The organism is Streptomyces sp. NPDC002698 (genome assembly GCF_042888945.1).
GTDB lineage: Bacteria > Actinomycetota > Actinomycetes > Streptomycetales > Streptomycetaceae > Streptomyces.
This window is the reverse complement of record NZ_JBIAQM010000004.1, coordinates 1-55,930: the sequence shown is the minus strand read 5'-3', so window position 1 is coordinate 55,930 and position 55,930 is coordinate 1. Positions and strand designations below refer to the sequence as shown.

General features: G+C 70.9%; 54 protein-coding genes, 1 rRNA gene and 1 riboswitch (1 of these 56 cut by a window edge). Of the genes, 21 read left to right on the top strand and 34 right to left on the bottom strand.

The genetic code is table 11. From position 1 onward, the window contains the following. On the bottom strand, positions 1-243 hold the 5' portion of the coding sequence (locus ACFYW9_RS07340; protein WP_351866101.1) for a DUF4442 domain-containing protein. Its footprint begins 195 nt before the window's first position; only the first 243 of its 438 coding nucleotides appear in the window; the start codon lies at positions 241-243; its stop codon lies beyond the left edge, outside the window. A 193-nt stretch (positions 244-436) separates the two neighbouring features. On the opposite strand from ACFYW9_RS07340, the gene ACFYW9_RS07335 reads away from it, so the two are divergent. The 3 genes from ACFYW9_RS07335 to ACFYW9_RS07325 all read left to right on the top strand — a co-directional run bounded on the left by ACFYW9_RS07335 (position 437) and on the right by ACFYW9_RS07325 (position 4,353). Beyond that, positions 437-1,522 carry a hypothetical protein gene (locus ACFYW9_RS07335; protein WP_389145930.1) on the top strand — a complete coding sequence of 362 codons (1,086 nt, stop codon included), beginning with the start codon at positions 437-439 and terminating at the stop codon, positions 1,520-1,522. A 203-nt stretch (positions 1,523-1,725) separates the two neighbouring features. Beyond that, positions 1,726-2,760, top strand: a complete 1,035-nt coding sequence (locus ACFYW9_RS07330; RefSeq protein ID WP_389145927.1) for a hypothetical protein — start codon at positions 1,726-1,728, stop codon at positions 2,758-2,760. A gap of 207 nt (positions 2,761-2,967) precedes the next feature. Then, entirely contained in the window at positions 2,968-4,353 is a 1,386-nt protein-coding gene (locus ACFYW9_RS07325; RefSeq protein ID WP_389145924.1) for an MFS transporter, read from the top strand. Here the strand turns inward: ACFYW9_RS07325 and ACFYW9_RS07320 are convergent. The 3 genes from ACFYW9_RS07320 to ACFYW9_RS07310 form a co-directional block, all read right to left on the bottom strand. Beyond that, on the bottom strand, positions 4,315-5,160 hold the full coding sequence (locus ACFYW9_RS07320; protein WP_389145921.1) for a spermidine synthase: 846 nt from the start codon (positions 5,158-5,160) through the stop codon (positions 4,315-4,317). The genes ACFYW9_RS07325 and ACFYW9_RS07320 overlap by 39 nt on opposite strands. A gap of 107 nt (positions 5,161-5,267) precedes the next feature. Beyond that, positions 5,268-6,437: an elongation factor Tu gene (tuf, locus tag ACFYW9_RS07315; RefSeq protein ID WP_389145918.1), complete on the bottom strand. Its 1,170-nt coding sequence runs from the start codon at positions 6,435-6,437 to the stop codon at positions 5,268-5,270. A 318-nt stretch (positions 6,438-6,755) separates the two neighbouring features. After that, positions 6,756-7,490: a DNA alkylation repair protein gene (locus ACFYW9_RS07310; protein ID WP_389145915.1), complete on the bottom strand. Its 735-nt coding sequence runs from the start codon at positions 7,488-7,490 to the stop codon at positions 6,756-6,758. A 50-nt stretch (positions 7,491-7,540) separates the two neighbouring features. Here ACFYW9_RS07310 and ACFYW9_RS07305 point away from each other — a divergent pair, with 50 nt between their 5' ends. Next, entirely contained in the window at positions 7,541-8,359 is an 819-nt protein-coding gene (locus tag ACFYW9_RS07305; protein WP_389145912.1) for a TVP38/TMEM64 family protein, read from the top strand. A gap of 178 nt (positions 8,360-8,537) precedes the next feature. On the opposite strand, the gene ACFYW9_RS07300 is transcribed toward ACFYW9_RS07305, so the two are convergent. Continuing rightward, complete coding sequence (locus ACFYW9_RS07300) at positions 8,538-9,713, bottom strand: thiolase family protein (RefSeq protein ID WP_389145909.1); 1,176 nt, start codon at positions 9,711-9,713, stop codon at positions 8,538-8,540. A gap of 173 nt (positions 9,714-9,886) precedes the next feature. Between ACFYW9_RS07300 and ACFYW9_RS07295 the strand changes: the two genes are divergently transcribed. From ACFYW9_RS07295 to lnt, 7 genes are all read left to right on the top strand, one after another. Then, complete coding sequence (locus ACFYW9_RS07295) at positions 9,887-10,348, top strand: helix-turn-helix domain-containing protein (RefSeq protein WP_351865992.1); 462 nt, start codon at positions 9,887-9,889, stop codon at positions 10,346-10,348. 138 nt (positions 10,349-10,486) lie between these two features. Then, a complete protein-coding gene (locus tag ACFYW9_RS07290; RefSeq protein ID WP_351865994.1) occupies positions 10,487-11,362 on the top strand; it encodes an undecaprenyl-diphosphate phosphatase in 876 nt (291 codons plus the stop codon). A 43-nt stretch (positions 11,363-11,405) separates the two neighbouring features. Further along, a complete protein-coding gene (locus tag ACFYW9_RS07285; RefSeq protein ID WP_351865997.1) occupies positions 11,406-11,807 on the top strand; it encodes an NUDIX domain-containing protein in 402 nt (133 codons plus the stop codon). 118 nt (positions 11,808-11,925) lie between these two features. After that, positions 11,926-12,117 carry a hypothetical protein gene (locus ACFYW9_RS07280; RefSeq protein ID WP_389145905.1) on the top strand — a complete coding sequence of 64 codons (192 nt, stop codon included), beginning with the start codon at positions 11,926-11,928 and terminating at the stop codon, positions 12,115-12,117. 255 nt (positions 12,118-12,372) lie between these two features. Continuing rightward, positions 12,373-12,552, top strand: a complete 180-nt coding sequence (locus ACFYW9_RS07275) for a hypothetical protein (RefSeq protein ID WP_151470596.1) — start codon at positions 12,373-12,375, stop codon at positions 12,550-12,552. Between the two features lie 223 nt (positions 12,553-12,775). After that, entirely contained in the window at positions 12,776-13,261 is a 486-nt protein-coding gene (locus ACFYW9_RS07270; protein ID WP_351866000.1) for a nuclear transport factor 2 family protein, read from the top strand. 156 nt (positions 13,262-13,417) lie between these two features. Next, complete coding sequence (gene lnt, locus ACFYW9_RS07265; RefSeq protein ID WP_389145900.1) at positions 13,418-15,004, top strand: apolipoprotein N-acyltransferase; 1,587 nt, start codon at positions 13,418-13,420, stop codon at positions 15,002-15,004. On the opposite strand, the gene ACFYW9_RS07260 is transcribed toward lnt, so the two are convergent. The 8 genes from ACFYW9_RS07260 to ACFYW9_RS07225 all read right to left on the bottom strand — a co-directional run bounded on the left by ACFYW9_RS07260 (position 14,922) and on the right by ACFYW9_RS07225 (position 22,957). Beyond that, positions 14,922-15,833 carry a Gfo/Idh/MocA family protein gene (locus ACFYW9_RS07260; RefSeq protein ID WP_389145897.1) on the bottom strand — a complete coding sequence of 304 codons (912 nt, stop codon included), beginning with the start codon at positions 15,831-15,833 and terminating at the stop codon, positions 14,922-14,924. The two genes, lnt and ACFYW9_RS07260, sit on opposite strands and share 83 nt — an antisense overlap. Positions 15,834-16,674: 841 nt before the next feature. Beyond that, on the bottom strand, positions 16,675-17,232 hold the full coding sequence (locus tag ACFYW9_RS07255; protein ID WP_389146715.1) for a hypothetical protein: 558 nt from the start codon (positions 17,230-17,232) through the stop codon (positions 16,675-16,677). A 122-nt stretch (positions 17,233-17,354) separates the two neighbouring features. Continuing rightward, complete coding sequence (locus tag ACFYW9_RS07250) at positions 17,355-18,038, bottom strand: uracil-DNA glycosylase (protein ID WP_351866008.1); 684 nt, start codon at positions 18,036-18,038, stop codon at positions 17,355-17,357. Positions 18,039-18,215: 177 nt separating this feature from the next. Continuing rightward, positions 18,216-19,796: an ABC transporter substrate-binding protein gene (locus tag ACFYW9_RS07245; RefSeq protein WP_389145893.1), complete on the bottom strand. Its 1,581-nt coding sequence runs from the start codon at positions 19,794-19,796 to the stop codon at positions 18,216-18,218. A 253-nt stretch (positions 19,797-20,049) separates the two neighbouring features. Then, positions 20,050-20,811: an SDR family oxidoreductase gene (locus tag ACFYW9_RS07240; RefSeq protein WP_351866014.1), complete on the bottom strand. Its 762-nt coding sequence runs from the start codon at positions 20,809-20,811 to the stop codon at positions 20,050-20,052. 17 nt (positions 20,812-20,828) lie between these two features. Next, positions 20,829-21,590: a 3-oxoacyl-ACP reductase FabG gene (gene fabG / locus ACFYW9_RS07235; RefSeq protein WP_151470604.1), complete on the bottom strand. Its 762-nt coding sequence runs from the start codon at positions 21,588-21,590 to the stop codon at positions 20,829-20,831. Between the two features lie 204 nt (positions 21,591-21,794). Continuing rightward, positions 21,795-22,178, bottom strand: a complete 384-nt coding sequence (locus ACFYW9_RS07230; protein ID WP_389145888.1) for a DUF3037 domain-containing protein — start codon at positions 22,176-22,178, stop codon at positions 21,795-21,797. Continuing rightward, positions 22,175-22,957 (bottom strand): HipA family kinase, encoded by a 783-nt coding sequence (locus ACFYW9_RS07225; protein ID WP_389145885.1) that lies wholly within the window; start codon positions 22,955-22,957, stop codon positions 22,175-22,177. The genes ACFYW9_RS07230 and ACFYW9_RS07225 overlap by 4 nt, the downstream gene beginning before the upstream one ends. Before the next feature lie 220 nt (positions 22,958-23,177). Here ACFYW9_RS07225 and ACFYW9_RS07220 point away from each other — a divergent pair, with 220 nt between their 5' ends. Beyond that, entirely contained in the window at positions 23,178-23,627 is a 450-nt protein-coding gene (locus ACFYW9_RS07220; protein WP_389145882.1) for a Rieske (2Fe-2S) protein, read from the top strand. Between the two features lie 42 nt (positions 23,628-23,669). Here the strand turns inward: ACFYW9_RS07220 and ACFYW9_RS07215 are convergent, their stop codons facing one another. Then, the gene (locus tag ACFYW9_RS07215) at positions 23,670-24,308 is read right to left on the bottom strand and encodes a cysteine hydrolase (RefSeq protein ID WP_389145879.1); all 639 of its coding nucleotides are present in this window, start codon (positions 24,306-24,308) and stop codon (positions 23,670-23,672) included. A 183-nt stretch (positions 24,309-24,491) separates the two neighbouring features. On the opposite strand from ACFYW9_RS07215, the gene ACFYW9_RS07210 reads away from it, so the two are divergent. After that, on the top strand, positions 24,492-24,959 hold the full coding sequence (locus tag ACFYW9_RS07210) for a pyridoxamine 5'-phosphate oxidase family protein (RefSeq protein ID WP_328454784.1): 468 nt from the start codon (positions 24,492-24,494) through the stop codon (positions 24,957-24,959). Positions 24,960-25,163: 204 nt separating this feature from the next. Here the strand turns inward: ACFYW9_RS07210 and ACFYW9_RS07205 are convergent, their stop codons facing one another. Continuing rightward, on the bottom strand, positions 25,164-26,066 hold the full coding sequence (locus ACFYW9_RS07205) for a LysR family transcriptional regulator (protein WP_389145875.1): 903 nt from the start codon (positions 26,064-26,066) through the stop codon (positions 25,164-25,166). 75 nt (positions 26,067-26,141) lie between these two features. On the opposite strand from ACFYW9_RS07205, the gene ACFYW9_RS07200 reads away from it, so the two are divergent. After that, positions 26,142-27,077 carry a DMT family transporter gene (locus ACFYW9_RS07200; protein WP_389145872.1) on the top strand — a complete coding sequence of 312 codons (936 nt, stop codon included), beginning with the start codon at positions 26,142-26,144 and terminating at the stop codon, positions 27,075-27,077. Between the two features lie 63 nt (positions 27,078-27,140). Here the strand turns inward: ACFYW9_RS07200 and ACFYW9_RS07195 are convergent, their stop codons facing one another. Next, positions 27,141-28,472, bottom strand: coding sequence for an aminotransferase class I/II-fold pyridoxal phosphate-dependent enzyme (locus tag ACFYW9_RS07195; protein ID WP_389145869.1), 1,332 nt, complete (start codon positions 28,470-28,472; stop codon positions 27,141-27,143). Positions 28,473-28,507: 35 nt separating this feature from the next. Between ACFYW9_RS07195 and ACFYW9_RS07190 the strand changes: the two genes are divergently transcribed. Then, on the top strand, positions 28,508-29,200 hold the full coding sequence (locus ACFYW9_RS07190; RefSeq protein WP_389145866.1) for a pyridoxamine 5'-phosphate oxidase family protein: 693 nt from the start codon (positions 28,508-28,510) through the stop codon (positions 29,198-29,200). Positions 29,201-29,341: 141 nt separating this feature from the next. Here ACFYW9_RS07190 and ACFYW9_RS07185 read toward each other — a convergent pair whose 3' ends face one another. From ACFYW9_RS07185 to ACFYW9_RS07175, 3 genes are all read right to left on the bottom strand, one after another. Next, positions 29,342-30,340 (bottom strand): DMT family transporter, encoded by a 999-nt coding sequence (locus tag ACFYW9_RS07185; protein WP_389145863.1) that lies wholly within the window; start codon positions 30,338-30,340, stop codon positions 29,342-29,344. Between the two features lie 201 nt (positions 30,341-30,541). Continuing rightward, positions 30,542-31,552 carry a DMT family transporter gene (locus ACFYW9_RS07180; protein ID WP_389145860.1) on the bottom strand — a complete coding sequence of 337 codons (1,011 nt, stop codon included), beginning with the start codon at positions 31,550-31,552 and terminating at the stop codon, positions 30,542-30,544. 313 nt (positions 31,553-31,865) lie between these two features. After that, the gene (locus ACFYW9_RS07175) at positions 31,866-32,462 is read right to left on the bottom strand and encodes a Clp protease N-terminal domain-containing protein (protein ID WP_389145857.1); all 597 of its coding nucleotides are present in this window, start codon (positions 32,460-32,462) and stop codon (positions 31,866-31,868) included. A gap of 321 nt (positions 32,463-32,783) precedes the next feature. Between ACFYW9_RS07175 and ACFYW9_RS07170 the strand changes: the two genes are divergently transcribed. Further along, on the top strand, positions 32,784-33,212 hold the full coding sequence (locus ACFYW9_RS07170) for an SRPBCC family protein (protein WP_389145854.1): 429 nt from the start codon (positions 32,784-32,786) through the stop codon (positions 33,210-33,212). A gap of 108 nt (positions 33,213-33,320) precedes the next feature. Here ACFYW9_RS07170 and ACFYW9_RS07165 read toward each other — a convergent pair whose 3' ends face one another. Further along, a complete protein-coding gene (locus ACFYW9_RS07165) occupies positions 33,321-33,974 on the bottom strand; it encodes a PadR family transcriptional regulator (RefSeq protein WP_389145851.1) in 654 nt (217 codons plus the stop codon). Between the two features lie 237 nt (positions 33,975-34,211). On the opposite strand from ACFYW9_RS07165, the gene ACFYW9_RS07160 reads away from it, so the two are divergent. After that, on the top strand, positions 34,212-35,021 hold the full coding sequence (locus ACFYW9_RS07160) for a PhzF family phenazine biosynthesis protein (protein ID WP_351866053.1): 810 nt from the start codon (positions 34,212-34,214) through the stop codon (positions 35,019-35,021). A gap of 173 nt (positions 35,022-35,194) precedes the next feature. On the opposite strand, the gene ACFYW9_RS07155 is transcribed toward ACFYW9_RS07160, so the two are convergent. After that, positions 35,195-35,995 carry a type II CAAX endopeptidase family protein gene (locus tag ACFYW9_RS07155; protein WP_326789033.1) on the bottom strand — a complete coding sequence of 267 codons (801 nt, stop codon included), beginning with the start codon at positions 35,993-35,995 and terminating at the stop codon, positions 35,195-35,197. A gap of 183 nt (positions 35,996-36,178) precedes the next feature. Between ACFYW9_RS07155 and ACFYW9_RS07150 the strand changes: the two genes are divergently transcribed. Then, the gene (locus ACFYW9_RS07150; RefSeq protein ID WP_389145847.1) at positions 36,179-37,948 is read left to right on the top strand and encodes a substrate-binding domain-containing protein; all 1,770 of its coding nucleotides are present in this window, start codon (positions 36,179-36,181) and stop codon (positions 37,946-37,948) included. A gap of 316 nt (positions 37,949-38,264) precedes the next feature. Here ACFYW9_RS07150 and ACFYW9_RS07145 read toward each other — a convergent pair whose 3' ends face one another. Continuing rightward, positions 38,265-39,782: a glutamate--cysteine ligase gene (locus tag ACFYW9_RS07145; protein ID WP_389145844.1), complete on the bottom strand. Its 1,518-nt coding sequence runs from the start codon at positions 39,780-39,782 to the stop codon at positions 38,265-38,267. Positions 39,783-40,321: 539 nt separating this feature from the next. Here ACFYW9_RS07145 and ACFYW9_RS07140 point away from each other — a divergent pair. Both ACFYW9_RS07140 and ACFYW9_RS07135 read left to right on the top strand, forming a co-directional pair. After that, positions 40,322-40,906, top strand: a complete 585-nt coding sequence (locus ACFYW9_RS07140) for a hypothetical protein (RefSeq protein ID WP_351866061.1) — start codon at positions 40,322-40,324, stop codon at positions 40,904-40,906. Between the two features lie 415 nt (positions 40,907-41,321). Beyond that, positions 41,322-41,528 carry a DUF5999 family protein gene (locus ACFYW9_RS07135; protein WP_326789029.1) on the top strand — a complete coding sequence of 69 codons (207 nt, stop codon included), beginning with the start codon at positions 41,322-41,324 and terminating at the stop codon, positions 41,526-41,528. Positions 41,529-41,665: 137 nt separating this feature from the next. Here ACFYW9_RS07135 and gcvP read toward each other — a convergent pair whose 3' ends face one another. After that, positions 41,666-44,551, bottom strand: coding sequence for an aminomethyl-transferring glycine dehydrogenase (gcvP, locus tag ACFYW9_RS07130; RefSeq protein ID WP_389145840.1), 2,886 nt, complete (start codon positions 44,549-44,551; stop codon positions 41,666-41,668). 178 nt (positions 44,552-44,729) lie between these two features. Continuing rightward, positions 44,730-44,825, bottom strand: a riboswitch (glycine riboswitch). A gap of 114 nt (positions 44,826-44,939) precedes the next feature. On the opposite strand from gcvP, the gene ACFYW9_RS07125 reads away from it, so the two are divergent. Beyond that, positions 44,940-45,308, top strand: coding sequence for a PRC-barrel domain-containing protein (locus ACFYW9_RS07125; protein ID WP_351866066.1), 369 nt, complete (start codon positions 44,940-44,942; stop codon positions 45,306-45,308). On the opposite strand, the gene ACFYW9_RS07120 is transcribed toward ACFYW9_RS07125, so the two are convergent. The 11 genes from ACFYW9_RS07120 to rrf form a co-directional block, all read right to left on the bottom strand. Then, positions 45,233-46,741, bottom strand: a complete 1,509-nt coding sequence (locus tag ACFYW9_RS07120; protein WP_389145835.1) for a DNA polymerase IV — start codon at positions 46,739-46,741, stop codon at positions 45,233-45,235. The two genes, ACFYW9_RS07125 and ACFYW9_RS07120, sit on opposite strands and share 76 nt — an antisense overlap. A gap of 68 nt (positions 46,742-46,809) precedes the next feature. Continuing rightward, positions 46,810-47,484, bottom strand: coding sequence for a MerR family transcriptional regulator (locus ACFYW9_RS07115; protein ID WP_351866071.1), 675 nt, complete (start codon positions 47,482-47,484; stop codon positions 46,810-46,812). Positions 47,485-47,701: 217 nt separating this feature from the next. Then, a complete protein-coding gene (locus ACFYW9_RS07110) occupies positions 47,702-48,175 on the bottom strand; it encodes a bifunctional nuclease family protein (protein WP_006123076.1) in 474 nt (157 codons plus the stop codon). Positions 48,176-48,261: 86 nt separating this feature from the next. Then, complete coding sequence (locus tag ACFYW9_RS07105) at positions 48,262-49,017, bottom strand: MerR family transcriptional regulator (protein WP_389145832.1); 756 nt, start codon at positions 49,015-49,017, stop codon at positions 48,262-48,264. A 42-nt stretch (positions 49,018-49,059) separates the two neighbouring features. Then, the gene (locus tag ACFYW9_RS07100; RefSeq protein ID WP_351866076.1) at positions 49,060-50,010 is read right to left on the bottom strand and encodes an FHA domain-containing protein; all 951 of its coding nucleotides are present in this window, start codon (positions 50,008-50,010) and stop codon (positions 49,060-49,062) included. A gap of 61 nt (positions 50,011-50,071) precedes the next feature. Next, positions 50,072-50,917: a DUF881 domain-containing protein gene (locus ACFYW9_RS07095; RefSeq protein ID WP_351866079.1), complete on the bottom strand. Its 846-nt coding sequence runs from the start codon at positions 50,915-50,917 to the stop codon at positions 50,072-50,074. A 5-nt stretch (positions 50,918-50,922) separates the two neighbouring features. Further along, positions 50,923-51,255: a small basic family protein gene (locus ACFYW9_RS07090; RefSeq protein WP_003988855.1), complete on the bottom strand. Its 333-nt coding sequence runs from the start codon at positions 51,253-51,255 to the stop codon at positions 50,923-50,925. Continuing rightward, positions 51,252-52,157, bottom strand: coding sequence for a DUF881 domain-containing protein (locus ACFYW9_RS07085; protein ID WP_389145828.1), 906 nt, complete (start codon positions 52,155-52,157; stop codon positions 51,252-51,254). Before ACFYW9_RS07085 ends, ACFYW9_RS07090 begins: the two co-directional genes overlap by 4 nt. Before the next feature lie 98 nt (positions 52,158-52,255). Next, positions 52,256-54,751 (bottom strand): sugar phosphate nucleotidyltransferase, encoded by a 2,496-nt coding sequence (locus ACFYW9_RS07080; RefSeq protein WP_389145825.1) that lies wholly within the window; start codon positions 54,749-54,751, stop codon positions 52,256-52,258. Positions 54,752-54,866: 115 nt separating this feature from the next. Next, positions 54,867-55,475 (bottom strand): CDP-alcohol phosphatidyltransferase family protein, encoded by a 609-nt coding sequence (locus ACFYW9_RS07075; protein ID WP_328454731.1) that lies wholly within the window; start codon positions 55,473-55,475, stop codon positions 54,867-54,869. Between the two features lie 175 nt (positions 55,476-55,650). After that, positions 55,651-55,767 (bottom strand): 5S ribosomal RNA (gene rrf / locus ACFYW9_RS07070). Between the last annotated feature and the right edge of the window lie 163 nt (positions 55,768-55,930).

Below are 55,930 nucleotides of genomic sequence, written 5' to 3'. Positions count from 1 at the left end.
GGCGCTGACCGCGAGCGGCACGGCGCGGGAGAGCTGGTCCCCGAAAGCGGCGAGCACGATGGCCCCGCTCGCCGACTCGCCCAGCGTGAACATGGCTCCGGCGTGCGGTCCGCCGACATGGTTGTGGAAGTCGCCCTGGTCCGGGAGCGCCACGACGGCCTTCTCCGGAGTGGTCTCCACGAACTCGAGGTTCAGGGTCCGGGCCATCGGCACGGTCGCGGCGAGCATCTCGCCGATCGTCATCTGGTCTGCGCTCATACCGCGAGGTTACCCATGAGTAGCAATCCTTGGCCAGCCCCTCCGCACGGCGTCGAGGCCGGGGCGGCGCCGAGATCCGGAGCCGCACGCCGGTCGGCACGGCGGTGGGCACTCCGGTACAGGCCTGACGAAACGCGGTGACAGAAACGTTTCACGGGCGCCATTAACGTGACTGCCCATGTGGCCAGGAGAGCAGCCGCCCGGAGGCGAGCAGAACCCGCAGGGACAGACCCCACAGGGACAGCACCCGCAGGGGCGGAACCCGTACCAGCAGCCGGGGTACCAGCAGCCGAACCCGTACCAGCAGCCCGGATACCAGCAGACGGGGTACCCGCAGCCGGGACCGTACGGACAGCGACCGGAGCGGCCGCAGCAGCCCGGCCCGTACGGAACGCGACCCGGACAGCAGCCGTGGGACGCGGGCACACCCGTGCCGCCGCCGGGGAACGGGAACCGGACGAAGGTGATCGCCGTCGTGGCGGCCACCGTCGTGGTCGTGGCCGCCGGGGTGACCGGCGCCGTCCTGCTCGGCGGCGGCAAGGAGGACCGGGCCGGCGACGGCGACAAGGGCACGGGCTCGAAGCCCCCGGCGAGTGCCCCGAAGAGCCCGGGCGCCTCTCCCTCCGACGGCGATCAGCGCGGCGGGGCCGCCGAGCAGCCGACCGTCCCCGGCTGGAAGGTCGTCGTCAACCCCAAGTGGGGCACGGCCTTCGACGTCCCCACGGACTGGGAGGTGGGCTCACCGGGCACGTCGATCGGGTTCGAGAAGCACGACGCGAAGGCCGGCGACAAGCCGCTGATCATGATGTCGGCGCCCGCCTACTTCAAGTCCAAGTGGTGCACCACCGACGACGACAAGGACGGCCGCGCGGAGGACACCGCGCTCGGCGCCGCGGGCACCAAGGGCGCGAGTGGAGCGAAGACCACCGACGAGGTCGCCGTGAACCAGGTCCCCTGGTGGGTGTTCGGTGGCTACACGCAGCCGGACAAGAAGAGTCTGACCTTCGACAAGAAGGCCCGGCCGTACACCACGGACTCGGGCATCACGGGAAGCGTGGCCTGGGCCAGGTCCGAGAACACGCCCCGGAGGGGGAAGTGCGCGAGCGACGGCAAGGCCGTCACGTTCGGATTCAAGAACTCCGCGGGCGACTTCGTGGCGTGGAATCTCTACGGAGCCACCGGCGTGACGGACGAGATCCCCGACGCGACCATCCTGAAGATCCTGAGCACCGTGCGTCTGCACGGGGACCCGACGGAGGTCTGAACCGGGACCGGTCGGGTCGAGAACGGGATCGACAGCGGCCCGAGTCGGGATCGGTCCGCGTCATGAACCGGGCCGCACCAGTGGCCTGAGCCGGCGCCAGACGCGTGCCGAGCCGGGATCAATGGGACAAGTGGCCTGATGGCGCGGTCGTTTCGGGGACCGCCGTGGCACCCGGGTCAGGGGCCCCTCTATCGTTACCAGCCATGTGGCCAGGACAGCAGCCGCCCGGGGGCGAGCAGAACCCGCAGGACCAGAACCCGTACCAGCAGCCGGGTTACCAGCAGCCGAATCCGTATCAGCAGCCGGGATACCAGCAGACGGGGTACCCGCAGCCCGGCCCGTACGGACAGCAGCCGGGGCAGCCGCAGTGGGGGGCGCCGTCGGATCCCCTCGGCCCGCCCCAGGTGCCCGGCGGCAACGGCGGTGGCGGCAACAAGACGAAGGTCACCGCGATCGTCGCGGCCCTTGCCGTCGTGATCGCCGCCGGGGTCACCGGTTTCCTCGTGCTGGGCGGAAACGGCGACTCGGACGACAAGGCCGGCGGGGACACCTCCAAGTCCCCGAAGGCGTCCGCCTCCACGTCGGCGAGCGCGAGCGAGGCCAACCCGCGCGGCGGCGACGGCGAGAAGGCGACGATCGACGGCTGGAAGGTCGTGGTGAACCCGAAGTGGGGCACCGCCTTCGACGTTCCGCCGGACTGGAACGTCAGCAGTTCCGGCACCTTCATCGGCTTCGAGGACGACAAGAAGGGCGACGGCTCCGTGCTCATCGGCATGTCCGCGCCCGCGTTCCTCAAGGAGAAGTGGTGCACGTCCGACGCGAACAAGGACGGCCGCACCGAGGACACCTCGCTCGCCGCCGCCGGCACCAAGGGCCAGAGCGGCGCCAAGAACACCGACGACGTGGCACGCAACGACTCCGCGTGGTGGGTCTTCGGCGGCTACACCGACCAGAAGGACGCTTCGAAGAAGCTGCTGAAGATCGGCAAGCCCGAGGCGTACACCACGGCCTCGGGCATCGAGGGCAGCGTCGCGACGACGTACTCCAAGGGTGTCGCCAAGAAGGGCAAGTGCGACTCCGACGGCAAGGCGACCACGTTCGCCTTCAAGAACTCGGCGGGCGACTTCGTGTCCTGGACGCTCTACGGCGCCAAGGGCGTCTCGGAGGAGATCCCGGACGCGACGGTGAAGAAGATCCTCGGCACCGTACGGCTGCACGGCGAGCCGACGGGTTCCTGAGCCCCGGCCGAGGCGCGCGACTCCGGAACGGGCTCCCGTCCCCGGCCGGAACGGAGTCCCGGCCGAGCGGAGCCCGTTCTTCCGTCGCTGCCGTCGGCGCGCACGACGGACGGGGGTGCCGGCGCTTGTGCGGCCGGTGCCCGGTGGGCCGGTCGGCGCATACGCGCAGGTGCCGGGCGGCATGAGCGCCCGCAAGGGTGTTCAGGAATGGGTTTGGCAAGTCGGGCACCGGGCGGCGATAGTCTCCCGGTGACCTCAGCCGCCGACCTCGCCCGACCTTCCCGCCGCCCCTCCTGGGCGGGCCGGAACTACACCCTCCTGACCGCCGCCGCGGTCGTCACCAACCTGGGCAGCCAGGGCGCGCTGATCGCCGCGGCGTTCGCGGTGCTCGGAGCGGGCGGCGACGGAGGCGACGTCGGCCTGGTGGCCGCGGCGCGCACGCTGCCGCTGGTGCTCTTCCTGCTGATCGGCGGAGCGGTCGCGGACCGGCTGCCGCGGCATCGGGTGATGGTCGCGGCCAACGCCCTCAACTGTGTGTCGCAGGCGGCGTTCGCCGTGCTGGTCATCTCCGGCGACGCACGGCTGTGGCAGATGATGCTGCTGTCCGCGCTCGGCGGGACCGGGCAGGCCTTCTTCAACCCGGCCGCCGAGGGCATGCTCATGTCCTCCGTCCGCGGTGAGCAGGCGGGTCGCGCGTTCGCGATGTTCCGGATGGCGATGCAGGGCGCGGGTCTCGGCGGCGCGGCCCTGGGCGGCGCGCTGGTGGCCGTGATCGGACCGGGCTGGGTGCTCGCCGTGGACGCGGTCGCCTTCGCGGTCGCCGGTGCGCTGCGGTGCTTCCTCGACGTGAGCCACATACCGCCGCGTGAACCGGGCGGCGGTCTGCTCGCCGACCTGCGCGACGGCTGGCACGAATTCGTCGGACGGCCCTGGCTGTGGACGATCGTCGCGCAGTTCTCCGTGGTGGTCGCGGTCGTCTCCGCCGCGGACGCGGTCTACGGTCCGCTGGTCGCCCGGGACAGTCTGGGCGGGGCGGGCCCATGGGGCCTGGCGCTCGGCGCGTTCGGCGCCGGGACCGTGGGCGGCGCGCTGCTCATGACCCGCTGGAAGCCCCGTCGTCTGCTGCTCGCGGGCACCTTGTGCGTCTTCCCGCTCGCGGCGCCCTCCGCCGCGCTCGCGATCCCGCTGCCGGTGGGACCGCTGTACGCCGTGATGTTCGTCAGCGGTCTGGCGATAGAGGTCTTCGGTGTGTCGTGGATGACGGCGCTCCACCAGGAGATCCCCGAGGACAAGCTCTCGCGGGTCTCGGCGTACGACTGGTTCGGCTCGATCGCGATGGTCCCGCTGGCCACGGCACTGGCGGGCCCGGCGGAGCAGGCCTTCGGCCGGACGCCCGCGCTGTGGGGCTGCGCCACGCTCGTCGTGGTGGTCACGGCGGCGGTGCTGTGCGTCCCGGACGTACGGAATCTGACGCGGCGGTCCCGGCCGGTGGCGCAGGGCGCTCCCGCCGCGCCGGCCGACGCGGAGCACACATCAGCCGGCGCGGAGCACGCGTCAGCCGATGCCGAAGGACCCGCCGGGCGGCTCGGGTGACGGAACCGCGTCCTCGTCGCGCACCGGAGCGGCCCCGCCGATGAAGTCCCGCAGCGCGGGGCCGTGTTCGACGCGGGCCGGAAAGGCGTCGGCGGCGGTACGACGGGCCAGCGCGGCGGTGTCGGGCGGGTGGTGGGAAGCAACGAGCACGGCGTTGCCGAAGCGCCGGCCGCGCAGCACGCCGGGTTCGGCGATGAGGGCGATCTCCTCGAACACCGTGGAGAACGTGGCGAGCTGGGAACGCAGAAAGGCGAAGGGCGCCGCGTCCGCGAGGTTGGCGAGGTAGACACCGCCGGGGCGCAGCACGCGCTCGGCGGCGCTCGCGTAGGCGGTGGACGTCAGATGTGCCGGTACGCGCGAGCCGCCGAAGACGTCCGCGATCAGGATGTCCGCGGAATCGGGGGCGGCGGCCTCGATCCAGGCGCGGGCGTCGGCGTGGTGCAGTGCGATGCCCGTGCCGCCGGGTACCGGCAGACAGTCGCCGATCATGGCCAGCAGTCCCCGGTCCGCCTCGATCACGTCCTGGCGTGAACCGGGCCGGGTGGCCGCGACGTAGCGGGGCAGGGTGAGCGCCCCGCCGCCGAGGTGCAGCACGTCCAGAGCGCGTCCCGGTTCCGCCACCGTGTCCAGCACGTGCCCGAGCCGCCGGGTGTACTCGAACTCCAGGTGTGTCGGTTCGTCCAGGTCGACGTACGACTGGGGTGCGCCGTCCACGGTCAGCAGCCACGCCCGCTCGCGATCCACGTCGGGCATCAGCTTGGCGGTCCCGTGATCCACGGCCCGCATCACGGGTATCGGCTCGTTCACGGGTCCATTGTGCGGTACCCACGGCGCCGCGAACGGGGCCGGGCGCGGGAACGGGAACGGGGCCCGCCGTCGTGTGGCGGGCCCCGCGTCCCTGTCCGCGGTCGGCGTCAGCCGACCGACGTCACCGTCCCGGCGCCGACCGTGCGGCCGCCCTCACGGATCGCGAAGCCGAGGCCCGGCTCCAGCGGCACCTCACGGCCGAGCTCGACGGTCATGACGACCGTGTCGCCGGGCCGGGCGACGGCCACCTCGCCGAGGTCGACGTCGCCGACCACGTCCGCGGTGCGGATGTAGAACTGCGGCCGGTACCCGGTGGAGACCGCTGTCGTACGGCCGCCCTCGCGCGTCGACAGGACGTAGACCCGCGCCGTGAAACGGCTGCTGGGCACGACGCTGCCGGGCGCGGCGACGATGTGCCCGCGGCGGACCGCGTCGCGGGGCACCCCGCGCAGCAGCAGCGCCACGTTGTCGCCGGCCTGCGCCTCCTCCATGGGCTTGCCGAAGGTCTCCAGTCCGGTGACCACCGTGTCGACGCCCGCGCCGAGCACCTCGACGCGGTCGCCGACACGGATCGTGCCGCGCTCCACGGCACCGGTGACGACCGTTCCGCGTCCGGTGATGGTGAGCACGTTCTCGACCGGCATCAGGAACGGCGCGTCGAGATAGCGCTCGGGCATGGGCACGTAGGTGTCCACGGCGTCGAGCAGCGCGTCGATCGCGGCCGTCCACCGGGGGTCCCCCTCGAGGGCCTTGAGGCCGGACACCCGTACGACGGGTACGGAGTCGCCGCCGTAGCCCTGCGCGGAGAGCAGTTCGCGGACCTCCAGCTCGACCAGGTCCGTGAGCTCCTCGTCGGCCGCGTCGGCCTTGTTGAGGGCGACGACGATGTGGTCGACGCCCACCTGCCGGGCGAGCAGGACGTGCTCGGCGGTCTGGGGCATGATCCCGTCCAGCGCGGACACGACGAGGATCGCCCCGTCGAGCTGGGCCGCGCCGGTGACCATGTTCTTGACGTAGTCGGCGTGGCCCGGCATGTCCACGTGCGCGTAGTGCCGGGTGTCGGTCTCGTACTCGACGTGCGCGATGTTGATGGTGATGCCGCGGGCGGCCTCCTCCGGCGCCCGGTCGATGCGGTCGAACGGGACGAAGGTGCCGGAACCCCGCTCGGCGAGGACCTTGGTGATGGCGGCGGTCAGGGTGGTCTTTCCGTGGTCGACGTGACCCATGGTGCCGATGTTCAGGTGTGGTTTGGTGCGCACGTAAGCCGTCTTGGGCATGACTGTTCCTCGAAGCCTCTTCGGTGTCAGCGGAGCTGAGTGATGGCCCCGGCGCGTACCGGCCGGGACGGGGACCCCCAGGAGTTACCGACCCTCCCCCTGCGGGGTCCGCCGGACGATCCGGGAAGGGTCAGCTTCGGGCGCCGTCGACGGCTGCCGTGATGATCTGGACGGCAGCCTTCGGCGCGTCCGCGACTGCGGATGCTGCGAGGAGGAAGGCGTACCGGAACATGAGGAGATCATCTCCGACGGGTCTCCCCGCGTCGAACGATTTACGGTGCCCCGCGGACCGGTGCGGCGCGAGGGGCGTCGGCGGCCTCAGGGACCGATGTTCTTGAGCGCCTCGCGCACGGACAGCGGAGCGAGTTCCGCCCGCTCGGCGGCGACGAAGTCCCGTACGGCGCGCGGGTCGGTCTTGGCGTACTCACGCAGACACCATCCGATGGCCTTGCGGATGAAGAAGTCGGGATGGCCGGCCTGCCGGAGGCAGTACGCGAAGAGCCGCCCGGTGTCGGTGGCCTCCTTGTACCGGAGCTGATGGAGCAGCGCCGTACGGGCGATCCACAGATCGTCGTCCTCGATCCAGGCGTCCATGTCGGTGCGCAGGCGCGGGTCGGCGGCCACCAGGCCTCCCACCACGTGCGCGGCGAGCGCGTCGACGGTGTCCCACCAGGAGACGGTGGAGACGAGATGCCCGGCCACCGGCAGGAAGCCCGACGACAGGCGTGTCACATGGCGGCGCAGATAGTCGACGGCGAAGTACTGGTACTCGCGTTCCGGCAGCCGCCAGCAGCGCAGGGCGAGCGCGGTGCAGTCCCGCTCGTCGGGCCGGGCGGTGTCCAGGAGCACGGTGCGGGACAGGGTGCGGCGCTCGGGTGTCGTCAGCCCGAGGAAGGGGGCGATGTCCTTCATGTACGCGCGCATCGACGCGGCCCGCCGTGGGTCGGCCGCCGCCGGATACACGGTCGTGAGCCGCTCCAGGAGAGTGTCCGCGAGCACACTGTCCGGCACGTCGAACCGCGCACCCGACGTTCCGGAAGCTGTGACGCCCATGAGACGAACCATACGGCGATCACACACACGCGTCGGCTAGTGTCACCGGAATGCTCGATGCCACCACCCGCTCTGGGGGCACCGCCACGGCCACTCCCCAGGCCGCCGCCACGGAGCTCACCGTCGCCACCGACCCGGTCGGCGGCCCGGAGATCTCCGTCGCCGCACCCGCGGTCCCGACCGCCGTACGCGCCGCCCCGGCCTCCCGCTTCCTGAGAGCGCTGCTCTCGCCGTGGTCGCGGCTCTCGCTGCTGGTCGTGCTGCTCGCGGCGGCGGCGTCGAGTGTGCTGCTCTTCGACCCGCAGCGGCTGCTCGCCGACGGCTGGCCGCCCCAGCTCGGCGGCGCCGCGGCGGCCGTCACGTTCACCGTGGCGTACGGGCTGTGCACGGTCGCCTTCGTGCCCCGGCCGCTGCTCAATCTGGCGGCCGGCGCCGTGTTCGGCTCCCAACTGGGGCTGGGAACCGCGCTGATGGGCACGGTGCTCGGCGCGGGGGCCGCTTTCGGGCTCGGCCGAGTCCTCGGGCAGGACGCGCTGCGATCGCTGCTGCGGGCCCGCTGGCTGAAGGCCGCGGACGGCCAGCTCAGCCGGCACGGCTTCCGCTCGATGATGGCGGCCCGGCTGTTCCCCGGTGTGCCGTTCTGGGCGGCGAACTACTGCGCGGCCGTGTCCCGCATGGGCTGGCTGCCCTTCCTGCTCGCGACGGCGCTCGGCTCGATCCCGAACACCGCCGCGTACGCCGTCGCCGGGGCCCGCGCGTCGTCACCGACCTCCCCGGCGTTCCTGATCGCGATGGCCTTGATCACGGTCCCGGCCCTGGCCGGAACGGTGGTGGCCTGGCGCAAGCGCCACCACCTGCGCGGCCGCTGAGGCACGTACGGCACCGGTACGGAGGCACGGCCCGCGTCCGCCACAGGCGGCACGGCGCAACGGGATCAGGGCCGTGCGTCCGTGCCCGCCACGGGCGCGCGGCGTCACGGAGGCACGGCCCGCGTCCCCGCCCGCCACGGACGCCGTGTCATGGAAGGACGGCGCCGGTCCGCGCCCGCTACGGACGCACGGCTTCCAGGATCATCGCGTTCGCCAGTCCGCCCGCCTCGCACATCGTCTGCAGCGCGTAGCGGGCACCCCGGGCGCGCATCGCGTGGACGAGGGTCGTGGTCAGACGGGTGCCGCTCGCGCCGAGCGGGTGCCCGATCGCGATCGCTCCGCCGTGCACGTTGACCTTGGACAGGTCGGCGCCCGTCTCCTGCTGCCAGGCGAGAACGACGGCGGCGAAAGCCTCGTTCACCTCGAAGAGGTCGATGTCACCGAGGTCGAGACCGGCCTTGCGCAGCACCTTCTCGGTGGCCGGGACGACGCCGGTGAGCATCAGCAGCGGGTCGGAGCCGGTGACGGCGAAGCTGTGCAGCCGGGCGACGGGCCGCAGGCCGAGGCGGGCGGCGGTCTCGCTCGACGTGATGAGCACGGCGGAGGCGCCGTCGTTGACCGGGCTCGCGTTCCCGGCCGTGACGGACCAGTCGATCTGCGGAAAGCGCTCGGCGAAGCCCGGGTCGTAGTACGCGGGCTTCAGCCCGGCGAGTGTCTCGGGGGTGCTGCCGGGGCGGACGCTCTCGTCCCGGACCAGGCCTTCCAGGGGCGCGACCTCCGCGTCGAACAGGCCGCCGTCCCACGCCTGTGCCGCCTTCAGGTGCGAGCCGATCGCGAAGGCGTCCATCCGCTCGCGGGCGATGCCCCACTTGGCGGCGATGAGCTCGGCGCTGATGCCCTGGGGCACCAGGCCCTCGGGGTAACGCTCCGCGACCCCGGGCCCGAAGGGGTCCGCGCCCGCCGGCACGTTGGACCACATCGGCACACGGCTCATCGATTCCACGCCGCAGGCCACGACCATGTCGTACGCCCCCGACATGACGCCCTGCGCGGCGAAGTGCACCGCCTGCTGCGACGAGCCGCACTGGCGGTCCACGGTGGTCGCCGGGACGGTGTCGGGGAATCCCGCGGAGAGCACGGCGTAGCGGGTGGTGTTCATGGCCTGCTCGCCGACCTGGTCGACGGTGCCACCGATGACGTCGTCGATCAGCGCCGGGTCGATCCCTGAGCGTTCGACGAGCGTGCGGAGGGTGTGGGCGAGGAGTTCCACGGGGTGGACGTGGGCGAGCGAACCGTTCGGCTTGCCCTTGCCCACGGGGGTGCGTACGGCTTCGACGATCACGGCGTCACGCATCGGATGCCTCTCAGGTCGGTCGGATCAGGTCGGTCGGATCTCTGAGGTAGGTGAACCGGCGACCGGGCGGGACCGGCCACCGAAGCAAGTGAGTTGGATTTCCAAACTCACTAAATGACCCAAGAGTAACCCAGTGAGTTGGAACATCCAACCCACCTTCGTAGACTGGCGGCATGAAGGACCCCCGCCCCTGCTCGATCGCCGCGACCCTCGCCCTCGTCGGGGAGAAGTACTCCCTGCTGGTCCTGCGCGAGGTGTCGCTCGGCGCCACACGCTTCGACCAGCTCGCACGCAACATCGGAGCTCCTCGCGACGTGCTGACCGCCAGGCTGAAGCGCCTCGTCGACGCCGGGCTGCTGGAGAAGGCGGAGTACAGCGACCGCCCCAAGCGCTACGAGTACCGGCCCACGCGCGCGGGCCTCGAACTGAGCCCCGTCCTGTTGATGCTGATGTCCTGGGGCGACCGGCACCTCCAGGAGGGCGGCTTCCGGCCCATGGTGCTGGAGCACACCTGCGGCCACGAACTGGTCCCCCAGGTCGTCTGCCGCGAATGCGGCGAGCAGGCCCGGCACGAGTCCCTCACCCCCCACCCCCAGGCCCCGGGCTGGACGGTGACGGGTCCCGCGCCGGAGTAGCCACCGCACCCCGAAACCCCCGTGACCGGACTGTCACCGGCGGCGGTTAGGCTTCCCTCAGCGTCCACGATCGCCTTTCACCGCGATCTGGCGTGCCCATCTCCCTTTCCGCGATCAGCACTTGGACCACGTAACTTCATGTCTTGGTTTCAATCCCTCGTCCTCGGGCTCGTCCAAGGGCTGACCGAATTCCTTCCCGTCTCCTCCAGCGCGCATCTGCGGCTGACCGCCGCCTTCGCGGGCTGGGACGACCCCGGCGCGGCGTTCACCGCGATCACGCAGCTCGGCACGGAGGCCGCGGTGCTGATCTACTTCCGCAAGGACGTGGGCAGGATCCTGTCGGCGTGGTTCCGCTCGCTCACGAACAAGGCGATGCGCCGCGACCATGACGCCCAGATGGGGTGGCTGGTGATCGTCGGCTCCATCCCGATCGGAGTGCTCGGGGTCACGCTCAAGGACCAGATCGAGGGGCCGTTCCGCGATCTGCGGGTCACCGCCACCATGCTGATCGTGATGGGCATCGTCATAGGCATCGCCGACCGGCTCGCGGCCCGCGACGAGTCGGGCGGCAAGCACCGGGCGGCCAAGCAGCGCAAGGGACTCGAGGACCTCAACACCCGGGACGGCCTGCTGTACGGCATCTGCCAGGCCATGGCCCTGGTCCCCGGGGTCTCCCGGTCCGGCGCGACCATCAGCGGCGGTCTGTTCATGGGTTACAGCCGTGCGGCGGCGGCCCGCTACTCCTTCCTCCTCGCCATGCCGGCCGTCCTCGCCTCCGGCGTCTTCGAACTCAAGGACGCGGCCGCCGAGGGCCATGTCTCGTGGGGGCCCACCGTCTTCGCGACGATCATCGCCTTCGCGGTCGGATACGCCGTCATCGCGTGGTTCATGAAATTCATCTCCCACAAGAGCTTCATGCCGTTCGTCTGGTACCGGATCGTCCTCGGCTTCGTCATCATCGGCCTGGTCGGCACCGATGTCCTCAGCCCCCACGCGGCCGAGTCGTCCGGCTGAGCGGAGCACTGATCGCCGCTCCCCGAGAGAGAGCCGAGGTCTTGTGCCCACTGACGAAGCGACGGTCGCCGGCGCGGTCGTCGTGCACGCCGGGCGCGTGCTGATGATGCGCCGCAGTGTGCCCGCGGGTTCGGTTCTCTGGACGTTCCCGTCGGGGAAGGTCGAGGCGGACGAGTCTCCGGCGGACGCCGCGGCCAGGGAGGCCCTGGAGGAGACGGGGGTCACCGTGGAGCCGGGGCCGCTGCTGGGCGAGCGCGTACATCCGGTGACCGGTCGGCGAGTGGTCTACGTCGCCTGCCGTCTGGTGTCCGGTGAAGCGTGGGCGGCCTCTCCGCGGGAGGTGGCGGAGGTCACCTGGGCACGGCTCGAGGACCTTCACCGGCTGGTTCCGGGTGGCGTTTTCGAGCCCGTGCGGAAGTACCTCGCCGACGTGCTGCCGCACTGAAACGGTGCTCCGGCTGCCCGTCGTGTCGCGGCGACCGGCGCGGTAGGCCGTCTGGCCGAACGCTTCTGCGGTTCGGGTTGCGGCGCTTTAGCGTGGTCTCTCCGACTGGAGGTGGAGCATGCCGAAAGATCCCGCGCTGGGCCGGTTGGGCACAGAAGCGCGCAGTGTGAAGTTCCCGGACGGCAGCCGCGGGGTCATCCTGGTGAGCGCCGGTATTCCTCAGGACGAGGCGGAGGCGCTCGCGGCGCGAGTCTGGGCGGAACGGGCGGAGACAGGGGGAGACGGCCGGGCCGAACGCTTGACGCCCTGACAGCCCCGGCGAACCCGTCCGGCCCGTCCCGGCCGTCCCGCCCGTCTCGCGTGGATGCCGCCGGGGACGGGCCCCCGCGTTCCCCGGCCGTTCGGCCCCTCCCGGGGAGCAGGTTCCACCACGACCGACTCAAGCCATCGGCAAAGGAGTTCGGCCACCGAAGAGGCCTCGCGCGTGAACACCGTGACGCAGCACATACGACTTGAGTAGCCGCCCGGTAGCGCAGTGTCAGTCCTTGCGCCTAGGCTGGTCCGCATGTCCCCCGATGTCACTCCGCCTGGTTCCGTGCGGTCTGCCGCCGCGTTGAACGAACAGATCCGCGCCCTGTGGACGCGGACGGGCGGCTCCCTGTCCGCACAGGAGCGGGCGGAGTACGAGCTCTTGATCGTGAAGTGGGCCGAGGCGATACGCGGCGAGATCATCGAAGCGGCGTAGGTCCGTCCGGGCTTCCGCCACGCACGAACCGCTCATCGCCCGCCGGCCCCCGTAAGACCGCACCGACACCTCCCGAACCCGGGCGCCGCTTGCCCCACGAGCCCTCCGCGACCGTGCGGGCGACGCCGGACCGGGGCGACCGGCGCCGAACCGAACGCCGCCGGACCGGAATACCCCCGCCCAGCCCCTTGGCGTGGGAAGCGGAGTGGCCAACACTGAGCCGATGACGCAGCGTGTGGAGCTCGCGACCGTGCTGGACCGGTTCTCCGTGGACGAGATCGTCACCGCGTACGCGGTGACCGTGGACGACGGCGACTGGGAGGGATACCGGGGGCTGTTCGCACCGAAGGGCCGCGCCGACTACCGCTCGGCCGGCGGCATCGAGGGTGACGCGGCCGAGGTCGCCGAGTGGCTCGCGCAGAGCCTGGACCTGTTCGCCATGCGCCAGCATCTGATCGTCAACCGGCGGGTCCGGTTCGGCGTCCTGGACCAGGACACCGGCGACACGGCCGAGGTGCGGGCGGACTACATCAATCCGATGCGGTTCGCGGGGCAGGACGACGACTCCACCGCGCCCGACCTCGTGTGCGGCGGCCGCTACACCTTCGGCCTGCTGCGCACCCACGACGGCTGGCGGCTGAGCCAGGTGGTCGTCCAGGAGAAATGGCGCCGGATGCCACAGCCTCGGCACACACCCGCGAACACCTGAGTCACCGGCGCCCAGTCCCTGCCCGCGGGTTCCCGCCCGGCCTCCGCGCCCCGGCATGCCCGGCCACCGGCGCGCCCCCATCTGATCACCACGCCCCCTGTCGTAGATCGCAGCCGACGCGCACACTGGAGGCACCCCGGGGCAGGGAGGCGAAGGATGGACAGGCCCGACCGTGCGTTCGGCCCATGGCTGGTCTCCCCCTGGCGGCGCGGTGCCGTCGCCGCGCTGGCGGGCGCGCTGCCGATGCTCGCGTTCCCCGCCCCGTCGTGGTGGTGGTTCGCGTACGTGGCCCTGGTGCCCTGGATCCTCCTGGCCCGCTCGGCCCCCACGGGCAGGTGTGCCGCGTACGACGGCTGGTTCGGCGGGTTCGGTTTCATCCTGGCCGTGCACCATTGGCTGCTGCCGAGCATGCATGTCTTCACGGTGGTCATAGCGGCGCTGCTCGGCGCGCTGTGGGCTCCGTGGGGCTGGCTCGTCCGGCGGTTCCTGGCCGGGGTGCCGTCTCCTGGCCGGGTCGGTGCCGCCCTCCTCGTCCTGCCGTCGGGGTGGCTGATGGTGGAACTCGCCCGGTCCTGGCAGGGTCTGGGTGGTCCCTGGGGCCTGCTCGGATCGAGTCAGTGGCAGGTGGAGCCGGCGCTGCGGCTGGCCTCGGTCGGCGGGGTGTGGCTGCTCAGCTTCCTGGTCGTGGCGGTCAATGTCGCGGTCGCCGTGCTGGTCTCGGTGCGCGAGTCCCGTATGCCCGCGGTGGCCGGACTCGTCGCGACGGCCGCCGCGACCTCGGCGGCCTGGGCGTGGTCGCCGCGCCCGGACGTCGACGGCCGGGTGCGGATCGCGGTCGTGCAGCCCGGTGTCGTGGACGGGAGCACGAGCGGCGACAGGCGCTTCGCACGTGAGGAGGCGCTGACCCGTGAACTCGCGGGCCAGGGCGCGGACCTGGTCGTCTGGGGCGAGAGCAGTGTCGGCTTCGACCTGGCCGACCGGCCCGATCTGGCGCTCCGCGTCGCGGCGTTGTCCCGCGAGGTCGGCGCCGACATCCTGGTGAACGTCGACGCGCGCCGCTCCGACCGGCCGGGCATCTACAAGAGCTCGGTCCTGGTGGGGCCGCACGGCGCGACCGGCGACCGCTACGACAAGATGCGGCTGGTCCCGTTCGGCGAGTACGTGCCCGCGCGTTCCCTGCTCGGCTGGGCCACCTCCGTCGGCAAGGCCGCGGGCGAGGACCGCATGCGGGGCACCGAACAGGTGGTGCTGAACGTCGGGCCCGGGCTGCGCGTCGGTCCCATGATCTGCTTCGAGTCGGCGTTCCCCGACATGAGCCGCCGCCTCGCCCAGGACGGCGCCGGGGTGCTGGTGGCCCAGTCCTCGACGTCGACGTTCCAGCACAGCTGGGCCCCCGAGCAGCATGCCTCGCTCGCCGCGCTGCGTGCGGCCGAGACCGGCCGGACCATGGTGCACGCGACGCTCACCGGCGTCTCCGCCGTCTACGGCCCGGACGGCGAACGCATCGGCTCCTGGCTCGGCACGAACACGAGCGGCGCGATGGTCTACGACGTGCCGCTGGCCCGGGGCGTGACGCCGTACGTCCGGTTCGGCGACTGGCCGGTGCACGGCGCCCTGCTGGTGATGGCGGTACTGTGCGTGGCGGAAGGCGCTCGCACGTTCAGGCTGCGGCGGACCGCTCCTGAATCGCTTGCACCACCCGCTCGCACAACTCGTGAGTCGCCAGCGCGTCCCGGGCGCTGAGCACCTTTCCGGAGCGCACGGCGTCGAGGAACACGAGGACCGCCTGCTCGATGCCGCGCTGTCGGGCCACCGGCACCCAGTCGCCGCGCCGGCGCACGGTCGGCTGCCCCTTGTGGTCGATCACCTCGGCGAGGTTGACCACCTGCCGCTTGGTGTCCTGGCCCGAGACCTCGAGGATCTCCTCGCTCGATCCGCTCAGCCGGTTCATCACTCCGAGTGCCGTGAATCCGTCCCCGGCGAGCTGGAGCACCACATGGTGCAGCAGCCCTTCCTCGGCACGGGCCCGCACCGTCACGTCGTCGACCGGACCCGGCACCAGGAAGCGCAGGGTGTCGACGACGTGGATGAAGTCGTCGAGGACCATGGTGCGCGGCTCCTCGGGCAGCCCCGTGCGGTTCTTCTGCATCAGGATCAGCTCGCGGGGGTGTTCGGCGCACTGCGCGTACGCGGGTGCGTGACGCCGGTTGAAACCGACCGCGAGGCTGACGTTCCGCTCCTCCGCGAGCCGCACGAGCCGCTCCGACTCGCCCAGGTCGTACGCCAGCGGCTTGTCGACGTACGTGGGTACGCCCGCCTCCAGCAGCCGGGTGACGATCTCCGGGTGGGCGACGGTGGGCGCGTGCACGAACGCCGCGTCGAGGTCCTGGGCCAGCAGCGCCTCCAGGTCGCCGTGGCGCCGGGCCGGTGGCAGGTGCAGGCTGTCGGCGACCCGGTCGAGCGTGGCCGGCGTCCGCGTCTGGAGATGCAGTTCGATCCCGGGCTGCACGCCGAGCACCGGCAGATACGCCTTCTGCGCGATGTCGCCGAGTCCGATGCAGCCGACCTTCACAGGAGTCTCCTTCAGTCGCCGACGCGGGTCCGTCGGAAGCATACGGCCGCCGCCCCGGCCCACGGCCGGTGTTCGCGCGGAAGGCCCGCGGCGCGGGCGCGGACCGTGTTCAGCCTGTCAGCCCGCCGACGTCCGTGCCCGCCGGAGGAGCGTAAGGATCACCCGTGCGGGGCATCCTGCGCCTCTCGGCTCCCTGGAAGCGGTCCGGAACCAGCAGAGTTGCGCGGGTGCATCGAACGACGACTACCTCAACGCTCCTGGTCGCCGTGGCGGTCACCGCCCTCACCGGCTGTGTGACCGTCCAGCGGCCGCCCGCCTCCGGACCTCCCGCCGCCCCGGCGGGGCGTACCGCGCCACATCCGGACAGCAAGGGGGAACCCCGGACCGTGCAGGCTCCGGCTCGGGAGGCGCTGAAGCGCGTCGGCCCCTCCCGGAAACCCTCCCCCGACGCGGCGGCCCGGCACCAGGTGACTCCTCCGCCCCGGGCGGTGGCACCCCCGGCGCCTCCGCAGCACGCCCGTCCGGTCCCGCGTCCGGAGCCACGGCAGCCCAGGCACCGTACGGCCGTTCCACCCGGCGTCCCCGACCTGGGGAAGCATCCGGACGTGTGCGCGCTCGGCAGGCAGTACGGGGGCTGGAACGCGGGCAGCCCGCAGTCGGTCATCTGCGGGGAGACGTACGGAAGATGACGGCGCCCGCGGCACCGGCCCGGGGAAGGCGCCGCACACCGGGACCCCCCGAGGCCGGAACCCGGCACCGGAACGCCTGAACACCGCAGCACCCCGTCCCGTGGACCGGCGCACCGGCGCTCGGTCCCGGGACGTGCCGGGCGGGGCGGGGTTCAGGGCCGCTGTCTCGGCGGCCCCAGGGTCTCACCGCCCGGTCCGTCGAAGCGGTCGGATCCGCCGGCCTCCGCCGAGGTGCCGGTGTCCCGGAGCCGCAGCTCCAGGCGGCCGATCGCCGCGCGGACGCCGTCCCCGTAACGGTCGTCCGCGAGGGCACCGGCCGCACCGCGGGCCCGGCGCAGATGAGTGCGGGCGGCCTCCGAGCGGCCGAGCTTCGCGTAGTCGGCCGCGAGGTTCAGATGCAGCGAGGGGTAGAACGCGCGCACGGCGAGCGACTGGCGGGGCTCGGCGGCGCTGCCGTCGCTCAGTTCCTCGGCCGCCGCCAGGGCCCGCAGGTCCCAGGCGAGTTCGTCGGCCGGATCGTCCTGGGTGTCGGCCATGTAGTGCGCCAGTGTGCAGCGGTGCAGCGCGTCGCCGCCGTCCCCGATCTCCCCCCACAGATCCAGGAAGCGGCCCCGGGCCTCCTCGCGGTCTCCGGCGTGGTGCAGCATGACGGCCTGTCCGATCCGGGTCATCATGGCGTCCGGCGCCGCCTGCTCCTGCTGCTCCGCCACCGCGTCCTCCAGGCTCGTCACTGTCCCTGACGAAGCTAGCCGCAGCCGGTGACAATCCCGCTCAGGCGCCCCCGTACGCCGCTGGGCCAGGCCGGTGACGGTCCTGGCCAGCGGCTCGGCGGTCAGCCCAGGTCCGGGATGCGCCAGTCGATCGCCTCGTGGCCCTGGGCGGCCACGGCCTCGTTGATCTGCGTGAAGGGACGCGAGCCGAAGAACTTCTTCGCGGACAGCGGTGAGGGGTGTGCCCCCTTCACCACCACATGCCGCTCCTCGTCGATCAGCGGGAGCTTCTTCTGCGCGTAGTTGCCCCAGAGGACGAAGACGGCCGGGTCGGGACGGTCGGCCACCGCGCGGATGACCGCGTCGGTGAACTTCTCCCAGCCCTTGCCCTTGTGCGAGTTCGCCTCGCCGGAGCGGACCGTCAGCACCGCGTTGAGCAGCAGCACGCCCTGTTCGGCCCACGGCATCAGATAGCCGTTGTCCGGGATCGGGGTGTCCAGCTCCTCCTTCATCTCCTTGTAGATGTTCCGCAGCGACGGCGGGGTCTTGACCCCAGGACGGACGGAGAAGCACAGGCCGTGCCCCTGGCCCTCGCCGTGGTACGGGTCCTGGCCGAGGATCAGCACCTTCACCCGCTCGTACGGCGTGGCGTCGAGCGCGGCGAAGACCTCCTCCCGGGGCGGGTAGACGGGACCCTTCGCACGCTCCTCCTCGACGAACTCGGTGAGTTCCTTGAAGTAGGGCTGCTGAAGCTCGTCGCCCAGGACTCCGCGCCAGGACTCGGGCAACATGGCGATATCGGTCACGTCAACTTCCTTCGATGTGCGGTGACTTCCAGACCACAGAACCTACCGTCGCCCACTGACAATCGGTCCCGGGCCCGTGCCGGGGCCGAATGACGGGTACGGTACGCCCCCGCACGCACCGCGAGGGTACGCGGGCGGCCCGTCGGTCGCCCCCGCGTCACCCGGTCCCCGGGGCCGCTACCAGCTGGTCTTGCGGTCCAGCTCCCACATCATCATGACCGTCGAGGGGTCCAGGGCCCGCTCTCCGCCCGAGATCTCCTCGCTCGTGGCCACATACTGCCTGCCCTGCCACAGGGGCAGCAGCCGGGCGTCGTCGACGAGGATCCGCTGGGCCTCCTCGAACTCCTTGACCACCTCGCCGCGATCGCGCACGCCGCGCGACTCCGGCAGCAGGACGTCGGTGATCCGCGGGACCGGATAGGGCGTCCCGAGGACGTTCCGCTCCCCCACGAAGGGCGCGATGAAGTTCTCGGCGTCCGGGAAGTCGGGGAACCAGCCGCGACCGAACACCGGGTACTCGCCGCTGCGGTAGCCCGCTTCGTACGTCTTCCAGGGACGGCTCCTGAGCGTGACGGTGAACAGCCCGGAGCCGTCGAGCTGGCGCTTGAGCTCGCTGAACTCCGGGGCGGTCTCGGAGCCGTAGCGGTCGGTGGTGTACCAGAGGGTGAGCGGGACGCGTTCGTCGATGCCCGCGTCGTGCAGGATCTTGCGGGCCTTGGACGGACTGGGGCTGCCGTACCGGTCGAAGTAGCCGGTGGTGTGCCCGGTCAGTCCCGCGGGGACCATCGAGTAGAGCGGGTCGACGGTGTCCTGGTAGACCTTGTGCACGATGGCCGGTCTGTCGACGATCTGCGCGATCGCGTGGCGGACGGCGGGCTTCCCCGCCCACGGGTCCCTGGGGTTGAAGACCAGGTAGTTGATCTCGGTGCCCGCCCCGTCGATGAGCTGGATGCCCTTGTCGTCGCCGTGGCCCTGGAGGGCGACGACGTCCGAGGCGGCGAGGCCGCGGTAGGTGACGTCGATCTTCTTGTTCCTCAGGGCCCCGACCAACTGGGCCGAGTCCTGGAAGTAGCGGATCGTCACCGCGCTGTTCCTGCGCTTGGCGAAGCCGTCGTAGTGGTCGTTCCTGACGAGTTCGGCCTGCTTGCCCTCCGTGTAGGAGCGCAGCGTGTAGGGCCCGGAGCCGACGACCTCGCCGTCCTCGCGCAGGGCGTCGGCAGGGTAGTCGTCGGGGTCGACGATCGACATCGCCGGCGTGGCCAGCACCAGCGGAAAGGTGGCGTCCGGCTTGTCGAGGTGGAAGACGACGTCACGGCTGCCCAGTGCCTGGACCCGCTGGAGACTGCCGAGCAGCCCGGCGGGTCCGCCGCTCACACCGATCCTCCTGATGCGGTCGATGGAGTGCTTGACGGCCGACGCGTCGAGCGGGTCGCCGTCGGAGAACGTCATGCCCGGGCGCAGTTCGCAGCGGTAGACGGTGTTGGTTCCATCCGTGAACCCGCACCTCTCGGCGGCGTCGGGCCGCGGGGTGACCGAGCCGGTCGGATAGCTCAGCAGCGTCTGGTAGACGTTGCGGAACAGCTCCCACGACCCGTCCCAGGAGGCCGCCGGGTCCAGGGTGCTGGGGGCACTGGTGGTGCCCACCACGATCGGCCCCTTGTCGGCCGGCGTACCCGAGGAGAAGGCACCGCACCCGGCCACCAGGGTTATGGACGTGATCGCCGCCAGCTGTCGCAGGTATCGGTTCCGGTTGAACACGTACACGCTCCTGGATCCGCCGTACCAAGGGTCGGCAGACCATACCGCGGTGCCCTGCCGAGGGAGTCGTCTTTCCCTGGCAGGGCACTTGATCAGCATGTATGTGACTACGTTGTCAGGATCCCGTGAACACGTCGACACTCCGGACACCCGAACTCCGTGCCGCCCGACGCGGGCTGAGCGTTTGTCAACTTTCAACAAAAAAACGGTCGGACGTTCCCCGCGCGCGGGGAACGTCCGACCGGTCCTCGTGTCACTCGACTCCGGCGTTGAGGAACATCCCGCCGTCGACCACGAGCGTCTGACCGGTGACCCAGTCCGACTGCTGCGAGGTGAGGAACGCGGCCGCGCCTCCGATGTCGGAGGGCACGCCGAGCCGGCCGAGCGGGTAGGCCGCTGCGGCCTCCGCCTCCCGGCCCTCGTAGAGTGCGGCAGCAAACTTCGTCTTCACCACGGCGGGCGCGATCGCGTTGACCCGCACCTTGGGCGCGAACTCGTGCGCGAGCTGCACCGTCAGGTTGATCATCGCCGCCTTGCTGACGCCGTACGCGCCGATGAAGGGCGAGGGCGCGAGACCGGCGACGGAGGCGATGTTGACGATCGCCCCGCCGTTCTCGCTCTGCCAGGCCTTCCAGGTCTGCTGGGCGAAGCCGAGCGCGGAGATGACGTTGGTCTCGAAGACCTTGCGCGCCACGTTGAGGTCCAGCTCGGCGATCGGCCCGAACACCGGGTTCGTACCGGCGTTGTTGACCAGGAAGTCGACGCGCCCGAAGGCCTCCATGGTGCGCTCCACGGCGGCGGCCTGGTGGGCCTCGTCGTGGGCCTTGCCGGCCACACCGATGACGCGGTCGGCGCCGAGCGCCTCGACGGCCTCCTTGAGGGCGTCCTCGTTGCGGCCGGTGATGCATACGCGGTCACCGCGGGCCACGAGGGCCTCCGCGACGCCGTAGCCGATGCCGCGGCTCGCGCCCGTGATGAGCGCGACCTTGCCCGAGAGTTCGGGGAGCGTGGTCATGTGTGTTTCCCCTGCGTCTAGTTGAGCGGTCCGCCGGCCACGTACAGCACCTGGCCGGAGACGAATCCGGCGGCCTCGCCGGTGAAGAAGGCGATGCTGTTGGCGATGTCGTCGGGGTTGCCGACACGCTGCACGGGGATCTGGGTCGCGGCCGCGGCCTGGAAGTCGTCGAAGTCCATCCCGACGCGGGCGGCGGTGGCGGCGGTCATGTCGGTGACGATGAAACCGGGCGCCACGGCGTTCGCGGTCACGCCGAACTTGCCGAGCTCGATGGCCAGGGTCTTGGTGAGGCCCTGGAGGCCGGCCTTGGCGGTGGAGTAGTTGGCCTGGCCGCGGTTGCCCAGCGCCGACGAGGACGACAGGTTGACGATGCGGCCGAACTTGGCCTCCACCATGTACTTCTGGACGGCCTTCGCCATCAGGAACGCACCGCGCAGGTGCACGTTCATGACGGTGTCCCAGTCGGACGCGCTCATCTTGAACAGCAGGTTGTCACGGAGGACACCCGCGTTGTTCACCAGGATGGTCGGCGCGCCGAGCTCCTCGGCGATCCGCGCGACGGCGGCCTCCACCTGGGCCTCGTCGGAGACGTCGCAGCCGACCGCGAGAGCCTTGCCGCCGGCGGCGGTGATCTTCTCGACGGTGTCCTTGCACGCGGCCTCGTCGAGGTCGATCACCGCGACGGCGCGGCCCTCCGCGGCCAGTCGTACGGCGGTCGCGGCACCGATGCCGCGCGCGGCACCGGTGACTACGGCGACGCGCTGCTCAGTGGTGGACATTGCTGGTTCTCCTCGCCCTTGGAAAAGCCGGCCCAAGCCCGGCCAAGCTGTCTCGACAACCTTGCGGCGCCTTCGGTGATCCCGAAAGACCTGCGGCTCATACGGTACGCCCATCCGGTGAGCGACCGCTTAGTACCTTCAGCAGACGTGACGCTAGAAGCCCTGGCACCCGGTGTCAACGGCGCACCGCGCGCATGTGATCCATTACCTGACCAGGAGCTGGAGCAACCGCTCGGTCTCGGCCTCGGGATCGGCGGTCAGGCCGGTGTGCACGGGGCCCGGCTGGACCACGGTCGAACGCGGCGCGATCAGCCAGCGAAAACGCCGTCCGGCATCGTCGTGCGCCGCCTGACCGGCGGCTTCCCCTCCGGTGCAGACACCTTCGACGGCGCGCAGCGCGGCCCGTACGCCCCGCACGTCCGCGTCCGGGTCGAGCGCGAACAGTTTTTTCTCGTCCAGATGGGTGCGGGCCGCGACGAAGGAGTGGGCGCGGCAGTACACCAGCACGCCCGCGTTGAAGCACTCGCCTCGCTCGACCCGTGGCACCACACGCAGCAGCGCGTACTCGAAGACGTTCCGCTCGTTCACCTGTCCCCCTTCGTGCCGTCGATGCCGTCGACGCCCTTGATCCGTTCGTGGATGACGGCGGCGCGCGCCAGCAGCGGCCGTGCGTAGGCGCGTCGCAGCGCGTCCACCGTGTCGAAGCCCGGCTCGCCGGACAGCCAGGCCTCGGGGATCTCGGCCGTGACCTCGGCGAGCAGGTCCTCGGTGACCAGCGGGGCCAGTTCGGCGGCGGCCGAGGCGATGTCCGGGCCGAAGGGGGCGAGCGCGTGGTCGGAGATGTCGTACGGCTTGGCGGCGGAGGTCTCGGCGCCGGGCCAGTGGTGGTGCCAGATCATCGTGGCGCCGTGGTCGATGAGCCACAGATCGCCGTGCCACATCAGCAGGTTGGGGTTGCGCCAGGAGCGGTCGACGTTGTTGACCAGGGCGTCGAACCAGACGATCCGGCCGGCTTCCTCGGCGCTCACCTCGAAGGCGAGGGGGTCGAAGCCGATGGCGCGGGGCAGGAAGTCCATCCCGAGGTTCGGCCCCCCGCTCGACTTCAGCAGGTCCTGTACCTCCTGGTCCGGTTCGCCGAGTCCGAGGACCGGGTCGAGGCCGATCGTCACCAGTCCGGGCACCCGCAGGCCGAGCCGGCGGGCGAGTTCACCGCAGACGACCTCCGCGACGAGCGTCTTGCGCCCCTGTCCGGCGCCGGTGAACTTCATGACGTACGTCCCGAGGTCGTCGGCCTCGACGAGTCCCGGCAGCGAGCCGCCCTCGCGCAACGGCGTGATGTAGCGGGAGGCGTTCACTTCCTTGAGCATCGCCCCAGGTTACTGGGGTGGTCCCGCCCCGGGGACGCGACCCGGTGACGGCGGCGGGAGCGGTGCCCGTGTCCGGGGCCGGGTCGGATCGCGACCACGCACGCCCGGCTGTCGGAGCGCTGTGGATCAGGTCAAGAAGTCGCCATTGCCTGAACAGTACGTACTGGTGGACCGTACCTCTGAACAGATCCAGATCATGTCCGCTGAAGGGAAAGCCAGCATGACCAGCGAATCGCTTCACTCCACGCAGACACCGGCCCGACGCACCGTCGTGGCGGCGGTCGGCGCGGCAGGGCTCGCCGTCGCGCTGACCGCGTGCGGGGCGGACGACAAGGCCTCCGACAGCGTGGGCTCCGACAACGGCGCCGCCGGGAACGCGGCCGGCACGGAACTCGCCAAGACCAGCGACATCCCGGAGGGCGGGGGCAAGGTCTTCGCCGACAAGGGGGTCGTGGTGACCCAGCCGACGGCGGGCACGTTCAAGGCCTTCTCGTCCAAGTGCACCCACCAGGGCTGCGCGGTCAAGGGCATCGCGAACGGCGTCATCACCTGCCCCTGTCACAACAGCGAGTTCTCCGCCACCGACGGCAGCGTGAAGAAGGGGCCCGCGACGACCGGACTGGCCGCCGCGGACATCACCGTCGACGGGGGCACCATCAAGCTCGCCTGACGCTCCGGCACCGGCCGCGGGGCCACGGGCGGCGCCAGGGCGTCAGCGTCGTCGTCGTTCGAAGCAGGCGAGCACGTCGTCGGTGGTCGTGATGGTGGCGACCAGCGCGAGCGTGTTCCGGACCATCGCGGGGGTGTACTCGGAGGGCACCCCCGCGATGGCGTCCGCGGGAACGACGACGGTGTAGCCGCGGTTCACGGCGTCGAACACGGCGTTGGGAACGGCGATGTTGGCCGAGACCCCGGTCACCACGAGGGTGCGGCAGCCCAGGTTGCGCAGCAGCGGGTCGACGTCGGTGCCCGAGATCGGCGACAGACCGTGCAGCCGGCGTACGACGAAGTCCTCCTCGGCGACCTCGACGGGCGGCGCGATCCGCACGGCCGTCGTGCCGGTCAGCTGCCGCACGGGCAGTCGTTCGGCCGCCCGGAACAACCGGGCGTTGCGGTTGGCGCCGCGGCCGTCCGGGCGGCGCTCGGCGACCGCGTGGATCACCTGCACCCCGCTCTCGTGCGCGGCGCCCACCAGCCGGGCGATCCGGCCGAGCGCTCCGGACGACCTCGCCTCCCGGGCGAGTTCGGGCAGCGCGCCGTCCGGGCCCACGACGCCCTGCTGGCACTCCACGGTGAGCAGTACCGTGCCGGCGGGGTCGAGGAGTTCACTGAGGTGCTCGAACGACGGCATGGCTCTCCTTGTCGTCGCGGTTCGGGACGGCGGAGCGTAACGACCATTGCGCGAGGACGGAAGGCGGCTCATTATTTCCTGACGGAACGTCAGAAAGCTTTACCGGAAGCTTCGGCGGACAGAGCCGGTACACACGACAAGATCGGCAGGACCTGGCCGACACACAGGACGAGAGAGGACCGTATGACCGTCACGCAGCGCAGGGGCCGGAAGATCATGATGACTCCCGGTGAACTGGACGAGTTTCTCACCACCCAGCGCACCTGCCGTGTCGCCTCCGTGTCGAAGGACGGAGTCCCGCATGTCAGTGCCCTCTGGTTCACCTGGGACGGCACCTCGTTGTGGCTGTACTCGGTGGTGCGCAGCAAGCGCTGGGTACAGCTGCGGAACGACCCCCGGGTCGCCGTGGTGATCGACTCCGGCGAGGAGTACGGGGAGCTGCGGGGTGTCGAGCTGTCCGGCACGGTGGAGTTCGTCGGGGAGTTCCCGCGCACCGGGGAACTGTGCGCCGAACTCGACGTCCCGGAGACGCTGTTCGCCCGCAAGAACTTCGGCCTGGAGGAGATGCCGCACGACGGCCGGCACGCGTGGATGCGACTGACCCCGGCGGCGATCGCCTCGTGGGACTTCCGCAAGCTCCCCCCGCTGTAGCCGGACCGGACCTCGTACCGCCGCGGCCGGACCGAACCGGCCGCCGACGCGGCCGGGACCGCCTCCCCCGATGCGGTCAGGGCCGAACACCCCACCCACACCGCGGGGCCGAACAGCCCCGCCCGCGCGGCCGGAGCCGGACAGCCCCCACAGCCCCCACAGCCCCCACAGCCGCAACCGGAGCCGAACCGCTTTCGCCTCCCGCTACTCGACGGCCGCTCCGGCCCTGCGCAAGGCGTCCACCGCCGCCCTGATCGAGGGCCGGCGGTCGGCGTCGGCCCGCCACACGACGTAGACATGGCGGCGCACACGCTGCCGGACCGGCACCGTGACGACCCCCTCGGGCATCGGACGGCGCCCGAGGAGCGGAGCCACGCACACGCCCAGCCCCGCGGCGACGAGTCCGAGCTGGGTGTGCGTCTCCCCGGCGCGGTGCCCGATGCGCGGCTCGACGCCCTGGGAGCGCAGCGTGAACATCAGCCATTCGTGGCAGAACTCGCCCTCCGCCCAGGTGATCCACTCGTCGTCGGCGAAGTCCCCGAGGTCCACCTCGTCGCGGCCGGCGAGCCGATGGCCGGCCGGCATCGCCACATCGGCGGGGTCGTCGAGGAGCGACGCCTTCACCAGTCCGTCGGGCAGGGGCATCGGCTTGTTGTACCAGTCGAGCACGACCGCGAGGTCCAGGTCCCCGCGCACCACTCCCGCGACCCCGGCCTCCGGCTCCAGCTCGCTGGAGCGCACCCGCAGCGCCGGGTGCTCGGCACGCAGTTCCGCGAGCGCCGCCGGGAACAGTCCCCGCGCCGCGGTCGGGAACGCGGACAGTCTCAGCTCGCCGGCCACCTGACCGCGCTGTGCCTCCAGGTCGGACTGCGCGAGCTCGACCTGGGACAGGATGCGGGCCGCGTGCTCGGCGAGGAGCCGCCCGGCGTCGGTCAGGCGCACTCCCCGGCCGTTCTTGGCGAGCAGTTGCTGTCCCACCTCGCGCTCCAGCTTCGACATCTGCTGGGAGACGGCGGAGGTGGTCACGTGCAGCCCCTCGGCCGCGCCGCTCACCGAGCCGTGCCGGGCGAGGGCGTCGAGGGTGCGCAGTCGCTCCAGATTCAACATGTAAGCAATGCTACGAGATATCGCTTGAGCATTCTCGCTTGTGCTACGAGATTGTTCTGCCTCATTCTTGACCGCATGAGCACCGTCGCCTCCCCCCGCCCCGTCACGCCGAACGGCGTCGCACCCCGCCGCCGCACCGCCCTCGACTGGCGGATCCGCTTCGGCGTCCTGTCGCTGATCTGGGGCTTCAGCTTCCTGCTCATCAAGGTCGGCACCGACGGGTACGCGCCGTTCCAGGTCACCCTGGGCCGGCTGCTGTTCGGGAGCGTGGTGCTCGTGGCGGCGATGACGGTGAAGCGGGAGCGGCTGCCGCGCGGGGCGCGGACATGGGGGCACCTCGCGGTCGCGGCCCTCCTGCTGAACGCGCTGCCGTTCTCCCTCTTCGCCTACTCCGAGCTGACGATCCCGTCCACGCTCGCGGGGATCTGCAACGCGACGTCGCCGCTGTGGGGCATGGCCCTGTCCCTGGTCGCCCTCTCCGAGGACCGGCCGACCCGGCGCAGAGTGGCCGGTCTCGGCATCGGCTTCCTCGGCGTCCTGACGGTCCTCGGTGTCTGGCAGGGCTTCCACGGCCTGGACGCCACGGGCACGGCGATGGCCCTGCTGGCGTCGCTGAGCTATCCCGTCGGCTGGATATACGTCCGCCGGACCCTCGCGGGCACCGGCCACTCGCACCTGTCGATGACCGGCGCCCAGCTGCTCCTGGCCACCGCCCAACTGGCTTTCGTCACCCCGCTGTTCACCACGTTCCCCAGCCAGGTCGCATGGGTGCCGCTGCTCGCGATCGCGGCCCTGGGCGCGCTCGGCACCGGCCTGGCCATGCTCCTCCAGTACGGCATCGTCGCCGAGGTCGGCCCGACGACGGCCCAGATGGTCACGTACTTCATCCCGGTCATCGCCACCGCGGCCGGTGTCGCGATCCTCGGCGAGTCCCTGGCCTGGTCGACGCCGGTCGGCGCGGTGATCGTCCTCGCGGGCGCGTTCCTCACCCAGGCGAAGCCGCGCCGGTGACACCCGCCGCTCGCCCGGAGCCGCGGCTCGGCGACCCGAGCGGCACAGCTCGGACGTGACGGCTCAGACGTAGCGGCGCGCGGGGGCCGGTCCCACGGCGGACGCGACGGCGTCCGCGAGCGGCCCGGCGTCCTCGGGCCGAAGCGTCGAGACGGTGATCCGGACACCGGGCGGCGAACCCATCCTGAAACGGGCGCCGGGCGCGACCGCCCAGCCGCGCTGCAACAGCCGGGAGACGGCCCCGGTCTCGTCCGGGACGGCGATCCAGACGTTCATCCCGCTGCGTCCACGTGCCTCGACACCGCGTTCCCGCAGGGCGTCGATCAGCATGTCGCGACGGGCTCCGTACTCCGCCGCCACCGCCGGCACGTCGAGCGCGCCGGAGGTCCACAGGTGGACCACGGCCTTCTGGAGCAGGCGGCTCACCCAGCCGGGGCCGACCCGCTGCCGCCCGTGCACACGGTCGACGGTGACGGGGTCTCCGGTGAGCACGGCGAGCCGCAGATCGGGCCCGTACGCCTTGGCGACGGAACGCACGAAGGCCCAGCTCCGCGTGACTCCCGCCAGGGGATGCAGGGGCAGGTCGACGATCTGATGGCCGTGGTCGTCCTCGACGAGCAGGGTCCGCGGGTACTCGCGGAGCACGGAGCGCAGGTCACGCGCGCGCTCGGCGGTGACCGCGGCGCCGGTGGGATTCTGCGCCCGGTCGGTGACGATCAGGGCCCGCGCCCCGGCCGCCAGCGCCCGCCGTACGTCGGCGGGAAGCGGGCCGTCGTCGTCGACCCCGACCCCGGCCGTACGCAGCCCGAGCGCCGGAAGCAGGTCGAACAGGCTGCCCCAGCCCGGGTCCTCGACGGCCACGGTGTCGCCGGGCCTGAGGTGGGCCATCAGGACACGCTCGATCGCGTCGAGCGATCCGGAGGTGACGACGACGGGCCCCTCGGGCACTCCGTCCGCGGCGAGCCCGGCGCGGGCGAGGCGTTCCAGCTCCGGCTCGACGGCGTCCTGCCCGTACTGCACGGGATGCCGGTCCGACTCCGCGGCCGCAGCCGCGAAGGCCTCGGAGAGCGTCGGCAGCAGGGCCGGATCGGGATTGCCCTCGCCCAGGTCCCGCACCCCCTCGGGCACCTCGACACGCAGGTGTTCCCGCCCCGTGGTGGCCGGCTTCGGGCGCACCCGGCTGCCCCGACGCCCGGCGGTCTCGATGACCCCGCGCTCGCGCAGCGTGCGGTAGGCCGCCGCGACCGTGTTCGGGTTGACCCCGAGTTCCTCGGCCAGCTCGCGCATGGGCGGCAGGAGTTGGCCGGGCTCCAGCTCCCCCGCACCGACCGCCCGCTCGACGTCGGCGGCAATCTCGGCTGCGCGACGCCCTTCGATCCGATACTCTCCTAGCACAAAAGAGATTATGCACTAGTGCAATGGAGTTGGCAATGTCGGAGACGAGCACCCAGCAGCCGAGGACGGCGGCGTCCGCCGCCTACACCCCGACCGACCGCACTGTCCCCACCCGTTCCAAGGAACGCGCCGCGTACGACCGGGAGCTGGTGCACTCGATACTCGACGAGGGCTACATCTGCCATCTCGGATTCGTCCGCGACGGCGCGCCCGTCGTCCTGCCCACGCTGTACGCGCGGGTCGGCGAGCGGCTCTACGTGCACGGATCCACGGGTTCGCGCCCCCTGCGCATGACGGGCGGGACCGATCCCGGGCTGGCCGTCTGCCTCACCGTGAGCCATGTCGACGGACTGGTGCTGGCCCGCTCGGCCTTCCACCACTCGATCAACTACCGCTCCGTGGTCGTGCACGGCGTCGCCCACCAGGTGACGGACCCCGAGGAGAAGCGCCTGGCGCTGGACGCGCTGGTCGACCACGCCGTCCCCGGCCGCTCGGCCGACTCCCGTCCCGCCAACGCCAAGGAACTCGCCGCCACGGCCGTGATCAGCCTGGATCTCGACGAGGTCTCCGCCAAGCTGCGCACCGGCGGCCCGAGCGACGACCCCGAGGATCTCTCCCTCCCCCACTGGACCGGCGTGGTCCCGTTGACCAAGGGCCACGGCGTCCCGGTCCCGGCGGACACCCTGGCACCGGGCATCGGACTGCCCGACTACCTGAAGACCCTGTAGGCCCGGGGCCGGTCACGACACCTGTCCCGAACGACCAGGCCCCGGCCCGACGTGCGCCGGGGCCGGCACCGGCTCTCACCGGAACCGGTGCCGGTCCCCGGCCGCCCGAGCTCGGCCGTCTCACGCCGGGCGCCCTGGGGGTCACACGAGAAGCGCCTCCTCGGGCGCGGCGAGCCGTTCCGCCCCCGCGGCACGCGCCTCCGCCACCGCGAGTCCGGCGACCGAGCCGAGCATCAGCAGGGTGCCGACGAGTGTCGCCGGGGTGAGCCGCTCGCCGAGCAGCCCGACGGCGAGCACGGCCGCGCAGACCGGCTCCAGGAGCATGATCACGGACACGGCGGCGGAGCGGACGACGGCTGCGCCGGCGAAGAAGAGCGCGTAGGCCAGCGCGGTGGGGACGGCGGCGATGTAGGCCAACAGCACCAGCAGCCGGACCGGCTGGACGGCGTGCGGGAACAGCCCTTCGGCGAGCCCGAGCGGCAGCAGGCACACGGTGGTGACGGCGAACGCCCACACCGTCGTGCTCGACCCGTCGACGCGGCCGTCACGTCCCCACCACCGGGTGAGCAGCGTCATCGCGGAGTATCCGGCCGCGGAGAGCACCGCGAGCAGGACACCCCAGGGGCGCACGGTGGCGTCCCCGCCGCCCAGGACCAGCACACCGAGTCCGGTCAGGGCCCCCGCGACGGCGGCACTCCCGCCCCGGCCGAGCCGCTCCCCCATGGTCAGCCGGGCGCCGAGCGCGATGAGGACGGGCCCCGCGCCCAGGGTGACCACGGTCGCCACCGCCAGGCCCGTCGCCTCGACCGCGGCGAAGTAGGCGGTCTGGAAGAGGGCCAGCCCGAGGCCGGTCAGACCGATACGCAGCGCCTTGGGGCCGAGGAGTTCCCGCCCGGCGGGACGGGCCCCGCGCTGCCCGGGGAGACGGCGCGGGCGAAGGCCCGGGCCACGGCGCAGGCGCCCGGCGAGCAGCAGGGCGAGTCCGCCCGCGCAGCGCCAGAAGGAGAGGGCGACCGGCCCCATGTCACTGGCCCGGTAGACCAGTGAAGCGGCGGCGCCCGCGGTGCCCCAGGCGGCACCGGCGACGATCAGATAGAGCAGGCCTCGCCCGACGGGCAGGCCGACAGCGGTGTTCGACACGTGTTCTCTCCGCAGTTCCGCAGAAGTTCGGGAAGGGACCGCGTCGCAGCCCGTGCCACGGGGGCAGGGGTCTGCGGAAGGTCCTCGGACTTCTTCTGCGGGCAGCGCCGTTCCGCCCGGCACGGGGCCGGACGTGTTCCGGTACGCCCGCCTCAGGCGGCCGGAGGCGGAAGAACGAGCGTCGCAGGCATGATCAGCACTTTAGACGGCCGTTCCGTTGGCCGACAACTCTCGTCCGGTCTCGCTCGTCCCCCGCGCGACCGGCTCCTGCGAGGGTTTCGCCGGGGCCGAGGACTGCGCGATGAACGCGCCGAGCAGGACCACCGCTCCGCCGGCGATCTGGGGAGCCGAGAGGCGTTCACCCAGCAGCACCCACGCCAGGACCGTGGCGATCACCGCTTCGAGACACGCCACCACGCCCGCGACCTGCGGGGAGAGCCTGCGCACGGAGAGGACACCGGTGACGTAGGCGACGACGGTGGCGACGAGGACGATCCAGCCGAGGAGCAGCGGGGCGGGCACGGACGTCCCGTCCATGTCCGCGCTGCCCCCGAGGACGGACCACCGCATGGTCCAGGGGCGCGCGACCGCGGTCAGCACGAGGGTGCCGACGAGGAGCCCGTACGCGATCACGCCCAGCGGGTCGGGTGCCTCGTCGCCCGCGTCGCTGCCCTGGTCGGACAGGACGAAGTAGCCGACCTGGCAGCAGGCGGCGCCCAGCGCGAGCAGCAGTCCGAGGGCGTCGAAGCCGAGCCCCGACCACACCTCCACCACGCAGGCGAGTCCGCCGGCCGCGAGGACGACTCCGAGAGCCGCGGCACGTGTGACGGGCCGGCGCTGCACGAAGCGCACCCAGCCGAGGACCAGCGCGGGGGCGAGGTACTCCACGAGGAGGGCGACGCCCACCGGGACACGGGATATCGCGGCGAAATAGCAGGCCTGGACACCGGCCACGCCGAGGAGTCCGAACCCGGCGAGCAGCGCGGGGCGTCGCTTGACCAGCGCCCGGTGCCGCACGGCGAGCGGCAGCATGACGAGGGCGGCACCGGCGACCCTCAGCCACACCACGTGGAGCGGGTCGAGACCTGCCTCGATCAGCGGCTTGGCCGCGACACCCGATCCGCCGAAAGCGACCGCCGACACGAGCGCCAGGCTCAGGCCGACGCCTCTTCCGTGGTTGCCCTGACTGCCCTGAGACGTATGCACCGGCACATGATGACAGGCGACGACATGACCGTCACCCCCGAAGACACCTGTCTCAGCGGCTGGACCCCGGAACGGACCCACGACGACCGCCGCGGGCCCACCCGGTCAGACTTCGCGTCCAGGTTCCGGGCGTCCGGACATCCGGGTTGCGCGCGTCCCGGTCACGGGCGTCCGGACCCTCGCGCACCCGCGCCACCCCACCCACTCCAGCAGGCCCACTCCGACAGGCCCGCTCCGGCGAGCTCACCCCGGCAACCCCACCCGAGAGACCGGCTCTTACAGGCCATGCTCCGAAAGGCCGTCGAGTTCCGGACGCGCGTCAGCCGACGCCTTCCCGGCCGACGCGCTCCTCGTGCCCGCTCTCGACGTGCTCCCCACGTCCGCTCTCGACGCGGTCCTCGTGTCCGCTCTCGACGCGTTCCGGCAGTCGCGGGACATCGACACCGGCCCGTCCGAGAACCTCGACGGCCCGCGACCGGGGATCGGCGACGAGCGCCGCGAGCAGATCGAGACCGCGGGCCCGCTCGTCACCCCGCAGCACTGCACGCCCGTACGCCTCCCCCATGGCATCGGCCGCCACCGGGGACCAGTTGTTGCCTCCGGCCGCCACCGGTCCGGCGCCCGAGTTCTCGACGGCGTTCTGCCAGCGGAGTCCGTATCCGATGCTGCGCTGCACGAGGTAGCCGAGCAGCCGGGCGAGCTGCGGCCCGCCCTCGAAGACGGCGCGTACATCGGGGTCGCATTCCAGCAGGGAGTGCAGCAGATGAGCCGTGTCGATCTGCCGGTCCCCGTCGCGCAGCGCTCTCCTGCGCGCGCCGGAGACCACCGGGGCCAGCTCTGCGCCGAGTCCGGCCTCGATGCCGACATGCTTCGGTCCGCTCGCGGTGGCGGACTGCTGGGGAATACGGGGCGGCACAGGCTCCACCCCATCAGTCGCGCCGCGTCACGTCATCCGCGGCGGGCAGCATCTTCGGGTCCGACACAGGGTGGGCATCCCTGTGCGGATCCTCCTCCTTGCGGATGACTTCGCGCCGATTTTCCCCCAGGGAGCGCGCGCCGCCTTGCCCCACACTTTCCCGGCCGGCACTCCCCGCTCCCAGCCCCGGTGCGGGGCACGCATCGGCCCTCTCCACATTTTCTGACGGTCCATCAGTATTGAATGTTCCAGGGCCTGGAGCTACGTTCCGCGGCACCGTAGCTGCGCCGGGCGCAGCGCCCGACACGAAGGGGTGGTCGCATGGCCGAAGTCAGCGCGGAAGCACGGATCGAGGCGCCCGCCGAGAAGATCTGGTCCCAGCTCACCGACTGGTCCGCCTACGGCGAGTGGAACGCGACGCACACCGGTTTTCCCCAGGGCGGCCCGGAAAAGCTCGAGGTGGGCGGCACCTTCGCGGAGAACATGAAGCTCATGGGCTTCCCGGCCGAGGTCACCTGGACCATCGAGGAACTGGAGCCCGGCCGCACCCTGGCCATCCGCGGCAAGGGCCCGATGTCGGTGAACGTCACCACCCGCTACACGCTCACCCCCGACGGCGACGCCACCTCGGTGCGCATCGACGGGGAGTTCACGGGTGCGGCCGTCTCGTTGATGGCCGGCAAGCTCAAGGACTCGGCGACGGCCGCCCTCGACGAGTCGCTGCGCAAGCTGGCCGGGCTGGTGGCCTGAGTCTCGCGCGTCCGCGCGACGTCCGAAGCGGCGCCCGGCGCTCCGTAGACCGACAGGCGCCCCGCGGAAACACTTCCACGGGGCGCCGGCAGGTACCACAACACGCCGTCAGTCCTCGTCGGCGAGGATCAGGTACAGCTTCTTGCGGGCTTCGTTGATGACCGCCAGCGCCTTGTCGCGCTGGCCCTTGCTGCCGGTCTTCCAGACCTGGCCGAAGGCCTCCATGAGACCGAAACCGGCCTGCCGGATCTCGTGCAGCGTCTCCCAGTCGACCCCGCGCCCGGCCTCTTCCCACGGCGCGTCGGGACCCTCGTCGGCCGCGCTGCGGCCCGACTTGGTGAGCGAGAACAGCTTCTTGCCACCCTCGGCCTCGCTGGTGATCAGGCCCTCGTCCTCCAGCAGCTGAAGGGTCGGGTACACCGAACCCGGGCTGGGCTTCCACGCCCCGCCGCTGCGCTCGGCGATCTCCTGGATCATCTCGTAACCGTGCATGGACCGGTCCTTGAGCAGCGCGAGGATCGACGCGCGTACGTCGCCGCGCCGCGCCCTGCCCCGCGGTCCGCCCCGGCCGCCGCGCCCGCCCCAGGGGCCCGGTCCGAAACCGGGTCCGCCGAAGCCGGGGCCACCGGGACCACCCGGTCCGAAGGGCCCGAAGGCCCCCCGCAGCCCTTCGAAGCCGCCCCGACCCCGATGGCCGGGTCCGCCGTGGTGCCCATGTCCGTGTCCGTGCTCGTATCCGAAGTCTTCTCCACGGGAACGCATCGCAATCACTCCATTCCATCGTTGATCGGTCGCGATGCGTCAACGATATATCGGTACCGTTCGCATGACAACCCCCTTCCGTGCGTTCTCGGCCCCGAGCGGCTCGCGGCGTTCTGGTCCGAGTTGCCCGGGACGACGGGGGTCCGGTGATGGCGGACCCTGACCGCGCACGGCAAAGGGCCAGATCCCCCGGATTGGCCTTGGCCCGTGGCCCGCGGGCGCCGCTAGCTTCGGAGCATGCGGATTCGTATCGTCGACGCCTTCACCGACCGCCCCTTCGCCGGCAACCCGGCAGGGGTCCTCCTCCTCGACTCCTTCCCCGACGATTCCTGGCTCCAGAGCGTGGCCACGGAGGTCAACCACGCGGAGACGGCGTTCGCCCACCGCCTGCCGGAGGGCGGCGAGGCCGACTGGGCGCTGCGCTGGTTCACCCCCGCCACCGAGGTCGCCCTGTGCGGACACGCGACCCTCGCGGCAGCACACGTCCTCACCACCACCGGCGCCCACCACGGCCCGGTGCGCTTCGCCACGCGCAGCGGTGTCCTCATCGCCACCCCGGAGACCGACGGCTCGATCACCCTCGACTTTCCGACCGCGCCCCTCACCCCGGTCGAGACCCCCGACGGTGTCGCCGGGGCGCTCGGTGCCGAGCCGCTCCGCACCCTCGACACCGGCCCGAACACCGGTGACCTGCTGGTCGAGGTCGCCGACGAGAAGACGGTCCGCGCCCTCGCCCCGGACCACAGGGCTCTCGCCCGCTACTCCGAGCGCGGCATCATCGCGACCGCCCGCGCCGAAGACCCGTCACGCGGCTACGACTTCGTCTCCCGCTGCTTCTTCCCGAACGTCGGCATCGACGAGGACCCGGTCACCGGCAGCGCCCACACGGCCCTGGCCCCGTTCTGGTCGGATCGCCTCGGCCGCCCCGCCCTCACCGGCCTGCAGGCCTCCCCCCGCTCCGGCCTGGTCCGCACCGAAGTGCGCGGCGACCGCACGCTGCTCTCGGGCCACGCGGTCACGGTCATCGAGGGCGACCTGCTCGTCTAGCGGGCCCGCGGGATCCGGCACGACGACCCCCGGGACCCGTACGCCAGGCCCCGCACGAGGGCACGACGGCACACGAGAAGGGGCGTACGAGACGGTCGTACGCCCCTTCCGGAACCGGATCCGCCGCACCCCTTCGGGAACCGGCTCCACCGCTCATTCCTCGCGAGCGCGGCTCAAGCCGTCGGGAGCCATCCGACCTTCCCCGCGAGCAGCGCGTACCCGACGAAGGCACCGATGTCGAGCAGCGAGTGCGCGACCACGAGCGGTCCGACCCGGCCCCAACGCCGGTACAGATACACGAAGACCACACCCATCACCATGTTGCCGACGAACCCGCCGATGCCCTGGTAGAGGTGGTACGAGCCGCGCAGCACCGCACTCGCCATCAGCGCCGTCCCCGGTGTCCAGCCCAACTGCCCGAGCCGGCGCAGCAGATACCCGACGACGATGACCTCCTCCAGCACGGCGTTCTGCACGGCCGACAGGATCAGCACGGGGAACTTCCACCACACGTCCGGCAACGCCTCGGGCACCACCGTGAGGTTGGCGCCGAACGCGCGCGCCGCCAGATAGAAGGCGATTCCCGAACTGCCGATCACCGCCGCGACCATGGCGCCGCGTCCGAGGTCCGGCCAGGGGCGCGTACGGTCGAAGCCGATCACGCGCATGCCCTGTCCCTCGCGCAGCAGCAGGTGCGCGACGAGCGCGACCGGCACCAGGGCGGACGCGATACCGAAGAGCTGCCAGGCCAGGTCGAGCCAGGGCCGGCCCGGCGCCGCCGAGGCGTTGAGGGTGGCCGCCTGGTCCTTGAGACCTCCGGGTTTCGTGACCGATCCGACAAAACTGATCAGCGCGGACACTCCGCTCGCGCCGAGCGACAGCGCCAGGACGAGCAGCGTCTCGTCCCGGAGAATCCGTCGGGTCAGCCTCTCCCCCGGAAAAGAATCGGCCACCGATCCCGCCTCCACCTGCACTCCCGCCTCCAGTTGGGTATTCCCACCGCATCCCCGTCCTCGCCCCGCTAGGGTCTCGAAAGAAGTTACGAAGATCGTGCGCGACAGGCCGTCGGGGGCGGGCACCGTACGGGGCGTACATCCCCCTCCGCCTGTTCTGCGGCTGTCTCACGGCTCAGGCTCGTCTGGGAGGACCTCACCGTCATGGGACGTCACAGCTTGCCCGACGCTCGACGGGCGGGCTCCGCCGACCCCCGGATCCGCGCACGCCGTCGCAATACGGCCCTCGCGACGGCACTCGTCCTCACCGTCGTCGGAGGCACGGCCGCCGCGGTCCGCGGGAGCCTGTTCTCCTTCGGAGGCTCCTGCGAGGACGATGTCGTGCACATCGAGGTGGCCGCCTCGCCGGACATCGCGCCCGCGCTACGGGCCGTCGCGAGGGACGCGCGCGAGAAGAACGTCACCTCGGACGGCCGCTGTCTCGACGTCGGCGTGACGGCGCGCGAGTCGTACGAGGTCGCCGCCTCGCTCGGGGCGGGCAGGAAGTCCGACGTGCAGGTGTGGGTGCCGGACTCCGACGCGTGGGTGGAGCGGGTCGCCGACACCGGCTCCGCCACGCAGGTCACCAGCCTGGGCAACGTCGCGTCCTCACCCATCGGCGTCGCTGTCGTCCCGTCGGCCGCCAAGAGGCTGGGCTGGCCCGCGAAGACGTACACCTGGACCGAGCTGGCCGGGGGGACGACGCGGGCCGAGAAGCTCGAACTGGGCGCGGTCGATCCCGCCCGCAGCTCGACGGGACTGCTCGCGCTGGCCAGGATCAGCGCGGCCACCTCCGACGTCAAGGACGGTGACGTCCGGGCGGCCGCCATGGCCAAGGCGCTCTCGCGGCACACGTCCGACAGCGACACCGAACTCCTCGGCACTCTGGCGCGCGACGGCTCGGCCACCGGGGGAGACAGCGCCGGCCGCAATCAGGCGCTGATCCTCTCCGAGCAGGCGGCGTTCGCGCACAACAGCGCGCCGGACGGCGGCCAGGACCTCGACCTCTTCTACCCCGAGGACGGCTCGCCGCTGCTCGACTACCCGTACACGCTGGTCGACGAGCCGCGGCTGAGCACCGACGAGGGCCGTGCGGCCCTGCGGTTCATGACCCTGCTCGGAGAGGCGGCACCCCGGCAGTTCCTGCGGGTGTTCGGGTTCCGCACGGACGCGGAGAGCCCGTCGGCCACACTCGTCGCCGAGGCCGGCGGAAGGTCCCCGCAGCCGTACACGCGGATCCTGGCCGACTCCGCGTCGAAAGGCGCGGTCCAGGAGGCCCTCGGCATGTGGACGATCACGGTGGAGAGCGCCCGGATCACCACGGTCGTCGACGCCTCCTCCTCCATGGGCGTCACGCTGCCGGGCGACGGCCGGTCCCGTATGGACGTCACGAAGGAGTCCCTGCTCCAGGCCCTCGCCACCTTCAACGCCGAGGACGAGATCGGGCTGTGGAAGTTCTCCACGAAGCTCGACGGCGACAAGGACTACCGCGTGCTGGTGCCGACCGGGCGGCTCGGGGACGGCAAGAAGAAGGGCGGCCAGCGCGCGAGGCTGACCGCCGCCTTCAAGTCCCTGAAGCCGGTCCCGCACGGAGAGACCGGTCTGTACGACACCACGCTCGCCGCGTACAAGGAGGCGGTCGCCTCCTACGCGAAGGGCCGGTTCAACGCGCTGGTCGTCCTCACGGACGGGGTCAACCGGGACCCCGGCAGCATCTCCCGGTCCGAGCTCGTCTCCGAGCTCCAGAAGCTGGCCGACCCGGAGCACCCGGTGCCGCTGATCGCCATCGCGGTGGGCCCCGACAGCGACCGGCGGGAGGTCGACCAGATCGCCAGGGCGACCGGCGGCTCCGGCCAGCGGGTCAACGAGCCCTCACAGATCCACGCGGCGATGCTCAAGGCGATCACAGCCGCCGGCGCGGGCAACCCCGGCTGACCACGCCCGCACGTGCCACCCGGGCTGCCACACCCAGGCGCACAACCCCGGCTGCCACACCCACGCGGGCGACCCGAACCGACCACGACCACGCGTACAACCCGGGCTGACCACACCCACGTGGGCGCCCCGGACCGACCACGACCGCCTGGACACGCGAGCCACGCGAGCCACGCGAACGCCATCACCAGCCACGACCGCCCGCCCCCGCGGGCCCGCTGTCCCGCCTCCCCGCCGGACCGTCGTAAAGGCGCCTCGACGACACACCCCGAGGCCGGATGCCCGGCGCGGCCGAGCGCACCCGCACCGCCGCGCGTCACCCCAGCGGAACCGGCTCCGGCAGTCCCACCGGCCAGGTGTGCACGGGCTCCCCGAGATGCATCAGCTCGCCGTAGCGCCGCGTCGTCGCGGCCAGCGCGGCCTCGCGGCCGAGCCCCTTCTCCAGCGCCCGGTGGAAGGTGGCCGCCTGCCAGGTCGCGCCGTTGACGCGCAGTCTGCACCGGTCCTCGATCACGCCCAGATAGAAGTCCCGGTCGGCGGGCTCGACACCCCAGGCGTCCAGGCCGGCGGCGGCCAGCGGCAGCAGTTCGTCGCGCACCAGGCTCACGGCGTCCACCTGCGTGGTCCCGCCGTAACGGCCACGCCGCGGCCACTCCAGGCGCGCGTCGATGCCGTGCCGGCAGGCCGCGTCGAAGTTGGCGGCGGCCGCCTCGAAGGACAGCCGGGTCCACACCGGACGCTGCTCCTCGGCGAGCGCGCGGACCAGACCGTAGTAGAAGGCCGCGTTGGCGAGGACGTCGGTGACGGTCGGCCCCGCGGGCAGCACCCGGTTCTCGACGCGCAGATGCGGGACGCCGTCGGCGATGCCGTACACGGGCCGGTTCCAGCGGTACACCGTGCCGTTGTGCAGCACCAGTTCGGCGAGCCTGGGCACGCCCCCGGCGTCGAGGACACCGAGCGGGTCCTCCTCGTCGCAGATGGGCAGCAGCGGCGGGAAGAACCGCAGGTTCTCCTCGAAGAGCTCGTACGCCGAGGTCACCCACCGTTCGCCGAACCAGGTGCGCGGCCGGACTCCCTGTGCCTGGAGCTCCGGCGGCCGGGTGTCGGTGGACTGCTGGAAGAGCGGGGGCCTCGACTCCCGCCACAGCTCACGCCCGAACAGGAAGGGCGAGTTGGCGCCGACCGCGACCTGTGGGGCCGCGACCGCCTGCGCCGCGTTCCACACGTCCGCGAACCGGCCCGGTGTGACCTGGAGGTGCAACTGCACGGAGGTGCAGGCGGCTTCGGGGGCGATGGACGCCGACCGGCAGACCAGACGCTCCACACCGTCGATGTCGAGTTCGAAATCCTCTCCGCGCGCGGCCACGATCTGATCGTTGAGCAGCGTGTAGCGGTCGACGTCCGACAGGTTGGAGGACACCAGATCGTCCTGGCCGAGCGTCGGCAGAATACCGATCATGACGATTCCGGCGTCGACCTCACTGGCTTTCCGGTGGGCGTAGGCGAGCGAGGTGCGGATCTCCTCGGCGAGCCGGTCGAATACCCGGCCGCCCAATCGGTGTGGGGCTATGTTGACTTCCAGGTTGAACATGGCGAGTTCTGTCTGGAAGTCGCGGCTCGCAATCCTTTCGAGTACTTGCCCGTTCATCATTCTGGGCATGCCGTCGGGGCCCGCGAGATTCAATTCGATCTCCAGGCCCATCAGGTTCTTCGGGCGGTCGAACCGCTTCTCCTCCAGCAGTCGCTCCAGCCCCGCCAGACACTGCCGGAGCTTGTCGCGGTGGCGCTGCCGATCGGACAGGCCGAACGTCCCTGCCACGACCTTCTCCCCCATCGAAGTGTCCCTCCTCGGATGGGCAGGCCGACGTTCCGGCCCTGGCGTCCCGGGTCACGGGGGATGATGCCCAGGCAACACGATCCATAACGTCCCGCGCGCGCTCTTCGGCCGCTAGTCTGGACATCGGCCCCGGGCACATTCACGAGGCATGGAGCATTCAGCAAGTTTGCCGTCCGGAACGATCTCGTGAAAAACGCCGACGAGAATCGGCCGACCGCTCGGGCGAAGTATTCCGAGGTCACCGCGATTCGATCGCGCAGAACCGGGATGAATCCCGCATTTCGCCGACCGGATATCGACTTGTTCTTCGAATTCGGGGCGACTAGACGAAACACCGCCTGAACACGCGTCGTATAAACTCCGCTACCGAGGCAGAGAGTTGGCGCTCGCGGTCCTAGGTCCTGTCGTCACGGTGACGGCGGCAGGCGACACCCTGTCGGCAGATCCAGACCCCTCGCCCTCTGACCCGAGAGCTGACAGCGCCGTCCGCCCCCGCCCTCGCGCCACTGTGCCTGTCGAATGAGAGGCGACCCACCATGCCGCTGCACGTACCCCCGGCTCCCGCGCCCGCCCTGCGCACCGTACTCACGGCACTCGGTTCCCCCACCGCTGTCCGCGAAGCCCGTACCCCGTCCCTGCGCCTGGCACAGGGACCTGTCACCCCCGAACTCCCGCTGCCCGTCCACGTCCTGGATCGCATCACTCCCGCGGGCGCCTCCGCCACCCGGCTCGCCGGGTGGCGTTTCCTGATCCGCTCCGGCGATCGCGCGGTGGCCGCCGCCGACACCATGCTGACCCCGGACGGCTGGGCCTTCTCGCGCTTCTTCGAGGGCCCTTACGTCACCGCCACCGAGCTCGCCCTGCGGCAGGCCGAGACCATGCAACAGCCCTACCAAGCACGCTTGTTGTCCGTGCCGGAGCTGTACATGCTGACGCTCTGGCTGCACGGCGACTGCGCCGCGGACGGCGCCACCGGCCATCCGGCCGCCACCGACCTCCTGGTCCCGCTCGCACCCGCCCCGCCCGGCATCGCCGCGCACCGGCCGTACCTCGTCACCGAGCTGCTGCCGGTCCTCACCCACCGGGTCACCCCGGCACCGCTCCTCAGCTCGCCGGCCTGAGTCTCCGACTCGCCGGTCCGAGTCTCCGCCCTTCGCGTCCGTGCCCCGCAGCCATGCCCACACGGGTAAACCTGCCGCGGGGCACGGCGCTGTCACGAACCCCGAGAGCGGCCCGCTCGTTAGGGCCTAAGACCGCTCGTACGAGGGGAAACGCGCCGAGCACCCAACTGGACTAGCCCGATCCGGCCCCCTCGAACCACCCGAAAGGACGGCGCAGTCGGGGTGAACCCTCCCCACGGGGGATGCGTCATCAACCTGTGAGAAGCGGTGCTCTCAAATCCCTGCGGATCGGCGCCCGTGGGGCAACACTGGGTTCCAGACCACTCATCAACGGGGGGCGGCAATGAGTACCTCGAGCCGCAAGACAGACACCACAGCCATCACTCACATCTCGACCCAGCGAAAGATCCCATCCATGTGCCAGCACCAGCCACTGTGTCCCTCAGCCGAATCAGCCGACCGGGAGTCCGCCCGCCTCGTGGCGCATCACCCGGAGCAGGGATGGAGCCTGCTGTGCAACGGCGTTCTGCTCTTCGAGGACACCGGTGAGCTCCTGCCGGACGGCCAGATCATCGCCCCGCACCGCCCGCTGGGCGGCGCGCCGGTGATGACGGCCGCCTGAGCCAGCACGACCCCGGGCGGCCGCGTCAGGCCGCCCAGACACACAAGGGGCCGGCCCGGAGACGTACTCTCCGAACCGGCCCCGACGCATGTCCGAGGATGGTCACTCCCCGTAGGCGTCCACGTGCCGAGCGCTGATCAGTCCTCGTAGGCGTCCAGCGGCGGGCAGGAGCAGACGAGGTTCCGGTCGCCGTACGCCTGGTCGATGCGGCGCACCGGCGGCCAGTACTTGTCGGCGGCCGAGACACCGGCCGGGAAGACGGCCACCTCGCGGCTGTACGGGTGCTCCCAGTCGCCGCCGAGCGCGGCGGCCGTGTGCGGCGCCCCGCGCAGCGGGTTGTCGTCCACCGACCACTCGCCGCTGCCGACCTTCTCGATCTCCGCACGGATCGCGATCATCGCGTCGCAGAACCGGTCGAGCTCGCCCAGGTCCTCGGACTCGGTCGGCTCGATCATCAGCGTGCCGGCCACCGGGAACGACATCGTCGGCGCGTGGAAGCCGTAGTCGATCAGGCGCTTGGCGATGTCGTCGACGCTCACGCCGGTCGCCTTGGTGAGCGGGCGCAGGTCGATGATGCACTCGTGCGCGACCAGACCGCCGGGGCCGGTGTACAGCACCGGGTAGTGCGGCTCCAGGCGCTTGGCGATGTAGTTGGCGGAGAGCACGGCCACCTGCGTGGCGCGCTTGAGGCCCTCGCCGCCCATCAGCCGGACGTACGACCAGGAGATGGGCAGGATGCCCGCGGAGCCCCAGGGAGCGGCCGAGATCGGGCCGACACCGGTCTCGGGACCGGCCTCGGGCTGGAGCGGGTGGTTCGGCAGGTACGGCGCCAGGTGCGCGCGCACGCCGACCGGGCCGACGCCGGGACCGCCGCCGCCGTGCGGGATGCAGAAGGTCTTGTGCAGGTTGAGGTGCGAGACGTCGCCGCCGAAGTGACCCGGCTTGGCGAGACCCACCAGGGCGTTGAGGTTGGCGCCGTCGACGTAGACCTGGCCGCCGGCCTCGTGCACCTGGGCGCAGATGTCGGCGACGTGCTCCTCGAACACACCGTGCGTCGAGGGGTACGTGATCATCAGCACCGACAGCTCGTCGCGGTACTGCTCGATCTTGGCGCGCAGGTCCTGGACGTCGATCTCGCCGTCGTCCGCGGTCTTCACGACGACGACCTTCATGCCGGCCATCACGGCGCTGGCGGCGTTGGTGCCGTGCGCTGAGGACGGGATGAGGCACACCGTGCGCTGGTCGTCGCCGTTGGCGCGGTGGTAGCCGCGGACGGCCAGCAGACCGGCCAGCTCGCCCTGCGAACCGGCGTTGGGCTGGAGCGACACCTTGTCGTAGCCGGTGACCTCGGCGAGCTGGTCCTCCAGCTCGTGGATCAGCGTCAGGTAGCCCTGTGCCTGCTCGGCGGGCACGAAGGGGTGGAGCTGCCCGAACTCGGGCCAGGTGACCGGCTCCATCTCGGTGGTCGCGTTGAGCTTCATGGTGCAGGAGCCCAGCGGGATCATGCCGCGGTCGAGCGCGTAGTCGCGGTCGGAGAGCTTGCGCAGGTAGCGCAGCATCGCCGTCTCGGAGCGGTGGTCGTGGAACACGGGGTGCGTGAGGTACTCGTCGGTGCGCAGCAGCGCGGCCGGCAGGGTGTCCTCGGCGCTCGCGTCCAGCGCCTCGACGTCGCCCTCGACGCCGAACGCGGTCCACACGGCGGCGAGCTGCTCGCGCGTGGTCGTCTCGTCGCACGAGATCGACACCTGGTCGGCGTCGACGGGGTGGAGGTTGACGCCGTTGGCGCGGGCGGCGGCCACGATCGCGGCGGCGCGGCCCGGGACCCGCACGGTGAGCGTGTCGAAGTACGCGCCGTACACGACCTCGACGCCGCCGGCGGTGAGACCCGCGGCCAGGACGGTGGCGTAGCGGTGGGTACGCCGTGCGATGGTCCGCAGGCCCTCGGGGCCGTGGTAGACGGCGTACATGCCGGCCATCACGGCGAGCAGCACCTGGGCGGTGCAGATGTTGCTGGTCGCCTTCTCCCGGCGGATGTGCTGCTCACGCGTCTGCAGGGCGAGGCGGTACGCCTTGTTCCCGTCGGCGTCCACGGACACACCGACGAGACGGCCGGGAAGGCTGCGCGCGAAGTTCTCGCGGACCGCCATGTAGCCGGCGTGCGGACCGCCGAAGCCCATCGGGACACCGAAGCGCTGCGTCGTACCGACCGCGATGTCCGCGCCGAGCTCGCCGGGCGAGGTCAGCAGGGTCAGGGCGAGCAGATCGGCGGCGACGGTGACGACCGCGCCCAGCTCGTGCGCCTGCTGGATGACCGGCTTGATGTCGCGTACGGCACCGGAGGCGCCCGGGTACTGGATCAGCACGCCGTTGATCTCGCGCCCGGCGAGGTCGGCCGGGATGCCGTCGGCGAGGTCGGCGACGACGATCTCGACACCGGTCGGCTCGGCACGGGTCTCTATGACGGCGATGGTCTGCGGGAGCGCGTCCGCGTCGACCAGGAAGAGGCCCTTCTTGTTCTTGCCCATCCGGCGGGACAGCGCCATGGCCTCGGCGGCGGCGGTGCCCTCGTCGAGGAGGGAGGCGCCGGAGGTCGGCAGCCCGGTCAGCTCGGCGACGACGGTCTGGAAGTTCAGCAGCGCCTCGAGACGGCCCTGCGAGATCTCCGGCTGGTACGGCGTGTACGCGGTGTACCAGGCAGGGTTCTCCATGACGTTGCGCAGGATCACCGGCGGCGTGAACGTGCCGTAGTAGCCGAGGCCGATCATCGAACCGAGCACCTGGTTGCGGTCCGCGAGGGAGCGGAGCTCGGCCAGTACCTCGGCCTCGGTGCGCGCGGCCGGCAGCTTCAGGGCCTCGGCGTTCTTGATCACATCCGGCACCGCGGCGGCCGTCAGCTCGTCGAGCGAGCCGTATCCGACCTGCGCGAGCATCTTGGCCCGGGCTTCGGAGTCGGGTCCGATGTGGCGCTGCTCGAAGGGAATTCCCTGTTCGAGCTCGGAGAGCGGAATGCGAGGGGCGGTCATGGCGGAGGCCTCCTGGTCTGACGCGACCTTCGAGGGGCACCCCGGCACGGGCACCCCGATGGCCTCCCCCTCTGTCATCTCAACCTGAGAGTTTCACCGGATGGTCCCGTGGACGATCCGGCTTTCACCGTCGGTGAGGGCGGAGGCCATCGGCACCCGCCCTGCTTTCCAGAGTGACCTCGTCCGTGCGGTACGTGAGCCTGAGAGATTCCGGGGAGGAGTTGCTCCTTCGGCGCCTCCGGTGAAATCCGGAGAACTCTCCCGCACGGGATCAGCAGCCACTTGCCAGCCTACCAGCGAGGACACGACGGCAGCCTTCGAGTGGCCACCTTCACAAATGTGCTCTTTTGTAGTACTTACGGATGAGTTTGCGACCACTGGAGGGACCGTGCAGACCGACATCGATCCGCGCAACCTGATCGGCCGCAAGGCGTTCGACAGCAACGGCACCAAGATCGGCACGATCGACGAGGTCTACCTCGACGACGCGACCGGTGTCCCGGAGTGGGCGGCCATACGCACCGGGCTGTTCAGCAGGGACGCCTTCGTGCCCCTGGAACCCAGCGAGATCGTCGAGGGGACCCTGCGCATCCCCTTCGACCGGGCCCTGATCAAGGACGCCCCCGACTTCGGCGTCGGGCGGCATCTCTCCCCCGAACAGGAGCTCCAGCTCTACCACCACTACGGACTCGACGTGGCGTCCCCTCCGCCCCCGGACCGGGACTTCGGCCGGCTCGCGGGGTCGGAGGACACCTGATCCCCAGGGCCGGGGCCGTGCGTCCCGACCGCTGACACCGACGGCCCGGGACCGGCCGGCAGCCCGCCGGCGTCCTCGGGTCTTCGCTCCACCAGGGGCAGCGGGTCGGCCGGTTCCAACCGCGCGTCGTCCGTCCGGAAGGTCCGCACCCGGCCGGGCCCGGAGTACGGCGTCTCGAACCGCACCGTGACCCGTCCCAGCCCGCTCCCCTGCACCCAGCCGTGTCCGAACTCGGCATGCCGCACATCGTGCCCGGAGGGCCACCGCCGCTCCGCCGGCACCGTCTCCCCGTCCGCGGCGGCCGCCTCGGCCGGTTCGTCCGCGGCGTGCTCCTCGGCCGCAGGCTCCCCCGCGGCCGCAGCCTGCGCCTGCGCGAACAGGTCCTCCTGCGTGTAGTCGGCGAGCCCGGTGACGCCGACCCCCAGCAGACGGACGCCACCGGTCGTGTCCACGCCCTCCAGCAGCCGGGCGGCGGCCTCCCGGACGACTCCGGGGTCGTCCGTGGGCCCCCGCAGCGTCTCGGACCGGGTCAGCGTCGAGAAGTCGTACCGGCGCACCTTCAGCACGATGGTCCGGCCCGACAGTCCGGCCCGGCGCAGCCGCCGCACGCACCGGTCCGCGAGCCGCTGCACCTCCAGCCCCACCCGGACCCGGTCGTGGATGTCCACGTCGTACGTGTCCTCGACCGACACGGACTTGGTCTCCCGCTCGGCCACCACGGGCCGCTCGTCGTGGGCCAGCGCCATCGCGAACAGCGCGTGCCCATGGGCCTTGCCCAGCAGCCGTACGAGCTCGTCCTCGCCCGCTTCGGCGAGCTCCTCGACGGTGGTGATGCCCGCCCGGCGCAGATGGTCGCCGGTGGCCGGACCCACGCCCGGCAGCGTCCGCACCGGCATCGGTCCCAGCAGCGCGCGCTCGGTGCCCGGCTCGATCAGGACGAGACCGTCCGGCTTCGCCTGCTCCGAGGCGATCTTCGCCAGCATCTTGGAGGCGGCGAGCCCCACCGACCCCGTGAGCCCCGTGACGGCCCGGATGTCCGCGCGCAGCCTGGCACCGGTCAGCCGCGCCGACGCCTCGTCCCACGCCGTCCCGCCCGCCTCCAGGTCCACGAACGCCTCGTCCAGGCTCAGCGGCTCCACCAGTGGCGACAGGGCCCGCAGCAGCCCCATCACCTGCTCGCTGACGTCTCGGTACAGCCCGAAGCGCGGCACGAGATAGGCGGCGTTCGGTGCCCGCCTGCGGGCCTGGGCCATGGGCATCGCGGAGTTCACCCCGAAGACGCGTGCCTCGTACGAGGCGGTGGCGACCACTCCACGGGGCCCGAGCCCGCCCACCACGACGGCCTTCCCGCGCAGGCTCGGCTTGGACGCCTGCTCCGCCGAGGCGAAGAAGGCATCCATGTCGAGATGCAGGATCGTGGGCGCGGTTCTCACGTCTCCGATGCTGCCCTACGCCACTGACAATGCCCCGGCGCGCCGGGGCATCACGTCATCGGGGCGGCTCACACCGCGCGGTTGCGCCTGCGCGCCAGTTCGTCGGCGGGATGGTGCGCGAGAAGCGTCTCACCGGTGTCCACACGCTCTCCGTGCAACTGGGACAGGGCGCCCTCGACGTCCCGCCACACCACTCCCACGGCGATACCGAAGACGCCCTGGCCGCCCTGGAGCAGGGCGTGGACCTCGTCCGGGGAGGTGCACTCGTAGACCGTCGCGCCGTCGCTCATGAGCGTCATGCGCTCCAGGTCCTGGAAGCCGCGCTCTCTCAGGTGCTGGACCGTGGTGCGGATGTTCTGCAACGACACCCCGGTGTCGAGGAACCGTTTGACGATCTTGAGGACCACCACGTCCCGGAAACTGTAGAGGCGCTGCGTCCCCGACCCGTAGGCGGGACGGACGCTGGGCTCGACCAGTCCGGTCCGTGCCCAGTAGTCGAGCTGCCGGTAGGTGATGCCCGCGGCGGCGCACGCCGTGGGCCCCCGATAACCGACCTCCTCGGGAACAGTCCCTTCCTCGTCGGACACTGCCGCCGGCCGCACCGGAACGTGACCGGCCGCGCTGCCATGCTGAGGGCGCCCCCTGCTCGAGCCGAGCCGAGAGCTTGGGGGAGGGTACGGGCCGCTCTCTCCCGGACCGTGTCCGGGAGCACCCCCAGCCGTACCGTCGCCGCTGCTTCTCACGCCGACCTCCGTCCTTGACCTGCCTTCTCGACGGTAGGCAGTCACCAGGGGCGCGTCAACGATCGCCACACTCGGCACGCCGAGTGATTATCACCCTAAGAGTGGTTTCCCGTGCCCTACCGCGGGGAAAGGCTAGCCGAATGCTCCCGGCGCGGGCCGCGGCACACCACACTCGCCGCGGGCAAATGCCACCCGGAGAGGCGTCCGCCCGGCCGGCTCACTGGCTGTTGGTGCCGAAGTCCTCGGGCGAGATCTGGTCGAGGAACTCGCGGAACTTCTCCACCTCGTCCTCCTGCTCGTCCGGGATCGCGATGCCCGCGTCGTCGAGCACCCCGTCGCTGCCGTAGATGGGCGTTCCGGTGCGCAGCGCGAGCGCTATGGCGTCGGACGGCCTGGCGCTCACCTCGACCCCGCTGGCGAAGACGAGCTCGGCGTAGAAGACGCCCTCGCGCAGGTCGGTGATACGTACTTCGGTGAGCTCCTGGCCGACGGCCTCCAGCACGTCCTTGAACAGGTCGTGGGTCAGCGGTCGTGCGGGGGCCATGCCCTGCTGGGCGAAGGCGATCGCCGTCGCCTCCCCCGGTCCGATCCAGATGGGGAGGTAGCGGTCGCCTCCCACTTCACGCAGAAGCACGATCGGTTGGTTGGAGGGCATTTCGACCCGGACACCTACGACATCGAGCTCGTTCACACAGCAACCCTAGGCCGTGCCCGGGACGTTTGGGTAGTCGAGCACAGAACGGGTGGACGATCCGCGGCCCGCGCCGGTGGCACGGATCAGCGCAGACGCACACCCAGCGCCGTCTGTACGAGCGCCGCGTGCAGCTTCACCGTGAGGCCCGCGAGTTCCTTGGTACGGGCCTCCGCGTGGGCCCGCGTCTGCGGATTGCGGTGGCGCCGCAGGGGGGCGACCACCTGGTCCACCAGTCCCGCATCCCGCTCCGCCGCGGCCTTCATCGCCCGTAGATGGCGCGGCTCGATCCCGAAGCGTCCCAGCTCGACGACGAGCGCGGCGACGGTCACCGCCTCCGCGTCGTAGACACCGTCGGGCAACGGACCGATCAGTCCGTACGACTCCCACTCCTGAAGCTGCTGCTCACCGATCTCGGCGGCGGCCAGCAGCTCCTCGCGGCCCACCCGGGCCACCGTGGGCCCCTCGGGCTCCCCGTAGAGCTCTCCGGAGGGTTCGCCCTCCCCCGCCTCGCGCTGGCGGCCCACGGAGGGCAGGCGCACCTGCTCACCGCGCGCCAGGGCGTCCAGATGCTCGCGGATCACCTTCAGCGGGAGGTAGTGGTCACGCTGCATCCTCAGGACGTGACCGAGACGCTCGACGTCGTCCGCGCTGAACTTGCGATACCCCGATGGGGTGCGCCGCGGCTCGACGAGCCCTTCCGACTCCAGGAATCTGATCTTGGAGATGGTGACTTCGGGGAACTCGTCGCGCAGCAGGCTCAGCACCGCGCCGATGCTCATCAGCCCACTGTCCGCGGCGGCGGTACCGCTGCCGGCACCGCCGCTCGGTGTTTGAAGCATGGACATTCCCTCGGTGTCCCCCCGGACGGAGTTGGGGGAGGGTCAGATGCCCCGCTGGCTCGCGTAGAACACCAGCCGGTACTTGCCGATCTGTACCTCGTCACCGTTCGACAGAGGGACCTGGTCGATCCGCTCCCGGTTGACGTACGTACCGTTCAGGCTGCCGACGTCGGCGACCGTGAACGAACCGTCCGCGACACGACGGAACTCCACATGACGACGCGAAACCGTCACGTCGTCGAGGAAGATGTCGCTCTGCGGATGACGTCCTGCCGTGGTGAGCTCACCGTCCAGCAGGAAGCGGCTGCCCGAGTTGGGACCACGGCGCACCACCAGGAGCGCCGAGCCGACCGGCAGTGCGTCGACCGCCGCCTGAGCCTCCGGGGAGAGCATCGGCGAGGCGGTCTGGCCCGTCACCTCGGCGTCGTAGGCCTCGATGCCGGAGATGGAGATCGTGGACGTCTGCTCCGACGGACGCTCCGGTCCACCCCGCAGCGGCGCACCGCAGTTGGAACAGAACCGGCTGTTCTCCGCGTTCCGGTTACCGCACCTCGTACACACCTGGGCCGACATGGACGGATCCTCCTGCCGCGGCTGCCCACCAGGGGCATGGGACGCATACGGATCGGAGGCGAACCCTCCACCCGCGCTCGAGGCTGACGGTTCCCCGAAACCTATGCGGCCGGGCTGGCCAGGGTCAACAGACGACGCGCCCTGACCACCGGGACCGGTGACCTGGTCCCGGAACAGCGGGCGGTCGCCGCCCTGGGCCTCCGCGTCTCCCTGGCGCGGTGCGCGATGACGGGCGCTGTCGCCGCTGTCCTCTCGCGTGCTCTTGCCGAACAACTTCGCAAACAACTTCACGGGCGATTCCCCTTGACCGAAACAGACCCGCCCGTGGGGCAGGACGAACCCTGATTGAACACACCGGTCGACCCGGACATCCTCACAACGTCCGTATCCACCAGACAGTTTCCACCACGCACCACCCATTCGGTGCGCCGACCCCCCGCAACCTCCTGCCCTCGCCCGACGGCCCCCATCCGACCGCCGTTCACCGGGAGGACGACCGAGCGTAGTCAGGGCGCTCGGCCGGTCGCAAGGCATCTACGATGATCTTCGTGGAGCGGTCCACCGTGACGGTGGCCTGCTCCTTCTCCAGTGTCTGCACCACGCCTCCCGGAATGTTCAGCGCCGGCTCCAGGTCCTGCGGCTTGCCGATGACCTTGAAACGATAGGGCTGGGTGATCTTGTTCCCGTCGACCTTCACTCCGCTTCCGGAGTCGGACAGATAGGTACCGGCGACCACACGCACGCCGTTCACCTGGATCGCCTCCGCACCGGCGGCGCGCAGCTCCTGGACGGCGTCGAGCAGCATGTCCGCCTTGACCGTCCCCTTCGCGTCGTCGATGGTCAGAGTGATGCCGGGCCCCTGAGCGGCCACGGTGCCCGCCAGAATGCCGAGTTGCTTCTCCTTCTCGACCGTCTGCTTGCGGGCCTCCTCGGCCTGGTCCGAGCTGTTCTCCAGCTCGGTGCGCTGATCCTCGAGACCCTGCTTCTCGTCCTCAAGACGCTGAGTCCGGCTGTCGAGTTCATCGAGAATGCGCACGAGATCTTCCTGACGCGCGCCGCGCAGCGCGCTGTCGCCGTCGCTGTTGGACGCCACCTGCACGGCCAGGCCGAACCCGAGGCCGAACAGCAGCACGGCGACGATGAGTTGGGCACGCGACACCCGCGGCGGCCACAGCCCCTTGACCAGCCTCTGACGGCCGGACAGCGGCGGCACCCCGCTCTCCTCGGCCACCTGCGGCTCGGGCTCCTCCACGGCCGCGGGGACCTCTTCCGGCAGCTCCCTGCGCAGTGGGTTCTCGGGGGTCTCGGCTTCGTTGTCGTTGCTCATCGGCCTCACGCCCGGAACACGTGCCGGCGGATGGCCGCGGCATTGGAGAAGATCCGGATGCCGAGGACGACCACGACACCCGTGGAGAGCTGAGCACCCACACCCAACTTGTCACCCAGGAAGACGATCAGCGCGGCGACGACCACGTTCGACAGGAACGAGACCACGAAGACCTTGTCGTCGAAGATGCCGTCGAGCATCGCGCGCAGACCGCCGAACACGGCGTCGAGCGCCGCCACGACGGCGATCGGAAGGTAAGGCTCGACGACCGCCGGGACCTCGGGCCGGACCAACAGTCCAGCCACGACTCCCACGACGAGGCCCAGTACGGCGATCACGGTGTGCCCTTCTCTGTTCTCGGTTCTGCTGTACGTACGATCACACTCGGTGCGGCGGACAACCGGACGTCCCCCTCGACGGAGATGCCGGTCCTGATGCCGTAGTTCTCCTGCAGGGCATGCAGATACAGCCCGTCGGCGCTGTTCTGGAACCTGGTGCTGAGCCGCTGGCCGTCCCCCACCGCAAGCACCGTGTACGGCGGCACCAGCGGCTTGTTGTCGACCAGTATCGCGTCACCCGCGGCCCTGATGGCCGACAGGGCGGTCAGCCGCTGTCCATTGACGGAGATAGCCTCGGCGCCCGACTCCCACAGGCCGTTGACCACGCGCTGCATGTCACGGTCCCGCACCCGTCCGGTGTCGGAGAACCCCGAGGTCTCCCGCGGGTTGGTGCCGTCACCGCCCGTGCTGGCTTCCTTGGCGTCGTTGACGACGAGCTTCACACCCGGTCCGTGCACATCGGTGGCGCCGGACAGGACGCTCACGAGATCGGCCTGCTCACCGCCGTCCTTCTTCAGCGCCGCACGCTGGCGGGCGCTCACATCGGCGCGCAGGGTGTCGACGCCGCTCTCGAGCTTGTCCGCGGCCGTCGTCTCGCGCTCGATGCGGTCGATGAGCTCCTGGCGCTCCTTGGCGATGACGGGGGCCGCGAGCCGGGCGTTCGCCGCCCCGACGGTGACCACGAGCGCGGCGAGCACCAGGCCCGCCGCCAGAGCCAGCTTGGCCCGGACCGTCTTCGGGAGGCCACCGGCGCCCTCGGCCTCCTTGCGGGCCGCCGCTTCGGCGTAGCCCTCGTCGAGGCTGTGGTCCATGACGTTGGTGAGCAGCGACATGGAGGCGTCCGGGCGCGAGGGGCGCGGAGCGCTGCTCCGAACGGGGGGCTGCTGCGGCATGCCGCACATCGTCGCACGTCGCGGGTGCTACCTCCGAATGGCCCCACCAACGTGCCGGACAGGCCCCCTTGAGGGCACTTGTCCGACACGTACGGGTGAAGATCGTTTCAGTGGCCGGCGCTGTCCACGACGGCCGCCCACTCGTCGAGCAGGGCCTCCGCGGAGGCGTCGTCCGGCCCCTCCGCCCACAGATGGGTGACGGCCTCGGCGGGGTCCGGCAGCACCATCACCCAGCGTCCGTCCGTCTCCACGACACGGACACCGTCCGTCGTGTCCACGAAGCGGTCTCCCGCCTCCTCCACGACCCGGCGCATCACGAGCCCCTTCACGGCCCACGGAGTCGCGAGATCCCGCTTGAGGACATGCGCCCGCGGAATCCGGGCGTCGATCTGGCTGAGCGTGAGCTGAGTCCGCGCGACCAGACCGATGAGCCGTACGAAGGCGGCCGCGCCGTCGAAGACACCGCTGAACTCGGGAATGATGAACCCGCCGCGCGCGTCGCCGCCGAAGATCGTCGACTCCTCGCGGCCGACCCGGGTCAGGTCGTCCGGCGACGTGGTCGTCCACTCCACCTGCGTGCCGTGGTACGCCGCCACCTGTTCGGCGATCCGTGTGGTCGTGACGGGCAGCGCCACCCGCCCGCTGCGCCGCTCCGCGGCCACCAGGTCGAGCATCACGAGCAGGGCCCGGTCGTCCTCGACGATCCGCCCCTTCTCGTCGACGAGCGAGAGCCGCTCGCCCACCGGGTCGAAGCGCACGCCGAACGCGGCCCGCGCGGAGGCGACGATCTCGCCCAGCCGCACCAGGCCGGCCCGCCGCGTCTCCGCCGTCTCCGTCGGCCTCGACTCGTCGAGACCGGGATTGATCACCAGGGAGTCCACACCGAGCTTGCCCAGCAGGCTGGGCAGCACCAGTCCGGCACTGCCGTTGGAGGCGTCGACGACCACTTTCAGCCCGGAATCCGCGATCCCGGTGGTGTCGACGTTGCGCAGCAGCGATCCCGTGTAGGAGTCGAAGACACTCGCGGGGAAGTGCAGGTCCCCGATCTCGCCGGGGAAGGCGCGCCGGTACTCCTGCCGCGCGAACACCCGGTCCAGCTTCCGCTGACCGCCCTGCGACAGGTCGGCGCCCTGCCCGTCGAAGAACATGATGTCGACGGAGTCGGGCACCCCTGGGGTCGTCCGGATCATGATTCCGCCGGCACTGCCCCGGGCCGTCTGCTGCCGGGCCACGGGCAGCGGCACGTTCTCTAGGTCGCGTACGTCGATGGCGCTGGCCTGCAACGCGGAGATCACCGCCCGCTTCAGCGCGCGAGCGCCTCGGGAGTGGTCGCGGGCCGTGGTGACGGTGGAGCCCTTCTTGAGGGTCGTCGCGTAGGCACCCGCCAGACGCACGGCCAGCTCCGGGGTGATCTCGACGTTCAGGATCCCGGAGACGCCACGAGCGCCGAAGAGGTGGGCCTGGCCCCGCGACTCCCAGATCACCGAGGTGTTGACGAACGCGCCGGCCTCGATGGTCTTGAACGGATAGACGCGGACGTTGCCCTGAATGATCGATTCTTCACCGACGAGGCACTCGTCGCCGATCACGGCGCCGTCCTCGATGCGGGCGGCCCGCATGATGTCGGTGTTCTTTCCGACCACACAGCCGCGCAGATTGCTGTGCTGCCCGATGTACACGTTGTCGTGCACGACGGCCCGGTGCAGGAACGCGCCGGTCTTGACGACGACGTTGGAGCCGACGACGGTGTGCTCACGGATCTCGGCGTCGGCCTCGACCTTGGCGTAGTCACCGATGTAGAGCGGCCCGCGCAGCACCGCGTCGGGGTGCACCTCCGCGCCCTCGGCCACCCAGACGCCCGGGGAGATCTCGAACCCGTCGAGTTCGACGTCGACCTTGCCCTCCAGGACGTCGGCCTGGGCCTTCACATAGCTCTCGTGGGTGCCGACGTCCTCCCAGTAGCCCTCGGCGATGTAGCCGTAGACGGGCTTGCCTTCCTTCATCAGCTGGGGGAAGACGTCACCGGACCAGTCGACGGAGACATCGGCCTCGACGTAGTCGAAGACCTCGGGCTCCATGACGTAGATGCCCGTGTTCACGGTGTCCGAGAAGACCTGGCCCCAGGTCGGCTTCTCCAGGAAGCGCTCGACCTTGCCTTCCTCGTCCACGATGGTGATGCCGAATTCCAGCGGATTGGGAACGCGCGTCAGACAGACGGTGACGAGGGCGCCCTTTTCCTTGTGGAAGTTGATGAGTTCGGTGAGATCGAAGTCGGTAAGGGCGTCACCGGAGATGACGAGGAAGGCGTCGTCCTTCAACGCCTCCTCGGCGTTCTTGACGCTGCCGGCAGTACCGAGTGGCTTCTCCTCATTGGCATAGGTGAGCTCCATGCCGAGCTCTTCGCCGTCACCGAAGTAGTTCTTGACCATTGAGGCCAGGAACTGGACAGTGACGACGGTTTCGTTGAGCCCATGCCTTTTGAGCAGCCTGAGCACGTGCTCCATGATCGGGCGGTTCGCCACGGGCAGGAGCGGCTTGGGCATGCTTGAGGTCATCGGGCGAAGGCGTGTGCCTTCGCCTCCGGCCATCACGACGGCCTTCATGTCGGAAGCGTCCTCCTTGAAGAGACGACGGTACAGCCGACTTCACCCGTCCTGATTGTCCCGCAGATTTCGAGCGGGGGCCATCGGGCACTACTGCCGCCCAATCGGGCCGAGCTCAATCGGCCATGGCGTCCGCTCGGATCAACCGGCGGACCTGTACCACGTAGAGGACTCCTGCCCACCAGTAGAGGGTTGTACCCCATCCGGCGAACGCCCATCCGAAAATAGCGCCGAGTGTCGCGATCCAGCCGCTGGCATCACTGAGCAGCAGCAACGGGAAGGCGTACATCAGGTTGAAGGTGGCCGCCTTCCCGAGGAAGTTCACCTGGGGGGGCGGATAGCCGTGGCGCCGGAGGATCCACACCATCACCAGCAGAACCAGCTCGCGTGCGAGAAGAGCGGCCGTGAGCCAGATCGGAAGAATCTCGCGCCAGGTGAGTCCGACAAGCGTCGACAGAATGTAGAGCCGGTCGGCCGCGGGATCCAGCAGCCGGCCGAGGCTGCTGATCTGGTTCCAGCGTCGGGCGAGCTTGCCGTCCAGATAGTCGCTGATACCGCTCAGCATGAGGACGAGCAGCGCCCAACCGTCGCTGTTGGGACCACCGAACTCCGGCCTGAGGATCAACCACAGGAAGAGGGGCACGCCGGCGAGGCGCGCCATGCTGAGGATGTTCGGGATGGTGAGGACCCGGTTCGTCTGAACGCGGGTCTCCTGGACCTCCACCCGGGGGCCTCCTGTGGGAAACGAGCCAACGATGCCCCCTGACCTTACCCGCAGCCCGGGCACCACAGCGCAGAGGGGGAGGCAAGAGCGGGGGCGTCATCGGGAAATTCTGCCGGAAAACAAAAAAGCTCCGGCTCTCGGGAAAAAATTCCCGAGAGCCGGAGCTCTAATTTTAGTTCGGCGGCGTCCTACTCTCCCACAGGGTCCCCCCTGCAGTACCATCGGCGCTGTGAGGCTTAGCTTCCGGGTTCGGAATGTAACCGGGCGTTTCCCTCACGCTATGACCACCGAAACACTATGAAACTGTCAACCGCACCACGCTCTGTGACAAACGTGGGGTTGTTCGTGGTTTCAGAACCAACACAGTGGACGCGAGCAACTGAGGACAAGCCCTCGGCCTATTAGTACCAGTCACCTCCACCCGTTGCCGGGCTTCCAGATCTGGCCTATCAACC

Bases quoted from the DNA above. Each gene is read 5' to 3' on its own strand.
- ACFYW9_RS07300 (WP_389145909.1), bottom strand. From the start codon at position 9,713: ATGCGTGACGCCGTGATCGTCGAAGCCGTACGCACCCCCGTGGGCAAG.
- ACFYW9_RS07085 (WP_389145828.1), bottom strand. From the start codon at position 52,157: ATGTGCGGCATGCCGCAGCAGCCCCCCGTTCGGAGCAGCGCTCCGCGC.
- ACFYW9_RS07105 (WP_389145832.1), bottom strand. From the start codon at position 49,017: ATGCTTCAAACACCGAGCGGCGGTGCCGGCAGCGGTACCGCCGCCGCG.
- ACFYW9_RS07205 (WP_389145875.1), bottom strand. From the start codon at position 26,066: ATGTTGAATCTGGAGCGACTGCGCACCCTCGACGCCCTCGCCCGGCAC.
- ACFYW9_RS07165 (WP_389145851.1), bottom strand. From the start codon at position 33,974: ATGCGTTCCCGTGGAGAAGACTTCGGATACGAGCACGGACACGGACAT.
- ACFYW9_RS07330 (WP_389145927.1), top strand. From the start codon at position 1,726: ATGTGGCCAGGACAGCAGCCGCCCGGGGGCGAGCAGAACCCGCAGGAC.
- ACFYW9_RS07220 (WP_389145882.1), top strand. From the start codon at position 23,178: ATGACCAGCGAATCGCTTCACTCCACGCAGACACCGGCCCGACGCACC.
- fabG (WP_151470604.1), bottom strand. From the start codon at position 21,590: ATGTCCACCACTGAGCAGCGCGTCGCCGTAGTCACCGGTGCCGCGCGC.
- ACFYW9_RS07135 (WP_326789029.1), top strand. From the start codon at position 41,322: ATGTGCCAGCACCAGCCACTGTGTCCCTCAGCCGAATCAGCCGACCGG.
- ACFYW9_RS07280 (WP_389145905.1), top strand. From the start codon at position 11,926: ATGCCGAAAGATCCCGCGCTGGGCCGGTTGGGCACAGAAGCGCGCAGT.
- ACFYW9_RS07160 (WP_351866053.1), top strand. From the start codon at position 34,212: ATGCGGATTCGTATCGTCGACGCCTTCACCGACCGCCCCTTCGCCGGC.
- ACFYW9_RS07310 (WP_389145915.1), bottom strand. From the start codon at position 7,490: ATGGGCGTCACAGCTTCCGGAACGTCGGGTGCGCGGTTCGACGTGCCG.
- ACFYW9_RS07215 (WP_389145879.1), bottom strand. From the start codon at position 24,308: ATGCCGTCGTTCGAGCACCTCAGTGAACTCCTCGACCCCGCCGGCACG.
- ACFYW9_RS07140 (WP_351866061.1), top strand. From the start codon at position 40,322: ATGCCGCTGCACGTACCCCCGGCTCCCGCGCCCGCCCTGCGCACCGTA.
- ACFYW9_RS07295 (WP_351865992.1), top strand. From the start codon at position 9,887: ATGAAGGACCCCCGCCCCTGCTCGATCGCCGCGACCCTCGCCCTCGTC.
- ACFYW9_RS07290 (WP_351865994.1), top strand. From the start codon at position 10,487: ATGTCTTGGTTTCAATCCCTCGTCCTCGGGCTCGTCCAAGGGCTGACC.
- ACFYW9_RS07305 (WP_389145912.1), top strand. From the start codon at position 7,541: ATGCTCGATGCCACCACCCGCTCTGGGGGCACCGCCACGGCCACTCCC.
- ACFYW9_RS07225 (WP_389145885.1), bottom strand. From the start codon at position 22,957: ATGCTCAAGGAAGTGAACGCCTCCCGCTACATCACGCCGTTGCGCGAG.
- ACFYW9_RS07145 (WP_389145844.1), bottom strand. From the start codon at position 39,782: ATGGGGGAGAAGGTCGTGGCAGGGACGTTCGGCCTGTCCGATCGGCAG.
- ACFYW9_RS07170 (WP_389145854.1), top strand. From the start codon at position 32,784: ATGGCCGAAGTCAGCGCGGAAGCACGGATCGAGGCGCCCGCCGAGAAG.
- lnt (WP_389145900.1), top strand. From the start codon at position 13,418: ATGGACAGGCCCGACCGTGCGTTCGGCCCATGGCTGGTCTCCCCCTGG.
- ACFYW9_RS07200 (WP_389145872.1), top strand. From the start codon at position 26,142: ATGAGCACCGTCGCCTCCCCCCGCCCCGTCACGCCGAACGGCGTCGCA.
- ACFYW9_RS07095 (WP_351866079.1), bottom strand. From the start codon at position 50,917: ATGAGCAACGACAACGAAGCCGAGACCCCCGAGAACCCACTGCGCAGG.
- ACFYW9_RS07190 (WP_389145866.1), top strand. From the start codon at position 28,508: ATGTCGGAGACGAGCACCCAGCAGCCGAGGACGGCGGCGTCCGCCGCC.
- ACFYW9_RS07210 (WP_328454784.1), top strand. From the start codon at position 24,492: ATGACCGTCACGCAGCGCAGGGGCCGGAAGATCATGATGACTCCCGGT.
- ACFYW9_RS07150 (WP_389145847.1), top strand. From the start codon at position 36,179: ATGGGACGTCACAGCTTGCCCGACGCTCGACGGGCGGGCTCCGCCGAC.
- ACFYW9_RS07240 (WP_351866014.1), bottom strand. From the start codon at position 20,811: ATGACCACGCTCCCCGAACTCTCGGGCAAGGTCGCGCTCATCACGGGC.
- ACFYW9_RS07270 (WP_351866000.1), top strand. From the start codon at position 12,776: ATGACGCAGCGTGTGGAGCTCGCGACCGTGCTGGACCGGTTCTCCGTG.
- ACFYW9_RS07275 (WP_151470596.1), top strand. From the start codon at position 12,373: ATGTCCCCCGATGTCACTCCGCCTGGTTCCGTGCGGTCTGCCGCCGCG.
- ACFYW9_RS07325 (WP_389145924.1), top strand. From the start codon at position 2,968: ATGGGTTTGGCAAGTCGGGCACCGGGCGGCGATAGTCTCCCGGTGACC.
- gcvP (WP_389145840.1), bottom strand. From the start codon at position 44,551: ATGACCGCCCCTCGCATTCCGCTCTCCGAGCTCGAACAGGGAATTCCC.
- ACFYW9_RS07335 (WP_389145930.1), top strand. From the start codon at position 437: ATGTGGCCAGGAGAGCAGCCGCCCGGAGGCGAGCAGAACCCGCAGGGA.
- ACFYW9_RS07080 (WP_389145825.1), bottom strand. From the start codon at position 54,751: ATGAAGGCCGTCGTGATGGCCGGAGGCGAAGGCACACGCCTTCGCCCG.
- ACFYW9_RS07100 (WP_351866076.1), bottom strand. From the start codon at position 50,010: ATGGGTGGTGCGTGGTGGAAACTGTCTGGTGGATACGGACGTTGTGAG.
- tuf (WP_389145918.1), bottom strand. From the start codon at position 6,437: ATGCCCAAGACGGCTTACGTGCGCACCAAACCACACCTGAACATCGGC.